We start from the raw sequence: 57,671 nt of genomic DNA on the forward strand, positions 1-57,671 counted from the left end.
CGATATTGAAGAGCAGATCCGTGAGGTCTATAATTTTGAGGTATCCACTTCCACCATATCTAGGATCACGGAAAGCATATCGGGTGATATAGTCGCTTGGCAAAATCGCCCTTTGGAGCCTGTCTATCTCATTGTCTGGATGGACGGTATCGTCTTCAAAGTACGCGAAAACTCCAAGGTCATCAACAAAACGATCTACATTGCCGTTGGTCTGCGCCGAGACGGAAAAAAGGAGGTGCTGGGCCTATGGTTGGGCAAGAACGAGTCGGCTGCTTTCTGGATGAGCGTACTGACCGACATCAGGGCCCGTGGGACCGAGGACATCCTGATTACTGCCACCGATAACCTTAATGAATTTACGGATACTATCAAAAATGTCTTTCCGGAATCCAAGACCCAGATCTGTGTGGTCCACCAGATCCGAAATACGTGCAGGTACGTCGTATGGAAGGACAAGAAGGCCTTCACCGCGGACATGAAGCATATATACAACGCCCCCAACCAAGAGGCCGCCAAGATGGCCCTAGAGGATTTTGCCCAGAAATGGAAAGACAAATACTCCTATGCCATAAAGAGTTGGAGGGACAACTGGGAAGAGCTCACGGTATTCTTTGAGTTCCCCATAGAGATCAGGAAAATAATCTATACTACGAACCTTATCGAGAACCTGAACGGGAAAATAAGAAAGTATACCAAGAACAAACTTTCCTTCCCTACGGACGATGCGGTGATGAAATCCGTATATTTGGCAGTGAGGGAAGCGACCAAAAAGTGGTCTATGCCAGTAAGGAACTGGGGAATCATTCTAAATCAGTTCCTAACGATCTATGAAAAAAGGGTCAGACTTTAAATAAAAGTCCAACCCCTGTTATTTTAAACTTACACAGTTTACGGGATAGTGTCTTAAAAAACAAATTATAACAGCACAGCTATTTATCACTCTTAATCCCCCTTCCTGTAATTAGATACTTTAATGTTTTACTGCTGAAAGTTTAATCACAAACCCTGTGAGGTTGACCGTCTCTAATCTTTTACTCTCCCTCCTGAATACTAGATCGGTTTGTATTTGTTAATTTAGTTTTTTAACAACACAACTTTTCTTATTCAAACGTTGACAACAAGCATTAAAAAAATGAAAAAACAGTTTATTACAGTCTTATTAATAATCCTAACATTCCAAGTTTCTACTGCGCAATCTGAAAATTTACAATGGTTAGATATTGAATTATCTAATTATAAATATCCTTATCCTGTTGCCTCAATCCAATTAAATATACAAGAACAGAATTTAAAAATGGCTTATATGGATATTAAGCCAGAGCACTATAACGGTAAAAACATTGTACTACTTCACGGAAAAAATTTTAATGGTGCCTATTGGAAGACCACAATAGAAGCCTTAACTAATGAAGGTTATCGTGTAATAGTTCCAGACCAAATAGGATTTGGGAAATCGTCTAAACCCACTCATTTTCATTACACATTTCAGCAATTAGCACAAAATACCAAGGCCTTATTAGCCACCTTAAAAGTAGATAAAGTCTCTGTATTAGGACATTCTATGGGTGGGATGTTAGCTACTAGATTCGTTTTAATGTATCCTGATATTAGTGAAAAACTTATTTTAGAAAATCCAATTGGTCTAGAGGATTGGAAATTAAAAGCGCCCTATAAACCTGTAGAATGGTGGTATAATAATGAACTAAAAATAACCTATGAAGACATAAAAAAATATCAGTTAGTTAATTATTACGATAATAAATGGAAACCCCAATACGACGAATGGGTAAATTTACTTGCTGGCTGGACACTAAACTCCAATTATAATACCATTGCCTGGAATAATGCCTTAACTTTTGATATGATTTTTACGCAACCTGTGGTATATGAGTTTAAAAACATTAGCACACCAACATTACTCATTATTGGCACTAGAGACCGAACCGCGCTAGGGAAACCCTTGGTTACTGAAGAAGTGCGAAAAACTATGGGATTGTATAACGAATTAGGAAAGAAAACGCAAAAGGCAATACCTAATTCAGCGTTAGTTGAATTAGAAAACGTGGGACATTTACCCCATATAGAAAAATTTGAAAGCTTTATTAATCCCTTAATACGATTTTTAAAAAAATATCGATAACCGACCTAGGCCTAGATAGTACCAACAAAAAATGCCTTTCTTGGTAAATATTTTTCCTCATTCTATTTTATCCAAACGCTTCAGAAATAATTAGAAAGTGTAACCGATATAAATAGTATTAAACCTTAATAAGAACAGGATAGGAGATTATCCTATTAAGCCCTTAAAACTAATTGTAGTGAATTTACACCTACTTTATACTTTTTCAGTCTAAATTTAAAACAAGTTCCATAAAAAAAATGATTTATCATATTAAAAATGTGTCCGAAATTTAAGGTAAACTAACAATGCTCAAATCATGCCTATTATGGAAAACAACTATAAGACTTAATAGAATCCTCGGAAGATTTTATTCTCATTTAGTAAGTACCTATCAAATAATATAGCAATTAATAAACTAGAAGGTAAAACAGTTTTAATTACAGGTGGCGCTTCTGGAATTGGTAAAATAATGGTTCGTTTACTATTAGAACGAAATGCCAAGGTTATCATCTGGGATATTAATCAAGAAAAAATAGATGAAACAATAGCGCAATTCTATAACATAGGGAAGGTTTTGGGTTACCATGTAGCTGTTTCCGATATAGCGCAAATACAAGAAACAGCTAAAAAAGTTAAACAGGAGATAGGTATTGTTGATGTATTGATCAATCATGCTGGAATAATCGTTGGTAAATATTTTAGTGAGCATACGGTATCTGATATTTCTAAAACAATGGAAATTAATTCAAATGCTCCTATGCATATCACCAAGGTATTTCTTGATGATATGATGGAACAGAATTATGGTTACATTTGCAATATTGCTTCATCTGGAGGGCTCGTTTCCAATCCTAAAAAGTCTGTTTACGCTGCAAGCAAATGGGCGCTCATTGGTTGGTCTGATAGTTTGCGATTGGAAATGAAACAATTGAATAAAAAGGTGAATGTTACCACCATAATGCCTTACTACATCACTACAGGAATGTTTGATGGTATACAATCAAAAATACCAATACTTGAACCAGAAGCTACAGCACTAACCATCGTGAAAGCCATTGAGAAGAATAAAAAAATGTTGAGTATTCCTGGGTATATATACAGGTTTACACGCTTTGGTCAGGCTATAATGTCGATAACTGTTTTTGATTGGTTTGCGGGAGATGTTCTCGGAATATACAAAACAATGGAGCATTTTAGAGGTCGTAAAAAGTAGTAATATTTTAGGGGGCATTGGAAAATTCACCTGATACTTTAGAACTACACTTTTACTTTTAGCCGGCTTAAATGCGGACTATTGTGGGAATTTATATTACAATAAGTAACATACAAAATATTATTTTTGTGGCGTCTTTTAAACTAGGTATTTCAATACAAAGGTGTTAGACCTAGTTATCATTAAGAATGCATATAGTGAACTCTATTTAAGTAAGCTCTTCAAACTCAATATACTTAATTTTTATGAAATACATATTTCACTTATTAATCCTTACAACCCTTACTATTGGCTGTAAAGACACTTCTAAGCAAAACGAAATTGAAAAGCCATCACAAATTAAGCTTGAGAAAAGTGAAGAAAAACTAACGGATAGCATTCAGATAAAAAACATTCAAATAGGTTCGGAAACCACTTATGACAAGAATAGATTTCATTCTTCTTACCCAAGCACTACCTATCCTTTCATTAATGATCACCAGGAAGAATTCACCCAAACCTACTTAAATGAATTTAAAAATGCAGCAAAAGAGGAAGATGATAATGCTGTTGCAGGATTAGATTTTGGTCAACATTTTGAAGTAATAGCAAGTTCACCTTCCATTGTTGCTTTTTTAATAGAGCGTTATACTTCTTATGGGAACAACTATGACACACAATATTTTACACACATTTATGATTTAAAAGAAAAAAAGAGACTTCAATTCTCGACTCTTTTTTCTCCACAAGAAAACTTTGATAAGCTTGCTGAAATTGTTAAATCGAAAACAGAAGATATTTTAAAAGAAAAAATCAATTCAATGGAAGGTCTAACAAATAGTGATAGAAATACTATTTGGAAAAGCACCCTAGACATGATTGATGAAGGAACCAAACCTACCGATAAAAACTACCATGCCTTTTCATGGGATAAATCTGGTACCCTAACTATTTATTTTGATAAATATCAAGTAGCATCAGGTAATCATGGGAATATTCAAGTAACACTTTCTCCAAAAACCTATCAACATTTAGTGTCTGAAAAGTATCAATCTGTATTTCATATACAACCGGAAAAAATAGACACATCCGCATCATCCATAGCGCGCGACAGTATTTCCAAAGAAACGTTTGAAATAGACTGCAGCAAAGAACCTTGTATAGCGATAACCTTTGATGATGGTCCAGCCAAACACACTACACAACTTTTAGACATATTAAAAAAGCATAATGTAAAGGCTACATTTTTTGTTATAGGTAAATCTGCCAAAGTGCAAAGGAACACCCTGTTAAGAGCTTACAAAGAAGGACATCAAATAGGAAATCACAGTTGGGATCATAAGGATCTAAAAAAGCTATCGGAGGAAGAAATTGCTAATCAAATAATTAAAACTAATGATGTAATATCAAATATCACAGGGGAAGAAGTGCAGATCTTGCGTCCGCCTTACGGCTCTATTAACGACATGGTAAAAAATAAAGCCAATATGCCCATAATTTTATGGAATTTAGATCCATTGGATTGGAAGGATCGAGATGCTGATACAGTAGCAAAAAGAATAAGTGAGGCTAATTTAAATGGAATAGTATTGGCCCATGATATTCATAAATCCACCGTAGAAGCTATGCCCGAGGTCATATCTCATTTTAAAGAAAAAGGATATCATTTAGTAACCATAGACAATCTGTTTGCTGATAAAAACCTAGCAAATGGAAAAGTTTATGATCGTAGACGATAATAAAAAAAGGGAATATTTTATTTTTCTTCTAAACAATTCAATTGATCACGGAACGGGCTAATGGTAGAATTCTATAATCTCACTTTTTGAATAAAAGAAAACTATGAGCAAACACAATTTTACGGAACAAACAAAAAAAGCTTTTCCGTGGCTGATAATGATTTTAATGTCGTCCGTGACATTTGTAGGAATTCTGTCCGAGTTGATGCCTTCGGGTGTTCTTCCGTTAATGATGTCCGATTTGAATATCAGTGAAGTGCAAACGGGCAACCTAGTGGGATACTACGCTATAGCTTCCGCTATTTTTGCAATTCCGCTCATTTCTGTGACCATGCATTTTAACCGTAAATATTTATTGTTGCTTTTGCTTGCTGGCTTCGCTATTTCCAATATTATAGACGGACTTGTTCACAATTATACGATCATTATAATTCTTAGAATTATCGGTGGAATTTGTGCTGGGGTAATGTGGCCAATGATTGCCGCTTATGGGATGAGATTGGTAGGTGTAAAGCATCATGGGAAGGCTATCGCAGTTATCATGGCAGGGACTACATTAGGGATTAGTGTTGGGATGCCTATTATGACCACCATTGGTAATGATTATGGCTGGCGAACAGAATTCATAGGGCTTGGTATTGTTATTATCGGTATTGCTTTAATCAGTTTATTTGCTTTACCCTCAATACCCGGGGAGAAACTAACTAAAAGCTCCTCCCCCTTTACACTATTAAAAATTCCAGCAGTTTTAATTGTGCTGCTGCTTACGTTGCTTGGCGTAATTGCACATTATGGTGTCTATGTATATATCACAAGCCTTGTGGATGAAATTCAGCTAGTTGGTGGGGTTGAACGGGCGTTATTATTTTTTGGGATTGGGTCTTTAATTTCTGTCTTATTAGCTATAAAATACACCGACAAACACCTTAGATTGCTCACTATCCTAATGTTTGGCTTGCTGATTATCGCCATGATTATTTTTCTAACATTAAGTAAAACAACTATAATGGGATATGCTGCCTTTTTTTTATGGGGACTTTCATTTGGTCCCTTAGTAACTTTGTTGCAGGCAGCGGTGAGCAGACAGGTAGATACTGCCAAAGACGTCGCTACCTCTGTTCAGTCTTCTGTATTTAACTTCTCCATTATGATGGCATCTTCCGCCGCGGGAATGTTGCTCGGAATGTACTCGCCCATGAGTTTAATTTATCTTGCCATTGCATTGTCCATCCCAGGTATAATTATTTCATTTTTATCTAAAAAGGCGTTAAGCTGACCTGTAGATACTCTATTATCTTTAAATTAAATCAGTCTTTTAAAGAATAAGATGAAAAAGGGTTTATTGGTTAAATATCAATTCTTTAAATAAAGAATACAGAACCTTTAGATTATAATTGGTAATTTTAAAAAACATAAATTCTAAAAAATAAGACGAATGAATTATAAGAATATTACCGTAGCGGGAAGTGGTGTTCTAGGCTATCAAATTGCTTTTCAAGCTGCTTTTCATAATTTTAATGTAACAGTTTACGATATTAATGATGAAATGTTAAACAAGGCAAAAGCTAAATTCAGCATAATGAGTAATGCCTTTAAAAGAGATTTAAATGCCACTGAAGAACAGCTTACTGCTGCTTATGCCAATTTAAAGTATAGTTCTAATCTAGAAGAAGCCGTAAAAGAGGCCGATTTATTAATTGAAGCTGTTCCGGAAAACCCAAATATAAAAATAGATTTTTACCAAAAGTTAGCAAAGGTTGCCGTAGAAAAAACAGTATTTGCTACAAATTCATCTACGCTTTTACCAAGTCAGTTTGCCGAAGTAACTGGTCGTCCTTCTAAATTTTTAGCACTTCATTTTGCCAATGATATTTGGAGGAACAATACTGCCGAAATCATGGGGCATCCAGGAACAGATCCTAATGTCTTTAAGGATGTAATAGCTTTTGCTAAAGCTATTGGCATGTTAGCATTGCCCTTACAAAAAGAACAACCGGGTTACATTTTAAACTCTTTATTAGTGCCTTTTTTAAGTGCTGCAACAAGTATTATGGCTAATGAAGTAGCAGACCCTAAAGTAATAGACAAAACATGGATGAAAGCGACTGGAGCTCCATTAGGCCCTTTTGGGATTATAGATGTTGTAGGTATAAATACGGTGTATAATATCAATAAAATGGCTTCTGAAGAATCAAAAGATCCTTTAAAATTGAAAGCGACCAAATACTTAAAAGAAAACTTTATTGACACCAACAAATTAGGAGTTTCCACCGGGGAAGGATTTTATAAATATCCTAATCCAGCTTACCAGAAAGATGATTTTTTAAGTTAAAATAAGGATTTGTTTATTAACTCCTAACACGGAGCTATTGGATTCTAATCTAGAAATTAAAACATATCAAAACAAGGAAACCCGGGAAGTAACTTTTTTGGGTTTCCTTGTTTTGTAAATGAAGGGATATTACTAAGCGGTAAACACCTGCATTAATAGTATAAAGGCACTTTAGCTTTTATCTTAAAATACGTCCATCCTCCATTTCGATTATCCTATCGGTACGCTTAGCAAAATCCTCGTCATGTGTTACTACTAAAAGGGATAATCCTTCCTCTTCTTTTAACCGTTTAAAAATACTAAATACATTTTCCGAATTATGGCTATCTAAATTCCCCGTAGGTTCATCGCCCATAAGAATAGATGGATTGTTAATTAGCGCTCTAGCAATGGCTACACGCTGCTTTTCGCCCCCCGAGATCCTAGATGCCTTTTGTTGGGCCAAATGATCTATATGCAGCATCCTAAGCTTTTCCATGGCGTCTTGCTCTATTTCTGCATGCGACTTATCTGCTAATTTCTTGGCGGGCAACATTACATTTTCCAAAACACTGAATTCTGATAGCAAATAATGAAATTGAAATACAAAACCGATATGTTTGTTACGGATACGCGAAAGATCTTGCTGCGGTTTCCCCGTTATCAGCTCCCCATTTAAATAGAGCTCTCCCGTATAATCCGTATCCATGGTAGAGAGAATATAGAGTAAAGTAGATTTTCCGCATCCAGACTTCCCCATAATAGAAGCAAACTCCCCCTGCCCTACCTTAAAGGAAATATCCTTAATCACATGAAAATCCTTAGGCTTGTAAAAGTGTTTGTTAATATTTTTTGTCTCTAGAACCAGTTTCATTTTTTCATGTATTAAGTTCCGCGGATGATTTGCACCGGATCTATATGCTTTGCCTTGTATGAGGGCAACCATCCCGCAATAAATGTGGATAGCAATGCAAAGCATATTCCTATAACGTAATAGGATATTTTAAAATTGATGGGATAAGTCGTTATGGTAGGCAATGCCTCGGTCCCAAAAGGCACCTGGTCTATTATTACAGAAAGTACATAGCCTAAGATCAATCCCAATAGACCACCTAAAACTCCAATGATCATTGCCTGACTCATAAAAATCAATTGCACGTCTCTACCAGAAAATCCAGTAGCCTTTAGAATGGCAATATCCTTCATTTTCTCATAAATGAGCATGTTTAAAATATTATAAATTCCGAAGCCAGCTACTATTAAAAGGGTAATAGATACGGCATATGTAATTAAGTTTCTGATGTTAGACCCAGTTTCAAATTGGGCGTTGGCCTGATTGATATCTGTAGCGGTAAGCTTAAACTGACTCACCAAACTCTGGGCCATGGCAGGCGCCATTTCCAAATTGAATAACTTTACATTTATATCCGTGATATAGTTTAAGGGTTCTCCCAAAATACGTTGTACCGTCTTTAGGTTGGCATAACTTTGAATATTGTCTATATCGGCAATTCCACTTTGATAGATACCTACGATTTTTAGAGGGAAAACGTCTCCCCGCACTGTACTTATCTGTACCCTATCCCCCACCGTAAGTGACATTTTTGAAGCTAACCCAGACCCCAATAAAATACCGTTTTCTGTATTCTTAAGCGCCTCGGGATTTCCTCCAATAATATAATCACGCATATTGGAAAGTCGAGTTTCCTCCATAACATCAACCCCTACCAAATTCCCTCCCAGTTCAATGGAACCAGAGAGGTAAAAAATCTGTGCTCGCAGTTGGGGAGTTACCCCAAGTACCCGTTTATCATTCTTTAAATAATGTAAAATGGGAAGGGCATTATGGATTTTCTGCTGGCCTTGCTTTGGTTTTATCGAATGTACCACATTCATGGAATTTTTAAACTGATCGTAAAGAGCCACAGGTTGGTTGGCACTGGGTTTTATTTCGTTATATAGATGAATGTGGGGTGTCTGATTTAAAATAAGGTTATCTAACATTTCATTGAGTCCTGTCATAAAACTGACCAAGGTGATATAGGCCGCAATACCAAAAGTCACACCCAATGAAGCCGTGATCGTAGATTTCATCTTGGTCAGCAAGTGGGTCTGGGCAATTTTCAGTATTACTTTCCAATTGATCATTCCTCTGGTTTTATAAGCGCGGTATTTTCATTGATACCTTCTAGTATTTCTACGCGATCTAAATTTTGTAATCCTACCGAGACCTCCACCCTCCCATTGGGTGTGTTCACTGTATTGCCATCTATAAGATAGGCTTTGGGGATGGTTAAAATATTTTCCTTTTCAGCAATAATTATATTGCCCTCACCCGCCAACCCTGGATATAAGGTCTTAGGAGGGGCGTCAAAAACGGCTTCAATCTTAAAAGTTTGGGAACGCTCGTCTTTTCTGGGATAGATTTTCTTAACTGTTGCCGTAAATATTTCCAAAGGATAGGCATCTAAGCTGATAAGGGCTTCTTGCCCAAGGGATAGTTTTACAATATCTACCTCATCTACCAATAATTCAATCACAAAAACCGAAGCACTACCCACTGCTGCCAAGGGTTCCATTGTACTTACAATTTCTCCTGGCTCCTTAAAAAGCGCATACACTTTCCCATTAATCTTACTGCTTACGGTAAAGTCCTTGGTATTTATCCTTGCCGATTCATAATTATTACGTGCCTGTTGCACATGGGTATGCAACTCTTTCTTAGAGCGGGCGTACCTACTTTCTAAAATATTACGATTATTTTGTGAAAGTTCATAGGCCAAACGTCGGTTATCCAATTCTGCCTTTGATCCAATCTGCTGCGCCCATAACCGCCTTTGCCGAAAAAAGTTGATGGAATCATTTTTTAAATTTAAGGTTGCTGCCTGTATTTGCTCTTCTAAATCTTTTAATAGCGCTGCACTACCATTATAATTCTCCTCCGCCAACTGAAGGGAAAGTTTTGCATTTTCTGTATTTAGTTTCGGGGCGATATTTATGATCTGCAATAAGGGTGTTCCTAGTTGCACTATATCCCCTTCTTCCACTAAATTTCGCTCTAAAATTCCACTTACTGCCGCATAAACCCGATACAAGCTATCTGGTTGAACCGTGGCGGAAGCATAAACCGATTCTGTTAATGATGATTTTATTGGAAGTATTTCCTCCTGAGATCCTTTGCAGGAACCCAAAAAAAATGCAGTTAGCACAAGTAATAAATAACGCATGGTTCTTAAATTGGCAATAGTAAAATAACATTAATTTGAGCTGTAAAGACATGAGGAATGTCATTATTCCCTTTAAATTTTATCACAAACTTTAATAATCCTTTCATAATTATTAGTTTTACGTTTTTTATAAGGTATACCCCTTGTAACTAGCTTTTTATGACCAAGGTCATGTAAGCTATATTTAATTTTAATCTAGTACTTACCTTTTTCCTACTGACCAATATCATAGTTTAAACAAGTAGGTGGATCTATTTTTATAGAAACCGATAATTGGAGGACTTATGAAAAAAATATTAATTCCCACAGATTTTTCCGAGAACTCCAAAAACGCCATACGTTATGCGCTTGATTTGTTTAAGGAGACTCCTTGCCATTTTTATGTACTGTATGTTAATGTAGATGGTTTAAAGCATTTTGAAAAACCAGCTTATAATTTGGGTACTAACATTTTGGTAGACAGGAAGCCTAAAATGATAGAGGAGAAATTAAAAGATGTAGAGAGCTTTATAAATTCCGCTTCCGCCAAGGATTCGCAGCATCAAATTACTACGATTTGTGAAGAAGGTTTTTTTCTTAAAGCCATACGAAGACATATTTTGGAAAAGAATATAGAACTTATTGTTATGGGAACCCGTGGAGCTACGGAAATTAAGGAGTTTTTTATGGGCAGCCATGCCGGGGATGTAATCACTAAGGTAGAATGTGATGTTTTAATTATCCCAGATAAAGCGCGTTATGCAGCGTTTAAACAAGTAATCTTCCCAGTAGATTTTGAATCGCCCCTAAGTGAAGAGATCATTAAAACCACCCGACAGTTAATCGGTTCGCATAAAACTCACATTAAACTACTCTATATCACCAAATCTGGAATCTCACTAATTAAAGAGATAGAAACATTACAAAAGCAGTGGATAGAAAAGCTAGCCACAACCTTACTCAATCCTACTAGCTTTCACAGGGTAGTCGCCAGTAAGATTGAGCACGGTATTGACCATTTTGCCAAAAGCACCAAAGCCGACCTCATTATTATGATTTCCAAAGATTATGGGCTACTACATAGACTGTTTTTAGACACCACGGTAGAAGAAATCGGCTTTTGCACGAAAATTCCTCTTTTATCCATTCAAGGTTCCTAACTTGAACAATTTTAAGCTGACTTTTATCATGTTAATTGAAAATTGGCTATTTTAATTTTACTATATTATACTAAATTCAACACTATGGTTCGCATTCTTTTACCCACCGATTTTTCTGATAATTCTTTTCAGGCTATTCAATACGCTACGAAAGTCTATAACAAGACTGAATGTATTTTTTATTTATTACACACCTATACCCCAGCCGTATATCAATCTGACTACCTAATGGGAAGTCCAGAACAAATAGAATTGGGAGATATATTGCAAAAAAGCAGTACCAATCAATTAGAGAAACTAAAAAGTAAATTGGAGGATTCCAATGGGAATCCTAAACACAAGTTTATTATTCACTCGGCCTTCAACACCCTTTTAGGTGAAATTTCATATATGGTAGACGAAGAGAAAATTGACTTGATAGTAATGGGTACCAAAGGCGCTACAGGTGCACAAGAAATTTTATTGGGGACCAATGCCGTACACGTTTTAAAACGAGCTAAATGTCCAGTATTAGTAGTACCTCCAAATTATGAATACGAGGCTCCCAAGGAGATTTTGTTTCCCACCGATTATGAAATCACCTATGAAAAGGAAAAAATGAGCCCACTACTTTCCATAGCAAATCTTCATAATTCTAGAATAAACGTAATGCACGTGCGAGCAGGCTACGAGCTTAATCCTACTCAGGAGAAAAATAAGGCCCAACTAGGACAAGTATTAGAGGAAAAAGGACAATTCCATGACGTGCCCGATAACGAGATTATAACAGCTATAAACGAATTTCAGGTAACGTCCAAATCTAACTTTTTGGTTATGGTCCAGAACAAACACACTTTTATAGAGAGATTGTTTATGCAGCCCGTCATTAAAAAAATCGGTTTTCATGTTACTATACCATTTATGGTTTTACCGCAACTTTAAGCTTAAATACACACCAAGCTATATAAAACGCATAGCGCTCGTAACAACTCCGGGGGGATATCAGTCACTTATTATAAAAAATAAGCAGGCAGGTATCCCTCAACTTATTCTTAAAAGCATCAACTGACCATTGTCATAGTTATCCTGCACCTGCTACTTTATATTTACATAAGCAACTCCTAAAAAAGGGAACTCATGATCAAAAGAATACTAGTTCCTACCGACTTTTCAAAAAATGCGCTTAATGCAGTGCGATATGCCCTAGATCTTTATAAAAAGATAAACTGTGAATTTTATTTACTAAATGTTTTTAGGCTAGACAGTTATACTACAAGTAACCTTTTGGTTCCTGAACCTGGAAGTACGGAGTATGAAAATGCTAAGGCAGAATCTGAGGAAGAATTCACAAAACTATTAGAGATGATAGCCCTGCATCAAGATAATTATAAACATACCTATTACACCATATCCTCTTATAATTTTTTATCGGAGGCCTTAGAACAGACCATTGCCAATAAAGATATCGATTTGGTGATTATGGGAACCCAAGGGGCCTCAGGAACGAAGGGGGTTATATTTGGCAGTAATACGGTCAACACCATGGAAAAAGTCAGGGAATGTCCAGTATTGGCAATTCCAAAAAAAGTGCAGTTTACAGCGCCAAAGGAAATTGTTTTTCCTACCGATTTTAAATCCCGATACAAAAGAACGGAATTGAAATATCTCTTAGAAATTGCCAAAATACACCAAGCCATCATCAGAGTAATCTATGTGAATAAAAACATGGATTTAAATGAAACTCAAGAGAAAAACAAACAATTATTAAAAGAGATCTTTGAGACTGTAGACCACAGTTTCCATACCATATCCAAAAAAGATGTAGCCGATGGAATTACCGCTTTTGCAGATAGTAGGAAGAGCGATATGATTGCTTTTATCAATCGGAAACACTTTTTATTTGGCAGCATATTTTCAAGGCCGTTAGTTAAAGAGATAGGTTATAATGCTACCATTCCAATTTTGGCGTTACCCTAAAAAAATATAAAAAACTATGAAAAATTTTAGAATTTGGATGGACAAGAAAAAAGCGCACATTGTGAGGCTTGCTGGGCAACACGAAGGGTTTGGAAGTATCCTATCTGAATTTGAATTTTATAGACCATCTGGTGGATCTGGTACTAAATCCGCAAAATGGAGACCCCCAAGATGTAATACAAGACAACAAGTTACTTGAAAGGGAAAAGCATCCGTTAAAGATGTACATCATCCAGCTTGGAGATGCCATTATAGAGGCAGATGCCTTAGCACTTTTTGATCCTAGAGATACGAACGAAAAGTTTAAAAAAGAAATAACCAGCAATTACAAGTCTATAGCTACAAAACTAAAAACGGTCATCAAATTAGATAGCATGACAGAAAACCAAGTGAAAGCTTTGGTGCGAAACTATTTTAATGAAGGGAAGTAGTTGATTAAAACATAATAGAACACCGCTAAAAGGCTACGTTTTTTTGGCGGAATAATAGGTCACATCATATGATAGAATTACTCGACTTTTTTGATAATCCCATTGTTACAAGGGTTACAAAACTTATACTATGGGTGGTCTTCATTGTTCTAATCATAGGATTTTTGAGGAAGCTTTTAAAAAAGCGGATAAGTGATGTATCTATACGGTATAAAGCCCAAAAAGGAGTGGAAGTATTTGGGTATCTGCTTATCGGTTTATTAATATTGCTATCCTTTACCGTAGAAAATATCGAAAACTACACCGTAATCATTGGTCTTTTTACTGCTGGGATCACCTTTACGCTGCAGGAACTTATCCTTAGTATAGCAGGCTCTTTTTATATCTTCTTTGTTCGGGTTTACAAACCTGGAGACCGGATAGAGATTAATGGAATTAAGGGAGATGTTATTGATATAGATAGTATTTACACCACTATGATGGAAATTGGCGAATGGGTAAGTAGCGATAATTATTCGGGTAGAATAGTGAAAATAAGCAATGCTTTTGTCTTTAAGGGTCCCATAAAGAACTATTCCATGGATTTCCCATTTGTTTGGGACGAATTGGATATCCTAATCACGTTTGATTCAGATGTGGAATTGGCTAAAAAAATAATGTTGGATACCGCTACAAATCTGCTTTCGGAATATACGGAAAGCTATTTGGCAAAATGGGAGGAAATGGTAGCTCACTATTATATTGAAAATGCAAGACTAGAGCCAACCTTAGCCTTACGTTTAACGGATAATTGGATTGCGATAAATTTAAGATATATCACAGATTACAAGTTGAGGAGGGTAACAAAGAATAATTTATATTACCATATATCACAGGCAGTTTTGGGTACCTACGGGAAGGTAACCCTAGCATCAACCACACTACAATTACTAAAAATACCCGAATTGGATGTAAACATTAAAAAATAGCTTAGGGATTACGAGTGATCTATTTTAATTTTTAAAAACATGCTAAATGAAATTACTAGTCTATAGCGCCAAAGAATTTGAAATCCCATTTTTGGAAAAAGCCAATAAAGGAAAGTACAAGGTTTCTTTTTATAAGGAAGCCTTAGATACCCATACCGCAATTAAGGCTGTTGGTTACAATACCATTTCCATATTTTCTGGGGACGACCCCTCCCTCGTAGTATTAGAGAAACTATGGGATTTGGGGGTACGCAATATCACCCTTCGCGCTACGGGTCATAACAACATACAAATCCACACTGCAAAACGCTTTGGGTTTAAAGTTGCCAATGTACCTAACTATTCGCCCTATGCTATTGCGGAACATGCTACTTCTTTGCTGTTAACGCTAAATAGAAAAGTTATCTTGGCAAATTTAAGGGCCAAAAACTACAACTTTATTCAAAATGACTTATTGGGCTTTGACCTTAATGGAAAAACGGTGGGTATCATTGGTACTGGGAATGTTGGAGCTGTTATGGCAAGGATTATGCACGGATTTGGTTGCCATATTTTAACCCATGATATAAAACCTAATTTAGACTTGGTTTCTAAATACGGGGCACGATATGCAGGTTTGGAAGAACTTTATTCAAAATCAGATATAATTAGTCTTCATGTGCCTCTAACACAAGAAACGCACTACTTAATTGGTAATTCTGCTTTCAAGATCATGAAAAACAATGTCATTCTGATCAATACGGCCAGAGGCGCAGTGGTAGATACCACTGCCTTGCTAAAGGCCTTAGGGAACCATTTAATTGGGGCCTATGGCACTGACGTGTGCGAAAATGAAAAAGGAACCTTCTTTAGGGACAACTCCAAAACTGGCATTAAGGATGAGCAACTGAAAAAGCTTCTTTCCTTTTCTAATGTACTTCTTACTCCGCATCAAGGTTTTATAACAAGGGAAGCACTTACCAACATTGCAGAATCTACTTTTTATAATTTAGACTGCTGGGCTGAGGGAATAGCTTGTAAAAATGAATTGGGATGGCAGATAAATACATTATAACAACGGACTAAAGACTTTTCCAAAACCTTCTTTTAATTTTTCAATCCAGGGTCTTCCCACATATTCTTGATAGGAAAGCATTGTGCTAATATTGGCATCTTTAAGAAAATCGTTACGGAGCAGCTTTGCAAATTCCCTATCATAAATAATCGCATTTACCTCATAGTTTTGTTCAAAACTACGATCATCCAAATTGGCTGTCCCTATGGTAGAAACCGAATCGTCACTAACAATTATCTTGCTATGGAGGAAACCCTCTGGAAAGAGATAGATTTTTATACCTGACTTAAGCATCGATTCAAAATAAGAGCGCACGCACCACCCCACTATCTTGCTATCTACCTTTTCTGAAACCATAAGACGTACATCTACCCCACTCCGTGCCGTAGTCTGTAACGCCTGCATAATTGCTTGCCCAGGAATTATATACGGATTGGTAATATATAGGTAGTCCGTTGCTTTATTGATAATGGTAAAGCAGGCCTGTTCTAAAGAGGGGAAATCGTCATCGGGTCCACCAGAAACAATCTGCACCAAGGAATCATGCCCTTGTATAAAGGTGGTTTGTGCTACTACCAAGGGGTCTAATATTATTTGGCTGACCAAATACCAATCCATCTCAAAAATAGTATTCAGGTGACTTGCTGCTTCCCCTTCTATTTCAATATGCATTTCGTGCCAATTGCCCAAAGCCGGGTCTCCTTTAAGATATTTATCGGAAATATTTATCCCTCCTGTAAAGGCAATTTTTCCATCTACTACAATTATTTTTCGATGGTTCCTATAATTGAGGGAAGATAGAAAGCGTCCCAACTTAAAAGGAAGAAAAGGATACACCTCTACCCCCACGGCCAGTAATTGTTTTAGGTAGGCCTTACGCAATGAAAAACTCCCTATTCCATCATAAATCATCCGTATTTGAACCCCATGGGAAATTTTCTCTTTAAAAAGCAACAATAAACGTTCTGCAAGCTCCCCGTCTTCAAAAATATAATATTGTAGGTGTATTTGTTTTTGGGCATTGCCCAATGCCTTAAAGATAGCCTCGAAAGTAGTTTTCCCATCTTTTAGAAGATGAATCCCATTATATTTCGTAGGTGGGAAAAAGGAGTTTTTATAAACCAATTTCATTAATTTTCCATACTCCCCATCAAGGGTGGACATATGGGAGGCTGTTGGTTTCGGTAAATTTAAAAACGCTTTTTTTTTTAATTTGAGTAACTTGTTCTTCCTCCTATTTCTTCCCAATAACAAATACAATAAAATACCACCTACGGGAACAGTAAATATGGCCAATAGCCAGGCTAAGGATTTAGACGGTCTTACCCCATGTAGTAGTACCGCAATTACAATAGCAGCAGCAAATAGAAAGTAAAGTGAAACCAGAATTATATACCACATAGTACCCGTATTTAATCGGTGTACTTCAATTTAAGGACCAATGCTAACAATTATCATGATTTTGGTCAGTTTTACAAAAGCCTTTGCGCATTGGGCAGTCCGTATAAATTTGAGATCCTGGGGTAACGAATCTATAAGGGAATCTTTACAAGATTGGGATAGCTAACAATTTCAACCATTTTCTAGTCCAATTAGCAGAAACTCTAATCATCTTATTTTTAACTAGGTATAAAAATAATTTTGCTGATAGGATATCTTTATCGTAATATTACAATCAATTTATATAAAATGGGAGTCACTAAAACTGAAATATTTACAGAAGAGCAAAATACCATTGCCTCATTTGCTAAAGTCCTTGGACATCCTGCAAGAGTTGCAATCTTACAGCACCTATTTAAAATTGACTCTTGTGTTTGTGGGGATTTAGTAAACGAAATAGGACTCGCACAGCCCACCATTTCACAACATTTAAAGGAGCTTAAAAATCTAGGTCTCATTAAAGGCAACGTAGAAGGTACTAGCGTTTGCTATTGTATAGATACTGATAACTGGACCAAAATGAAGGAGATTGTTTTACAGTTTTTAGATCAGGACGTTACAAAAAATACTTGCTGCTAAAATTTTGTAAGAAACTCTTTAGAAAATACAACAACCGTGTACAACTTTTGGGCTTGTCTTGTTGTACACCTCCTCAGCAATACTTTTATTCTCCTTACTACAGTTAACGGCTATACTCCTGCCACCACTTTTTCTAATTTTTGGGTTACATCAGTAGCCAATTCCTTTAAACTATCGTTATCAATTGCCATCATAGATGCTTTTGGGTTTACGGCGGCCACTTCTATCTTGCCCTCGCCTTTCTCTTGAACAATAACATTACAGGGCAGCATAGTACCCACTTTATCTTCTGCCAAAAGTGCGTTATGGGCATATCCTGGATTACATGCTCCTAGAATGGTATATTTTCTAAAGTCAACATCCAATTTGTTTTTTAAAGTATTTTTAATGTCGATTTCGGTCAACACACCAAAGCCTTCTTTTTTTAATTCTTCTTTTACCTTGTTAACCACTTCATCAAAATTGCCTGTTACTGTTTTACTGATATGATATTTCATCTGATCTTATTTAATTATTTAGTTATATGTATTTCCTTTTATTAAAATGTAATTTTTCATAATCGCCAACTTTTAGATGCTAGTTTAAAAAGTAAAGTTATGGCTTAAACCAAACATCTGAAATGATCTTTATCAGGAGTAAATCTGATTTATATTTCTCCTTACTGGCTCATGCTCTTTTAAATTCAACGCTTCTATTAAATTACGATTTTTTGATTTAAAATAACTCAATTTAAAAAAATTGATCCAAATCAATTTGTATCATTACTTCCTTAAGCTGACCAAAATCATATTAATCAACAGTATTAGCTCGTAATTTTGAAATCATCCTGTTCTATAAAGTAAAATCAAGTGTAGAGGTGATGTATTTACTTATTAAGTGCGGCTTACATGATTCGATCCTAGTTACAAAATGGTAACGTTAATTTCCATTCGAAGCTTTATTGGTCTGCCTTATGATAATTGACTTAGCTACGTATTTCACATGTTGTATCCGTATTGGAGAATTAGGTAGTCGAGCAAAAATGATATTTAATACTATATATAAATGAAGAACATACTTGTTGCCACCGATTTTTCTAATAATGCATATTGTGCTCTATTTTATGCAAGCCAATTACTTAAGTCACAGCCATGTACTTTTTATTTATTGAACACCTACAATGAGCTTTCCCTTTTAGAAGGTGAAAAATTACCTGGTTTTGGTGGTAAAAAGGTGATGAAGCAATTGAAAGCAGCATCCGAGGAAGGCTTAGCACGGACATCTTATAGAATTGTTTTGGACACTGGGAATCCCAATCATCAATTTAAGACCATTTCCAAAAAGGGTGATTTAGGGAGAAGAATCCTCAAACTAATTGATAAAAAAGAAATTGATTTGGTTGTAATGGGAAACAAGGGACAAACTCAAGCTGGAGAACTTTTCTTTGGTAGTAATACTATTAAAGTTGTAAATGAGATGACTACCTGCCCCGTACTGGCCATCCCAGGTGAAATGGATTATATATCTCCAAAAGAGATTGCTTTTGTAACCGATTTTAGAACAGGGTGCCAGGCAGAGACAATTTCCCCATTATTAGATCTAATTGCTATAACAGACGCTACAATTAAAATTATGCACATCAATGAAAATAAAGTTCTGAGTGATATACAGGAAACTAATAAGGAAACCTTGCGTACTTGTTTTAACGGAATAGAACATTCCTTTCATGAGATTTATGAATTTAGTGACAAAGCCAAGACTATTGACTCATCTTTGGATAAATATAAAATAGATCTGTTTTCTATGGTACATAATAGACGGAGCCTATTTGAACGATTAACACGTGAACCTGTTATTAAAGATGTAAGCATGTATTCTGATGTACCCTTTTTGGTACTCCCAAATAAAAGTGGTAAATAGTACTTACGGTAATCATTAAAACTTAAAGCCATGGCAGAATTAACTATAAGTGAAAGCACGGGTATACTTAGAAACAATTATAATGGGCACTTATCCTATATATCGCAAGGAAAGCCTTTTGTAGTTCCCATAACGTTTTATTTTGATCCTTCGGATAATAGTATAATAAGTTATACAGGCGAAGGTCACAAAATAGATGCCATGCGAAAAAATCCATCGGTTTCCATGGTGACCGAACAGATTCAGTCGTTAGTAAACTGGAAGTCGGCCTTAATTCAAGGGGAGTTCGAAGAATTGGAGGGTAGTTATGCCAGGCAAAAATTGCATGATTTTTTTGAAGGAGTTAAGAGTATTATCCAAAGAACGGAGAATAAGGAAGTTAACTTTATTAATGAATTTTCTAGCAAGTCCTATGGTAGGGGCACTCCAATTGTTTATAAGATAAAAATCCAAGAGATAACTGGAAGGAAACGGGAGGCGTAAGGCGTATATAACAATTTTATCTTCACAGTCAATGCTTAAATACTTTATGATAGAAATATTAGAATTTAGAGGCACTATTAAGCAAAAAAACTTTATTCGTGATAATAAATACCGCAAGGACAGTTGAACTTAAGGAATAATACGTAAAGACCCATTTACTATAAAACGAATTTAGAATGGCTTGTAGCATGAAAATAGCACAATTTTATAGTTTACTTCTTTTTTAATGCTTCAAATCCCGCGATCACATCAAACAACTCCTCATCTATGGTACTTTGTCTAAGTCGGTTATACCTTAGATTTAACTCACCTAATACTTCATCAATATTCTTTTCCGCTCGCTGCATAGCCTCTAACCTACTTGCATTCTCGGCCGAGAGCGATTCTGCACAAGCTTTATAAAGAGAAACAAATAAGTATTCGCTTATGAGCGTTCTTAACGTACTTTCTTCATCACCTATTAACTCTGGTAGATTTTTTGAAGGCCATTTTATCTTATATATATCTCTATTCCACTCTTCCTCTGGCGGATAAAGTTGTTGACACTCTTGCTGGTACCCCACCATTGGCAAGGGCTTGTTGTGTAATATATAAAAGTGATATGAGTTATTTTTTTTGCGGTATTCTTCACTTAAGATTAAAATGTGGTTTACCAGTGGTGTAATGGCAGATACGGAATTAGGAACATTAAATAGTCGCTTAGGCGTATACCCTTCATCTACAAGCAAGAAATAGGCCCGTTCACCGACGGCCCATATTTCTACCTCCCCTTTTAAGTCTTTTAATGTATCTTGAGCTAAAGCAGCTATAGTTTCATTAAATCTACCCACAAGTCCTTGATCGGACCCAAAAACAACTGCTACAGTTAACTGCTCGTTGTTATTCTCCTTAGTGGCCGCAACGGAAAGTTTTTCGCGTTTTAAAGCTGTATGTAAACCTAGGGAAATGGTACGATAATACTCTTGTAGCGATTGAACCGCCATTTCATATTGAGTAATATTGGAAGTTGCCATGGCTTTCATGGTACGTACGACCGATGCAAGGTCTCCTGCACTTTTTTTTCTTCTCTGAATGCTTATTAATGTATCACTCACCGTTATTAGTTTTAATTTGCGTATCCCTTACTAGACTACCAAGGGCCTCATTTGCCATAGCTAAAATAGTTTCTTCATCTGTTGCACTTAAAGGTTCAGAGGAGATAATACGTCGTAATAAATCGCTAGATAATTGAGTCGCTTTTTTTCTTACCAAGTCTTCGGCCTCTGTAATGCGATTAAGAGGAACTGCATCAAAAAGACCTTTAGTGAGTGCTACAAGAACAAGAATTTGCTCTGTCACGGAAACGGGCTGCATTTCAGGCTGTTTAAAAAGCAGACGAATCCTTTTTCCATGCTCAATAATTTTTTGGGTATCCTCATCTAGGCGGGTTCCGAATCTTGAGAATGTTTCCAATTCCTCCGATTGAGCATAGGCCAATTTTAAATTTCCAGCAATTTTTCTATAGGCCCTCAACTGGGCCTTACCTCCTACTCGTGAAACAGACTTTCCGATATCTACAGCAGGAAGCAATCCTAATTCAAAAAGCTTGGGTGACAAGTAAATTTGTCCGTCCGTAATAGAGATTAGGTTAGTAGGAATATACGCAGAGATATCTTGCGCTTCAGTCTCTACTATGGGAAGGGCAGTTAACGACCCCCCGCCATGATTATCATTTAAGTGGGTAGCTCTTTCAAGTAAGCGCGAATGGATATAAAAAATATCCCCAGGGAATGCTTCTCTACCTGGCGGCCTACGCAATAGAAGTGAAAGTTCTCGATATGCCCTAGCGTGATTGGTAAGATCGTCATAAACAATCAACACATCTTGTCCCTGTTCCATGAAATATTCTGCGATACTTGTGGCCGCATAAGGAGTAATATATTGAAGGCCTGGAGAGCTGTTGCCTTCAGAAACTACCACAATGCTATACTCCAAAGCGCCTTTTTCAGAAAGTTCTGATACAACTTTAGCAACGGCTGCGGTACGCTGCCCTATGGCGCAATATATACATAGCACATCCTTATCATGCTGGTTAAGAATAGTATCAATTGCTATAGATGTTTTTCCTGTTTGACGATCACCCATTATAAGTTCGCGTTGCCCACGTCCAATAGGGATAATCGCATCTATCACTTTTAAGCCAGTTTGCAAAGGAACATTTACCGCCTCTCTACTCATTATAGGTGGTGCAGGTCGTTCTATTGGGTAGTATTCATCATAAGATATTGGGCCTTTATCATCAATAGGGTTTCCTAAGGGATTAATAATACGTCCTATAAGACCTTTACCAACAGGTATGTCTGCCACTCTATGGGTTCTTGTCACTTTGTCCCCGGCTTGTATTTGGTCGTCCTCACCTAAGAGCACAACACCAATATCATCTTCATCCAAATTAAAAGCAATACCATAAATATCATTTGAAAATTGAAGCAACTCTTCAAAGCCTGTACCAGGTAACCCAGAAACTGTAGCAATTCCCGCAGAAACGTTCTTAACCGTTCCCATCTCCTGAAGCTGAGGGCCGGGTTTATAATTCTCTCGTTTATCCCTTATTTCAGTGAAGGTATCATCTAATATTTTATTTAAATTAAGCTGATTCATTATCATTATCTTTGGTAATGCTATTGTTCTTTAAAACCTCTAGATATGCTTCAATATTCCAAGACAGCTGGTAACTTTTTGTATTAATTTCTACACCACTAATCAATTCTGGATCTATGCTATACTGAAAATCTGTTTCTAGACCAGTTATATCCTTAAGGGTTTTTTGAAGGACAGATTTGGAGATAGGTGAAAGTTCAAATGCACTGGTAACGTTTATTATCTCATTATTATTAAACGCATTTTTAAGTTTTGATAAGTTATCCTTATCCAAATTCTCAATTTTATTTATAAATACTTTTACAACTTGCTGGTCTAACTTCGTATCGGCTAGATCGGCTAGTGTTTTCTCTGTGATTGCAAAAACCTCTTCTTTAGTTCTGCGTTTAAGCTTAACAGTTAGGTCCTTTTCTCGTTGTTTAAGGGACGCCTCATATTTTTTTCGCAAAGCGGTAGCCTCCTCTCTTATTCCATGGTACAGGCGCTGTTTTTCCAAATCTGCTTCTTCATATACGCTATTCATTTGTGCTGCACGCTCTTTGTCGAATATGTCATTTTTTTGTAAAAACTTGTCGTATTCTTTTTCTGCCTCGGCTTTTTTTGCCGCGGCATTTTCAAGTTGGGAAGCAATCTTTTTATCTCGCTCATCAATAGCTGTTAATACAGGCTTATATAAAAACCTTTTTAACAACCAAACAAGAACTAAAAAATTGATTATCTGTGCTATTACCGTAAACCAATTTATATTCATTTTTATTTTATTTATATACTGTTTAGGACATAGTATTGCTTAAAATTATATCCAATTTCCACTTATTCTCATTATAATTATTTCATACATCTATTTACCTCTCCCTCGTTTTGAAAATTAAAATAGATAGTCCTACGTCATAAAATTCTTTCTAAAATCCCAGAGAGCGTTATACTTCTAATACTGAAGTAACTCCAGTCTTATCCTAGAAAGTGATTCCAAAAAGGATTTGCAAAAATGAGTATCATTGAGAGTACAAAACAATAAATAGCTGTTGATTCAATCATAGCCAATCCCACAAAGAGTGTCCTAGTAATTGTTGGTGCAGCATCTGGTTGTTGGGCTATGGACTCTAATGCTTTGGAAACTGCTCTTCCTTCCCCTATTGCAGGCATCATACTTCCTATAGCGGTTGTAAAGCCTGCCGTAATAATTGATGCCATTGCTATAATCGTTGTATTATCCATAATTTTACTGTTTATTTAATTTTTAATTACTGAATCTTATCTGATTTAATTTCTAGGGTAAAATATTTTACATTTAGCACTATATAGTCGGTTATAATTCATCATACTCAATTGTTACCGGACCTAGGTGCGTTGGCTTGCACTTTTTTCACCTTTGCATCTTGGGTAGCAGCCGTTATATATACCCCTGCTAGGATAGCGAATATATATGCCTGTATCATTCCGGTTAAAAGCCCTAAAGCACTCATTATTATGGGAAAGAAAAACGGCGCAATGGAAAGCAATACAGAAACAATTAAACCACCACTCATAATATTTCCAAATAACCTTACCGCCAGTGCTAATGTCCGTGAAATTTCGCTAATAATATTAAAAGGCAGCATTATAAAGTTAGGTTGCAAATACGATTTAAGATATCCCTTTAATCCGCCTTCGGCAATTCCAAAAACAGGTACGGCAATAAACACACTAATGGCCAACGCTACTGTTGTTGAAAGAGAACCTGTGGGGGGTTCATACCAAGGAATAATAGACAAAAGGTTTGATGTTGCAATAAATAGAAATAACGTTCCAATAAAACCTATATACTTTTCAGGGTCTTTTAGACCTACTTCTTTAATTTGATCCCTGATCATTATGATCAACATTTCTAAAACACTTTGCCACCGTGTGGTTTTGATATTCGATTTTAAACCGCGAGTAATGGCCCATGCCCCGAGTACCATGAGCAACATTAGTGCCCATGTGGTAACAATGGTAAGGTTTAACTTTACAAACCCGTACTCCCAAAAAATCATTTCATCGGGACTAAGTCTCATCGCTCATTTGATTTATAATTGGAGTTTCCAAACTCTTCTGTTTGTGGGTATATCGGGTAATTACTACTCTAGCTATTAAAAAGCCAACTAGGCATGCTAACATCTTTTGCCAACTGTTAGCACCTATATAGTAAAAGCCTAGAAGTATAATTAACATCCTTAAAATTAAGCTGCCCGTAAATATTAATCCTGCTTTTGAAGAACGTAGTCCAACCCTTACAGTATACCAAAGTCCACCAAAAAAAACAACTCCAAGTACGATCCCTGCAAATAATGCTGGAATTACGATTATAACGTCATTCATTTCCATCTTTATTCGTGTTATGTATTTCCTTATCTTCTTTTCTAACCCAGTTCCAAGCGATTAAACAACCTAGTATTAAGCCCATAAGCAACAAGCTAAGGGTCCAAGAAAAATCTTGATCAAAATTTTTATCGAGCCATATACCAAAGGCTGCTCCTAGTATAGTAGGAACCGCAATTGACCAACCAACTAAGCCGAAGAGCCCCAGGCCTGCCCATACGCTTTTATTGCTACGCTGAGCCTGTAATTTTCTTTCTTCCTTATCTCCCACTATATTGCTGAGAGACTTGTTCTTAGGTCTGTTATTTTTCGCCACTTTATTTTCTTAATTTCTGAAAACTTCGCATAAATCCAGTTTCCAATTTAGCCATTACGCTTCGGGCGTTTATTTCTAATTCATCCAGTTGCATCATTTCCTGTTCTACCAAATTACGTAGTTTTCCAAGCGGTGCATCTCCCATTGCATTCCTAACGGATACTGACACTTCACTTCCTGCCTTAATTAATATCCCATTGTCCAAGGCAACGTATTTTATCCCTTCAGACTCCGTTTGGTACATTAAGATACCTGGCACTAATGCTGCTGTACAATCCAATCTTCGAGGTAAAATTCCGTATGCTCCCGCTGTTGTTTCAACTACAATTTTTTTAACGTTTTTAATATCTGCAAATACTTTATAGGGCAACAGAATTTTTAAATGCATTGTTGTCTCCATCGTTTAAGATTTAACTACTGTTCTCTCTTTAATTTCATCAATTGATCCTATCATATAAAAATCACTTTCTGGATAATCCATAAATTCATCATTTAAAATTCGTTCACATCCATCCAGTGCATCCTTAAGACTTACATTCTTCCCTTTATACTGTGTAAACTGTTCTGTAGTATAGAATGGTTGAGTAAGAAATCGCTCTAATCTACGAGAACGATTCACCGTACGCTGATCTTCAAGGGAAAGTTGTTCTAACCCCAACATGGCTATAATATCTTTCAGCTCCTCATAATGAGCTAAGGTTTGGCGAATATTTTGCGCAATAGTATAGTGTCTTTCTCCTATAACATTAGGCGCCGCCATCTTAGATCCAGAATTTAAAAGGTCTATTGCTGGATACATGCCCTCACTAGCTCTTTTCCTAGACAGTGTAATTGTAGCAGACAAATGTGAAAACGTATGTACAGCTGCTGGATCTGTTAAATCGTCTGCAGGTACATAAACCGCCTGTATTGATGTAATAGCCCCAGCTTTAGTATTGGCGATACGCTCCTGCAACTGAGATAATTCGGTGCTCATTGTTGGCTGATACCCAAGTCTAGAAGGCATCTGGCCCAACAATCCAGACACCTCCATTCCAGCTTGTATAAACCTAAAAACATTGTCTATCAACAATAACACGTCTTTATGCTCATCATCACGGAAATATTCTGCCATTGTTAATGCTGCATGGCCAACACGAAAACGCGCTCCTGGTAGTTCGTTCATTTGTCCGAATATCATTACCATTTCAGAAAGTACTCCTGCATCCTTCATATCATGATAAAGTTCCAATCCTTCTCTACTACGCTCCCCAATACCGCAAAACATACTAACCCCATTATGGTTTTTAACCATATTGTGAATTAGTTCGGTAAGCAAAACTGTTTTCCCCACTCCAGCCCCACCAAATAGTCCTGCTTTACCTCCCCGTTCTAAAGGCAGAAGCACATCTATGGCCTTTATACCAGTTTCAAAAACTTCAGAGGTAGTAGAACGCTCTGTCAATCGAGGGGGTGAATTGTGAATGCTGCGTCTTTCCATATTTTCTGGTAGAATGTAATTGTCAAGTGTGTTGCCAAAAACATCAAAAATATGGCCTAGAGTTTCCTTCCCCACAGGTACTGTTAAAGGGGCATAGGTAGCTATAGCTTTCATTCCTCTTTCTAGACCCTGTGTAGGATTCATAGCAATGCATCGTACTTTTTTATTGTTAAGCTGCATGTGCACCTCTAAAATAATCTCTAGACTTTTCCCTGATTTCACAACGGTATTGATTGGAGGGAGATTTGAATCAAAATAAACATCCACAACACTACCGCGAACCGCAATAATTTTTCCAGCTAAGGGAGCATCATCAACATTCTTTAAAACATCTACCATAAACCAATACTTGTATAAATTTTAAAAGAGTAAATATAGGAACACAGGAATCAACTAAGAATGACCAATATCATGTGAGGAGAAGAATAGTAAAATAATAAGTACAACAGTTTAGGCAACCAGAACGAAACACAATTAATTAAATATCAATGCCTTAAAACCTTAATAATTAAAAATTACTCTAAATCTAAAATATAATTTGTAGATTTGTTAACCATATGGTTAAACCTAATAGTTAAACTGAGAAGTTAATAAAATGAAAAAGCCAAAAAATCAAGATACTGAAGCGCTAATTTTGGAGTCGGCCAAAGAAGTGTTTCAGAAAAAAGGCATGGATGGCGCACGGATGCAGGAGATTGCGAATAAGGCGGGCATAAATAAAGCCATGCTCCATTATTATTATAGAAGTAAACAAATGCTATTTGAGGCGGTGTTTCATAATGCTTTCTCACTCCTTGCTCCAGAGCTCAACAAAGTTTTAAAGGACGACTCCAGCATAGAGGAAAAAGTGAGAAGTTTTACCCATAATTATATTTCCTTTATTATGAAGCACCCCTATTTACCCAATTTCATAATTCAGGAATTGAACCGAAATCCGATTTTTTTTGAAACACTACGGAAAAATGCCGCATTCCCTAGTTTAGAGAAATTTGAAAATCAAGTAGCCTACGAGGTGGAGCAAGGCATTCTAAAACCTATAGATGGGAAACAGCTATTTATTCATATTCTTTCCCTCAATGTATTCCCTTTTGTGGCATCTCCACTCATAAAAGGCCTTTTACATATAGAAGATAACGGATTTAAGGAATTAATGGAGGAAAGAAAAACAGCTGTTGCCGAATTCATTATTGCATCCATAAAGAAGTAGTACTATTTATGAATAATACAACAATAGCACAAGGAACACCTGAAAGGGATTAAACGATACTATTATGAAATGAGCATGACCGAAAACTCGTCGCCAGCCCGAAAGATGCATTCTGGCGGGCAAACACAAATGTAGACCTGCGAATCGCATCCGCCATAATTACGCAGTCGGGCAGGTATGACCGTTAAAAAACAACAAATATGTCCATATGAAAAGTCATCTATTACTCCTATTCATCTTTGCTTCTCTCTCTGCTTTTTCACAGCAGGTATTAACGTTAGAAGCTTGTTATGAGCTCGCGGAAAAAACATATCCTCTAGCCAAACAGAGTGTTCTGTTAGAGGCAAGGTCCAGAATGGAGGTAGGTGTAATTAATAAGGAGCGATTACCAAAATTAGATTTGAATGCCCAGGCAACCTACCAATCAGACGTAATCCATTTCCCAATCGCACTACCAAATATTAGTATAGCATCTCCCAACCAAGATCAGTACCGTGCTACCTTAGATGCCAATCAACTTATTTATCATGGTGGAAGTGTTGATGCGAATATCAATCTAAAGGAAGCAGAACTACAAACGAAACAACAGCAAGTAGAAGTCACTCTTTATGCTTTACGAACACGTATTAATCAGAGTTACTTCCGAGTGCTTTTCTATCAGGAACAAGCCAAACTCCTGACTTCAAAAATGCAGGAAGTAGAGACAAGACTAAAGGAAATTGAAGCCGGCGTAAAACACGGTGCAATACTAGCTTCTGCACAACAAGCCTTACGAGCAGAAAGCCTAAAATTGGAACAACAATTTTCTGAATTAAATTATGATCGTAAAAAAGCGTTGGCAAGTCTATCAGCCTTAGTCTCCAAGGATATGGACAATAACACTATTCTTCAAAGACCTAGTACCGACATTTTATCTGAAACTAATTCCGAGCGACCCGAACTGAAACTTTTCGATTTACAACAAAGTCAATTAGAAATCACAAAAGAGGTCATCTCCAAATCCAATTCCCCTCAATTAATTGGATTTGGACAAGTGGGATATGGAAATCCAGGCTTAAATATGCTAGACAACTCTTTTCAAGACTTCTATATGCTAGGAGTGAAAATGAAATGGAATGTTTTGGATTGGGGAAAATCGAAAGAAAAGAAACAAATAATAGCGATTTCAAAGGAAATCCTTACTACCGAGAAAGAAACTTTTGTAGTGAATAATTCTATTGAATTAGAGGAAGCCAAAAGCGATATAGCCAAGTTTGAAGAAATGCTACGAACAGATGATGAGATCATCCAATTGCGAGAGCAGGTTTTAAATGCTACGACCTCACAATTTAAGAATGGATCTATACCTTCTTCAGCATATATTACCGAATTAAACAATCTATACGAAGCAAAAATCACCCAGGAAATACATATAACGCAGCTAAGCTTAGCAAGAGTTAATTATAAGCTAGTTATAGGAAATTTATAATCAAGATACTGAGATGAAATCAATCAAATTACTTATTCCAATAAGCTTCATAGCGCTACTACTGTCGTGCTCTAATGACAAAAAAGCAGATGGTTATGGCAATTTTGAGGCTACAGAAATCACTATTTCATCGGAAGCCAATGGAAAACTTCAATTCCTAAACATAGAAGAAGGGCAACTAGTGGAAAAGGGTGCTGTATTAGGATTGGTAGATACCCTCCAACCCTATTTAAACAAACAGCAACTGCTGGCAACCAAAGCTACGGTAGCCTCTAAATCTGGTGGAGTATGGTCGCAAGTAGAAATGCTACAAGAAGAATTAAAGAACATAAAAATTGAACAGCAACGCGTACAAAACATGTTTGCTGACAATGCTGCCACCCAGCAGCAATTAGATCAAGCTAACAGTCGAGTAGACGTTTTGAAAAAGCAGATTAAAAATGTAGAGAGTAAAAATTCACCTATTATAAATGAAGGTAAAGCCATAGCCGCACAGGTGGCACTGGTTGAGGAGCAAATTACAAGGAGCAATATAATTAACCCAATTAATGGTACCGTCCTCGCCAAATATGCCGAGCCTGGAGAACTAGTTTCCTTTGGCAAACCCTTGTATAAGGTTGCCAATTTAAATCTCATGGAGTTGCGGGTCTATCTGAGTCAGACTCAACTATCAAATATTAAAATTGGTCAGCAGGTCACTGTAAAAGTCGACTCTGGAGATACAATGAAAGAGTATACGGGTAAAATAAGCTGGATATCCTCTTCGGCCGAATTCACTCCCAAGATTATTCAGACTAAAGAAGAGCGCGTCAATTTAGTGTATGCCATAAAAATTATAATCGAAAACGATGGAAGTCTAAAAATAGGAATGCCCGCTGAGATGTGGATCCATGGTCAGTAGATTCTCATTTATTCGATGAAAAGGAAAGCTGACCACAAATCATAAAACCTTCCCCTATGGCGAGAAATTTATAAACTCAAATTAAAATACGCATTATGAAGAAAACAATTTTAACAACAGTAATGATTACAGCACTATTTATTAACTGTAAGGATTCCCAGGACAAAAGTAATGTCTCTACAAACGTGGAAAGCACTGAAACTATTCATGAAAGCGTACACGAAGATGATAAAATGGTATTAAACAATTCTTGGGTAACCGAAATTCAACTAAATAGTGGTAACAAATGGGAAGCCAATATAGAAACCACGGAAGGAGTTGAGAATATGTTGGAATTGATTAAAGAAAACAATTACAAATCCGTGGGCGATTATCACCAACTAGCATCAAAATTAAATGATGAGAAAAACTACGTGGTAAAGGAATGTACTATGACAGGACCCTCACATGATAACCTACACGTTTTTCTGCATCCCCTTATTAAGAAAATTGATGCTTTAGGAAACGTAAATTCTGTTGAAAACGGGAAAGTAACCATAAAGAGTATAAAAGAAAACTTAGACGGGTATTACACTTACTTTAAATAAATAAAACTATGGATAAACATGAATTTAAGGTCAATTTAAAATGGGTAGAAGAGCGAAAAGGCGTACTTACTTCTCCTGAACTTTCGGCAGGTGAAAGTGCTACAGATAATAGTATTGAAGTGGCTACCCCACCGGAGTTCCCCAAGGGCATGCCCCATATTTGGTCGCCAGAACATTTATTTACAGCTTCTGTGAGCAGTTGCTTGCTAACTACTTTTTTGGCCATCGCCGAGAATTCCAAATTGGAGTTTACCTCCTTTGAATGCGAGGCGGTTGGAATCGTGGAAAAAGTAGGAAAAAAGCTATTGATGACGGAAATAATCCTAAAACCAAAACTGATAATCATACACGAAAAAGACAGGGATAGAGCTGAACGAGTTCTTCTAAAGTCTGAAGAGGCCTGCCTAATATCAAACTCAATAAATACCAAGGTTTCCATGGAAATAACTGTAGCTGTGGTCTAAGAATCTAGCCTGCTCAAGGTAATTAATGCCCATGACTGGAAAGAAAATATAAGACGCTGATAATACAATAAATACATAATTCAGGGCATTGGGTTTACCTGATGCCCTAAATATAAATCACAAATAATGGGTATTTCCTTAAGCAATATCGACAAGTCTTACAAGAAGCAAATTGCAGTACGGAACATTACTTTTGATGTAAATCCGGGGGAGTTATTTGGACTTATTGGGCCAGATGGCGCGGGAAAGACCACTATTTTTAGAATTTTAACCACACTTTTATTGCCAGATAATGGGAAGGCAACCGTAGCAGGATTGGATATAATTAAAGATTACAAAGCCATCCGAAATTCGGTAGGATATATGCCTGGGCGTTTTTCCCTCTATCAAGATCTTACTGTAGAAGAAAACCTCAACTTTTTCGCTACCATCTTCGGAACTACTATTGCCGAAAACTACGATTTAATCAAGGATATTTATGAGCAGATAGCCCCTTTTAAAGATCGCCGAGCAGGTAAACTATCGGGTGGGATGAAACAAAAACTCGCCCTTTCCTGTGCCCTTATCCATAAACCTAAGGTGCTTTTCTTGGATGAACCTACCACAGGAGTAGACCCCGTTTCTAGAAAGGAGTTTTGGGAGATGCTCAAAAGACTGCAAAAACGGGGAATTACCATCTTGGTATCTACGCCATACATGGATGAAGCGGCCCTATGTGACCGTATAGCCCTAATCCAAGATGGCGAGATATTAGCTATAGATATGCCCCAAGCTGTTGTAAATAAGTTTCCAAAAGACATTTACAACGTTAAGGCAGACAATATGTATAAGTTGATACAGACCTTACAACGCTATGAACATACCTATAGCGTATTTCCCTTTGGCGAGTTTGTACACTACACCGATAAAAGGGTCATTTTTAAAACGGCAGAATTACAACAACATTTAGAATCCTCTGGTCTCAATGGCATTACCATTGCCCCCACCCATGCCGATATTGAGGATGCATTTATGGAATTAGCGAAAAAATGAAAAACGAAAACGTCATAGAGGTAGAAAATTTAACCAAAGCATTTGGTGCTTTTAAAGCGGTGAATGCCATAAGTTTTGAAGTTAAAAAAGGAGAGATATTTGGTTTTTTGGGTGCCAATGGTGCAGGGAAAACAACCGCGATAAAAATGTTGATCGGAATTTCCCATCCCACTTCGGGCAAAGCGAAGGTGGTGGACTTCGATGTGTATACCCAACCCGAGGCTATTAAAAGAAATATCGGATATATGAGTCAGCGATTCGCACTCTATGATGACCTTACCGTACAAGAAAATATAAACTTTTTTGGAGGGATCTATGGTTTGTCACGTAAAGCCATTAGGCAGAAGAGTAAAGACTCGCTAGTAGAATTAGGCATGCATGAAATTTCGAGCAAATTGGTAGGTTCCCTGCCGTTGGGATGGAAACAAAAACTCTCCTTTTCAGTTGCGCTGCTTCACGAGCCAAAAATTGTTTTTTTGGATGAACCCACAGGTGGTGTAGACCCCATTACCCGACGGCAATTTTGGGAAATGATCTATAAAGCTGCAGACCAAGGCACCACCATTTTTGTCACCACACATTATATGGATGAAGCCGAGTATTGTGATAGAGTCTCCATCATGGTAGAAGGGAAAATAGAAGCATTGGATACACCAAAAAATCTAAAACAACAATTTAAAGTTGCTTCCATGAACGAGGTGTTTTTAAAATTGGCTAGGAATATTGAATAAGGAAAGATGATCTCACACAGATGAAACGATTTATAGGTTTTATAAGAAAAGAATTCTACCATATCTTTAGGGATAGGCGCTCGCTTTTTATCTTGTTTGGAATGCCAATTGCCCAGATATTGCTTTTCGGATTTGCCATAACCAATGAGATCAACAACGTAAATATTGCTATCCTGGATCATTCTAAAGATACTTCTACCCTAGAAATCATCAATAAAATTTCCAACTCCAAATACTTTAGTATTAAGCAGATAATTTCTCGGGAAGCGGAAATTGAAAGCGTTTTTCAAAAAGGAAAAATAAAAGCGGTCTTAAATTTTGAGAAAGACTTTGGTAGAAATCTCATCAAAAAAAAAAGCGCTCAAATTCAAATAATAACCGATGCCACCGATCCTAATACCGCCAATTCTATAACCAATTACATAAACGCCATCCTTCAAAATTATCTACAAGAAAAAAACAAGAGTATTCAATTAGACTATCAGATTATTCCGCAAACTCGCATGGTCTATAACCAAGAGCTAAAGAGCGTATTCCTGTTTGTTCCTGGAGTAATGACCATTATTTTAATGCTGGTTTCGGCAATGATGACTTCTATTTCTATCACTCGAGAAAAAGAATTGGGGACCATGGAGATTCTCCTGGTTTCTCCTTTAAAACCGTTCCAAGTGATTATAGGGAAAGTGGTCCCATATATATTCCTATCTATAATCAACGCAGCTGTCATTGTACTTTTAAGCATATTTATATTTAAAATGCCAGTGGAGGGTAGTTTAATTTTGTTAGGGGCAGAAAGTGTTTTGTTTATCATTACCTCCTTAGCACTTGGAATTTTGATTTCCACTATTTCAGACACGCAACAATCTGCTATGATGATTTCACTAATGGGGTTAATGCTTCCCGTAATACTTCTTTCGGGCTTTATTTTTCCCATTTCTAGTATGCCAGCACCACTACAAGTAATCAGTAATATTATTCCCGCCAAATGGTTTATCATCATCATTAAAGGTATTATGCTCAAGGGTGTTGGACTGGCATTTGTTTGGAAGGAAACTCTGATTCTGATAGGTATGACTGTTTTTTTTATTGCCGTAAGCGTCAAGAAATATAAAATTAGGCTGGACTAATGAGAACTATAGGCTATATCGTACAAAAGGAATTTAAACAGATCTTTAGAAATAAAGGGATGTTGCCAATTATTTTCATCTTGCCCATCCTTCAACTGGTCATTCTCTCCAATGCTGCTACCTATGAGGTGAAAAATATAAAATTCGCCTATATCGATGCTGATCGTACCTCCACTTCTCGTTCCCTAATCGAAAAATTTAATGCCTCCTCTTATTTTGATGTCTTAATGGACTTCCCATCCAATAAGATAGCGAATTTCGCTATGCTTGCTGGTGAAGTAGATGTGGTCTTGGAAATACCAATTCATTTTGAACGGAATTTGATAAAGGAAAAATCTGCTACACTTGGTATTAGCATCAATGCGATAGATGGCGCAGCAGCAGGATTAGAAAGTGTTTATATCAATCAAATAATTCAAGGCTATAATCGTGATATTCGGGTAAGCCTTATGGATACTTCCCATCGGAGTATTAAGCCAATAAATATTAGTAGTAGTCCTTCTTTTTGGTATAATACAAGCTTGGATTACAAAACTTTTATGGTGCCTGGTATTTTGGTGTTGTTGGTGACCATGATCACCCTCTTCCTGTCTGGGATGAATATAGTTAGGGAAAAGGAGATAGGTACGTTAGAGCAGATTAATGTAACCCCAATTAAAAAAAGTCAATTTATCATGGGAAAGCTATTTCCATTTTGGATTATTGGGATGGGTTTATTAACGATCGGCCTGATTTTAGCAAAATTAATTTTCAATACGCCCATGTTGGGCAACATTCCATTGCTCTATCTCTATACTTCTATTTACATTCTGGTGATATTGGGAATGGGATTACTAATTTCAAACTTTACCGATACCCAACAGCAGGCTATGTTTATTGCGTGGTTTTTTATAGTCATCTTTATTTTAATGAGTGGCCTATTTACCCCAATAGAAAGTATGCCCCAATGGGCACAAATTTTCACCGAAATTAATCCAATAAAATATTTTGTTGAAGTAATGCGGATGGTGCTTTTAAAAGGCGCTGGTCTTCAGGTTATACTACCCCAACTACTAAAAACTTTGGCTTATGCGTTAGTGATGAATGCGTTAGCCGTATGGAGTTATAAGAAAGTTAACTAATGGAAAAAGAAATCAAATATCACTTACAAAAAAGCGAATCCAAATTTTTAAAAGGACCGCGTTCTAGGTTTAAAGAATTGAGTTTTTCCTTTAAGGTTTTGTATCAATTTGTACGTGGATTTCGAAAGATGCACTTTATAGGTCCTTGTGTAACCGTTTACGGTTCTGCTAGATTCCGACCAGATTCGGATCACTATAAAAGTGCAGAAAAAATTGGGGCAGATCTCGCTAAGTTAGGGTTTTCCATTATGACTGGTGGTGGTCCCGGTATCATGGAAGCTGCAAATAAAGGAGCGTAGGAAAACGGTGGTAATTCGGTTGGAGTAAATATTATCTTGCCTTTCGAGCAAAAGCCCAACCCGTATTTGCATAAATGGATTGACATCCCGTATTTTTTTGTTCGGAAATATTTATTGATGAAATACTCCTACGCCTTTGTGATAATGCCTGGTGGTATGGGAACTTTGGACGAATTATTTGAGGCAGTTACTTTAATTCAAACCCGGATGATTGAAAATTTTCCGGTCGTTATTTTCGACAAGGAATACCACAAAGAATTAATTCAGCATATAGAATTAATGACAAAAAGCGAAAGCATAAGCCATGAAGATATGAAATTGATCTTTACGACAGATTCTGCGGAGGAGGTTGTAAATCATATAAAAGTCCATGCTATAGATAAATTCGATTTGGTAAAGAAAAAATAGGAACCGAAATGGTGGTATGGGGAAAACCGTAGAAGATTTTAAAGCCTAAGTCGTGAAGAAAAACCAGCTGTTTAGATACGTTACTGGTACTGCATTAATCATTTTTGCAATACTAACCCTGTTTATGAGTGGTTCGTTTATATTTGATTGGTATGGAATACGCAATCAACAAGGGGCCTACGTTCCATTTATAGTATGGACCAATTTCATTGCCGGATTTCTGTATCTATTAGCAGTCTATGGATTCTTTAAAGCAATGAACTGGACCTATTGGGTTTTGATCGGGATAACTATTCTTCTGATTTTTGCTGCTATTGCGTTGATGATTTATATAAACCAAGACGGTATTTTTGAAATTAAGACGATAGGTGCTATGAATTTTAGGATTATTCTTACCTTAGTTTTCTCAGTACTGGCCTATTATAAAATCAGAAAACATTAGCATAAAAATCATGGAAAACAATCCAATATATATTAAGAAATTTAATGGAGAGATTGAAGAATTTAAAATCGAAAAATTAAAAAACTCTCTAAGAAGAAGTAAGGCATCCGAGGCGGAAATAGATATGATTGTGGAGTATATTACCCCAACACTTTATGATGGCATGCCTTCCAAAGAAATATATAAAAGGGCTTTTTCCATATTAAAAAAACACAACCGCGTCTCCGCTTCCAAGTACAGTTTAAAGCGTGCCATATTGGATCTAGGACCAACAGGGTTTCCTTTTGAACGATTAATTGGTGCTTTGCTCCGTCAAAAAGGTTTTGAAACGGAGGTTAGTGTAATTCTGCAGGGGGAATGCGTTACCCATGAAGTGGATGTGCTAGCCGAAAAAGACGGTAACTCGTATGCAGTAGAATGCAAATTTCATTCAGATCCTAGAACCGTCAGCAATATCAGAGTTCCATTATATATAAATTCACGCTTTCTAGATATTCAAAATCGTTGGAATAAGGACCCTTTAAAAAAATCGCACCTCAAACAAGGCTGGTTGGTTACCAACACTCGATTTTCTTCAGATGCCATAGCTTATTCCAAATGTGTGGGACTGCAATTATTAAGTTGGGATTACCCAGAAAACAATGGAATAAAACACAACGTAGATCACTATGCACTTTATCCTATAACCACCTTAACTACGCTGTCTAAAAAAGAAAAACACCAACTTATTGAGAACGATATTATTTTAACCCTTGAGCTTTTTAATGCTCCTCTAGCACTGGAGAAAATTGGAATTTCATCCTTAAGAAAAAGAAAGGTTATGAACGAAATAAAGGATTTATGTGATCTGTAATTTTACAAACAACATAGTAAACAAATTAAGGTTTAAGCCATTTCTACCCTTATTTCTTTATTTGGGTGATTTTGCTCAAATCCACTAATCGAACAAGCTTTGATGGGAAAACCTATTCGCCATAACTCTCGTTGCGCCTCCTCAAAAACGACAGAAGTGGAATATAGAAAGTTGATGGTACTTGTTTCAATATTGACCTCAAGAACCCTGACATTCATAATCCGACTTAGATTTCGAATAATAATTTGTTTATCTGCATTGCAGTTTAAGTTTTCCAATTTAGCCCTAGCTTTCATACGTCTCAATTTTAATATTATACCATATTCTCGAGACCGCATTTACCCCTTTAATTTGATCCTGAGATCAACAAATTTAATCTACCCCTTTCTCTTTTGGAATGATATATATCACCTTAGCCTTTTTTGCTGAAAAATTCATCTTAAACCATTGGAGTCGCCTTTTTACTGATTTATTTTATAGATATTTCATCCATAAAGATCCATGCATCTCCTTTTCTCAAATGCCACTCTGGTAATGTTCCTCGATTCTTGGCAGTAATTTTAATATAGAAAACCGTTTGATTAGCAAAATTAGCCTCTATTTTTTTTATAATGGGTTCTCTCTCCTCTACGGTTTCTATGGCTCCGTTTAAAACAGTCTTATAGTCGTGTCCATCTTTCGAAATGGATATGGTGACATGTGTAGGAAGCATTACGGAAGTGGCCCCTATGTCCTGATAGTAATTAAGCCCTACGAAAGACAGTTCCTTGGCATCACCAAGATCTACCACTACTTCAAAATCTTTTTTCGGAATACCCTGCCAATTAGGATCGTCTCCACGGGCAGTGGCAAATTTATTATTTACAAGTGCCCTATCCCCTCCTCCACTATAGGTCTCGTCATAGGGATTGGTATAAGTTATTGTTGCCTGATCTCCAAAGCCAGTAGAGAACATTTTAATTAAGGGAAACCCAATAGCCTTACCATTCCTAAAAGATTGAGCATTTAATTCAATAGTAGAAGCATATTCAATTGGCGCTGAATACAGTTTGGATTCCATTGATGGCTCGGAACCATCCAAGGTGTATCTAATGTCGTATAGATCTAGTTCGTTAAACAGACTAAGGCTAAATACCTTATTCCCCTTATTATAACTTACCTCATAGTTGGGAGATATGGCACTCCCAGCAAAATTATAGCCCAAGTCTTGAAATCTATCTAACTGAAAATCTAATTTTTCTTTAAAATATTCCTTTTCCTTATGATCAGATTTTGTCCAAAGTGCTTCGGAAAGGGCGGTGAGTCTAGGCAGCATCATATATTGAACATGGTTTAAGGTTTCTATCTGCTCTGTCCATAGATTGGCTTGTCCGCCTAAAATATGGTGCCTTTTATCTGCCTCAATAGCTGTGGGAATAGGATCAAAGTTGTACACTTTTAATAGGTTATTATAACCGCCCCAGGAGGGAGGTTCAAATTCACTTTTACCTTGACTATGATCAAAATATAAAGGGTCTCCCGGTGACATTACTACATCATGTCCGGCATTAGCTGCTTCTATTCCGCCTACAACCCCTCTCCAAGACATCACCGTGGCTCGTTCTGGCAAGCCTCCTTCTAGAATCTCATCCCATCCAATAAGCTTCCTATTTTTAGAATGTATAAACTTTTCCATTCTTTTTACAAAATAGCTTTGCAGTTCTTCTCCATTTTGCAAGTTTTCCTCTTGCATTCTTATTTTGCATTTATCACAATTTAACCATGAATCCTTTCCCACTTCATCCCCACCAATATGCAGATATTCATTAGGAAACAATTCTACTACCTCACTAATTATATTTTCTAAAAATTGAAAGGTTCCATCGTTACCAGCGCAATACACACCAGTAATATCTTTGGTATCACAAGAGAATTCTGGGTAACATTGTAAAGCGGCTTCCGAATGCCCTGGCATTTCTATTTCAGGAATCACATCTATATACCGGTCCTTTGCATAGGCTACTATCTCCCTAATATCCTCCTTGGTATAGTAACCTCCATACACTTCCTCATCTGCATTTTCTTCAGTCACTTCAAAATCTTCCCATGGTTTCTTGTTTTCTTTTACTTTACGCCATGCCCCTTTTTTGGTGAGCTCTGGGTAAGCATCAATTTGAATTCTCCATCCTATCCCATCTACCAAATGCCAGTGAAATTTATTCATCTTATGCATTGCTAGTACATCTATCACTTTTTTTACAGCATCTTTAGGCATAAAATGACGAGATACATCCAACATCATTCCTCTCCATCCAAATTCTGGGGCATCTCTAATGGTTACGTAGTTTAGGACAGGTTCTTTTACGGCTGATTTTGGCGTTAGTAGTTGCTTTAACGACTGAATACCATAAAACAAGCCTTGGTAAGTGCCTCCTTTAATCGTCACCCCTGTTTTATCGATAGTCAGGCCATAAGCTCCTTCTGGTTCATCCTCATCAGAAAGGATCAATTGAATGGCATTATCCTGATTCTCAGAGGTTGCCTTAAGGTCTAAATTAAAATTGGCTCTTAAAAATGATTGCAATTCGGCTGTTAGCTTTTTACCCTCAAACGTACTATCAACGACAATTATAGTGCTTTTATTCATTTCAAAAGAACCTTTTTGATAGGTGATTTCATTAGGTTGTGGAATTATTCCTGTAAAAATGGGTTCTTTTTTTTTGCAGGAGGTGATAATTAAAATAAGAAGAAAAGGGAGTAATTTAAATACTTTCATCATTAGACCTAAATTATGTATTCGATAAAAATAATCAATTCCTTCAGGGTAGTATATTGGTTGTCTAACAAACGGGAATATACTCTAAACTTTCCCTAATAATCTTCCTGACCAATATCATAGTATCTAATTTAAATACAGGTTATTATTGGTTCTTATTATAGATAAAAAATGGATTGCATACGTATTTTACTCCCAACTGATTTTTCGGTGAATGCCTTGAATGCTATAAAATATGCTTTAGACCTTTATTCTAAGCAAAAATGTGAGTTTTACCTACTTCACACTTATGAGGTGGATGGTTATGCCCTTAGTGGAGCAACCAAGGTTGTAAAACCCAAACAGTTCTTGTACGAAACGGCAAAAAAAGAAGCCGAAGCGCTTTTTAGAAAACTAATGAAGGTTGTCCAATTACATTCCTATAATTACGATCATAGCTTCCATTCCATTATTACTTACGACACTCTAATTAACGCTACAAAGGATATTATAACCAAGAATAACATAGATATTGTAGTAATGGGTACAAAAGGAATTACTGGGTCTAGATTGGTAGTTTATGGCACCAATACCATTAGTCTTATGGAACATATTAGTGAATGTCCAATACTCGCAATTCCTGAAAACCAGAAATTTATCCTTCCAAGGGAAATCGTTTTTCCAACAGACTATACTATTTCTCATAAACCCGTAGAATTAAGGCACCTAATTAGCATCGCGAAGATGCACCATGCTATAATTCAGGTTCTGCATATTGTTACGAAGTCTGAAAAACTTCATAAAACACAACAGGCTAACAAAGCCCTTTTAACAACACTGTTTAAAGACATTGAATTTAGTTTTCACGAATTAGCAGGATCCTCAATTCACGAAGAAATCAATGCCTTTATTGATGGTCGTGATACGAATATGATTGCCTTTATTAACCCTAAACATAACTTCTTTAGTATGATGTTTTCTAGACCTTTAGTAAAGGAATTAGGATATTACTCCCGGATTCCGCTACTTGCTTTAAAAATTAAAAACTGAAAATAGGTAATTGACTATTTTGAAATACCTTCCCAAACTTTTGTGTTGGGGGATTTTTATTAACATCACTATTAAAAATTATACTTATGAAATGAGCCATAACAATTAAGTTGATACCAACCGAAATGTTTAATGGCGAATTACATCTGACCGATAAGAAACAATAAAAATTAAACAGATGAAAGATAACAACGAAGCATTTAGCACTGCACCAAAAATTGAAAAATTACATTGGCACATACAACATTGGAAATCAGACCTTCAGTTTATGGAGAACGAAACAAGTTTTATTCACCAATTGTTAAACTCCGATATTTTTAAGCCCAATACTCCTAATTTATTTGAAAGAATACAGAAATATTTAACGAGATTAGGAGAGTTTGAAGCTCGTAAATCAAAGCTAAGACAACTGATTTCGAAACACGAAAATCATCTTGGGGGTTTAGCACAGTTCAGAAAAGAAACCTTTGATGCTACGTTTTATCACAAACACGACGATCTGGAAATGGAAGTATTGGATTGTACAGATGATTTTAAAACCCTAAAGGCCGAGATTTATAACTATGTGAGCGGCACTATTAAAAAAGCTTAGTGTGCATATAGTACATATAGCAAGAAAGCATATACTCCTCTTTGAAGAAAAGTGGTAGGATAGGTACTGTTATAGAATCAACATAAAACCATTCCAAAGTAAGTTAATTTTCGACTTGGTTAGAGGTACTATTTTTAATTATTCCGTAGATTTAGACCTAAATTAATGGTTGGCATCTACAAAATCCCCAGCCTTTAAAGCAGGGCAACCATATTTATTCCGTAATTAAACCTAATCCAATATCAATTCAAATAAATTAAAATGAATAAAAGGAGTATAGCGTTTTCATTGAGTTTGTTATTTCTAGTTCCAATTCTTTTAATAGCACAACCTTCCAACATTAGTGTTATTCCGCAACCCAATGTCGTAGAACTTAAGAACGGAGTTTATTCTTTTGGAGAGGAGCTTCAGGTTTCTGGGGATAATACAACACTTAATCATTTATTAAGATATACTTCTAACATGTTAGAAGCGGATTTTAATTGGAAATCAGTAATAAGTACTGATAAGAGGAAATCAGATTTAAAATTACAGCTCAGCAAAAAAGCAAATCCAACCGATGGCGCTTACAGCTTAACGGTAGACAAAAAAGGGATCCTTATCTCTTCTGCCAATGAACAAGGATTGTTTTACGGTTTGCAGACACTTCGCCAACTTCTTGTACAAAAAGAAGGGAAGAGGGAATTAGAATATATCAATATCATAGATGTACCCCGCTTTGGATGGAGGGCTTTTATGTTGGATGAAGGACGTTACTTTCAAGGAAAAGAACAGGTTAAGAAGCTACTAAACGAGATGGCCAGATTAAAAATGAACGTTTTCCACTGGCATTTGGTAGATGATCAAGGATGGCGAATAGAGATTAAAAAATACCCGTTATTGACCCAAGTGGGATCCAAAAGATTAAGCACCCAAGTGGGTCCTAGAAAATGGAATAGCCCAATACAGTCTGGTGTACCTCATGAGGGCTTTTACACCCAAGAAGATATAAAAGAGATTCTGACCTACGCCAAAGAGCGATACATAACAGTAGTGCCAGAGATAGAAATGCCCGGACATTCTTCCGCTGCAATAGCAGCCTACCCATGGCTAGGTTCCTCTGGCAAACAAATAGAAGTCCCAATAAATTTTGGGGTAAGTAAGGATATTTTTAACGTGGTAGATCCTAAGGTCTTCTCATTTCTTACCGATGTCTTAGACGAGGTAATGGCCTTATTCCCTTCCGAAGTAATTCACATAGGTGGGGATGAAGCAAAATACGATCACTGGGAGAATTCCGAGCAGATCAGGAAATATATGAAAGAGAATAACCTAAAAACCTTCGCCGACCTACAGGTAGATTTCACCAATAGGATTTCTAACTACATTGAAAGTAAAGGAAGAAAAATGATGGGGTGGAACGAGATTCTAGGGACTAATGTTCATGAATATCAAGCTGAAAAGGATAGTGAAGCAGAAACCGAACTTTCCAAATCTGCTGTAATTCATTTCTGGAGAGGAGATATTAAACTTATGACAGAAGCAGCCAAAGAAGGTTATAATATTGTGAATTCGCTGCATACGGAGACGTATCTAGATTATTCTTATGGAGATATCCCATTAAATAGGGCCTATAATTTTAATCCCATTCCTAACGATTTAGACGCTAAATATCACAATAGGATAATTGGAACTGGAAGTCAGATGTGGGGAGAATGGATACCCACTAGCGGATATATGGATTTTATGACCTTTCCACGAATAGCTGCCTATGCGGAAGCAGGTTGGACCCATCCTCAGCAGAAAGATTTTGATCGTTTCCTAAATGCCCTTCCCAACCTATTGGAAATCTGGAAAAACAATGGTATTTATTACGCTCCGTTAGAAGAGGCAATGCCTAAATAACATGTTTGAATGTAGCTGGACTTTTGGTAGTCTACTGATTTATTCTTCCTCTGAACCAAGGATACTAAAAACCGCCAAAAATGGCGGTTTTCTACTTTTATAAATTATCGATCTTGGTTGGCCCCCTATTTTGGAAGGCAATTATAAGACGTATCCCAACAGATAATAGAGGATTATAAAAACAACAATAGTTCCTATACACCCACATTTACCTCCTCCTATTTTCTTTGCACCCCATCCGGCCAACAATGCTTTTATAATATTTTTCATGATTATGTTGATTATTTTTTATTCGTAATACAATTAAAAATTATTTTCCTCCAAGTTCAGCTCCAATATCAATTTTTGGGCTATATCGTTTATATCTTCTGCCTGCGACTGCAAAATTGCATTGGTGGCGTCAGGAATATTTTCATAATTTAATACCTCCTGATACTTTCTTATGAGATCTTGCTCCCGCTGTAATATTAGTCGGTCCACTTCAATAGAGGTTAGGCCTGTGCTATTCACTTTTTCAGCTACATTGTCAAAAATACAAGCTCCTTCTTTTTTCCGTTTGAACACCCCTCCCTCCTTCACGGCTATAATCTCGTCACTTAATATTTGTTCAAAATCCAGTCGCTGCTCAGCTTGCTCTTTAAAAAATTGACGTTTAAGCGGAATATCTTCCGTCAGTGATAATTTACTATAAGCTTCCTTTGAAGAAATTACCTCACAAAGCAGATCATCAAGTCTTGTTATCCAAATTCCTCTATCCGTTTCCATTATATATCGATTAAAAGATTACTATTCCTATTGGTGTTACAAGCTTCTTTATTAACCATTGGTGGTAAATCCTGGGTAACACGTCATACCACCATCTACAAAGATGGTTGTACCATTTATATACTCAGATTCATCGGAAGCCAACCAGCTGGCAACACTCCCAATATCCTCGGGAATCCCAATCCTTTTATAGGGAATAAGCTTTAACATTCCCTCTGCGCCTTCTTTAGTGCTCCAAACGTCTTTGTTGATCTCTGTTTTTATGGCTCCTGGGGCAATACTGTTACAGCGTATTTTATCTGGTCCATATTCTTGGCAGATGCTCTCCATCAACATCAACAACCCTCCTTTAGAGGCAGCATAATTAGCATGGCCTGCCCAAGGGATAACTTCATGTACAGAACTCATATGTATAATCTTACCCAGGGATTTGGAAACACCTTTTCTCATTCCCCTTCTTTTAAATTCGATTATGGATTCCTTGGCACATAAAAATTGTCCTGTTAAATTAACATCCAACACTTTTTGCCAGTCTTTTAAGGGCATTTCATGTAATGGATGATCTATTTGGATTCCGGCATTCGCCACGCAAACTTCTACTGTACCGAAATGAGCGATCGTTTTTTTAAACATGGCTTTCACCTCACTCTCTTTACTAACATCACATTTAAAAACAATAGCTTGTCCGCAATCGGAATTCTCACTTATCCAATGTGCCAATTCTTCGGCTTCCTTTTTACCAGAGTTATAATTTACTACAATATTACCGCCTTCCATGCCCATAGATTTGGCAACTGCCTTACCTATGCCAGAGCTAGCGCCTGTTATAATACAGGTTTGATTTTCCAATCTTCTATTTGGTTTTTGCATGTTTTTGCTTTATATAAATTTACAGAATTTCTAATTACAAAGGGGCTAATATTGCCTTAAAGGAAAAGTTTAAACGGATTGCGTTAAAATTTTAACCAACCATAAGCAAATCTATTATCAGCCCATTAAAACCCTTTAATGTAGATTAGCAATTCGGGGTAGTATAGTAGGTGTTAGCCTGCACCATAGAATAAAAATACCCCGCCACAAGACAGGGTATATAAAATTCAGGTATATGTTGATTACTTTAAAGGAACATAGGCTAGTCTTTGTCCACCTACAGATAAATCTGCCATAAGCCCTTTTTTAGGAATTACAAATACTACCACTCCATCATTATAATTTGCGTTGGCAGCAACTCCTTCTTCTAAGGCTATCGCTTTTGCCTCGGCAGAAAACTCATATTTACCTTGTTTAAAATGATTTAATGCGTCTTCGGTTTCAAAAAAGATAATTTCTGTAAAGGTTTGTCCACCTGCTTGAAGGCCCACATCCAATTTTTTAAGGTCGGCCATTCCAACCAATATACCATTCTCATAAACTGCACCATTTCCAGAAGCACCTCCTACAATAAAGGCACCCTCCCCAACATTAGGGAATATTACGTAGCCAGATGCATTATTAAAGAAAAGATCTAACCCTGCATCCATGTTTTCGGCATTCATTTTTGCTTCTTCTGCTGCGTTAATTATTTTTTGATTTTTATCATCCTGAGCAAAAGAAGTAAAGGTTACCAATAGGACAACCATAGTAGTTACACATTTTAAAGTTTTCATACAGTATATTTTTAGTTTAACATTTATTTTTAAAAGCTCTTCCGAAGCGGGTGTTCTCAATCCTCTTAGGAAAACTCTCCTGAATGTCAAATTTAAAATACTGTCTACAAGCACATTAACCCTAATCATAAAAGTTTTAGTGTGTTTGGTAATTATACTCGCGAAAAATTAAACCGAATCTATTTTCAAAAGGAAGACGAATTGGTACAGTCTAACTCCAAATCAATCAACTTGGGAAAATTATCGTAATAGCAATAAGAAAATCCGCTTTTAAAGCATTAAAAAAAATAAAAATTACGTAATCTTGCTTTCCACTTTATTAAATTAAAACAAATAAATATGGCGTCAGGTTTTTTTGCATTGCTGGATGATATTGCAGCTCTAATGGATGATGTAGCAGCAATGAGTAAAATTGCAGGTAAGAAAACTGCTGGTATTCTAGGGGATGATCTTGCTGTAAATGCCGAAAAAGCCTCTGGATTTGTTTCCTCTCGTGAATTACCGGTTTTATGGGCCATTACCAAGGGGTCCATGCTCAATAAATTAATAATTTTACCAGTTGCCTTTGCTCTTAGTGCATTTTTGCCCGTCGCGGTTACAATAATTCTATTGCTGGGTGGACTATATTTAGCCTATGAGGGAGCAGAAAAAGTTCATGAGTTTCTATTTCATCGCAATCATGGGGCAAAAGAAGTGGTGCATGAGGAGCTTACAAAAGCGCAGATATTAGCTCAAGAAAAGGATAAGATTAAATCAGCTGTCATTACTGATTTTATTCTTTCGGTTGAAATAGTGATTATTGCTTTGGGAACTGTGGTGAGTCAGCCGATTACGATCCAGATAATAGTAGTATCAATTATTGCCCTTATCGCAACGGTAGGCGTATACGGCATTGTAGCCCTTATCGTTAGAATGGACGATTTTGGCTTTAAATTAATTGATCTCAATGAAGAGGATGATAGTATTTCTGATAAAATAGGTCGGTTTTTGGTAAACGCTCTCCCGGTTGTAATTAGAAGTCTGTCCGTAATAGGAACTATTGCCTTGCTATTGGTAGCTGGGGGGATTTTTATGCATAACCTGGAATTCCTTCACCATTGGTTTACAGGTATTCCATCCATTATTAGTGAATTTATAGTAGGGTTGATAGTTGGAGTTATTTGTTTATTAATCGTATTACTAGTAAAAAGGGTAATAAAGCGATAAGGAATTAATGGCTAGAATAGTAAACCCTAATGACATAAATAAGGCCTAAGATCCTATGTACACTGATTGTTAAATTTTGTAATGGGGTAATTATGGTATTAAAAGCATTTGAAATTTACTTTTTATACTCTTGTCCCTTATCAATATTGCGGTTCGATATTTTAAATATGATCCGTAAAATCTCTTTTTTCAATTGATTTTCATCGATGGGTTTATTGATGATATATTCTGGATTCGCTTTTTGAGCTCTTTCTAAAGTAGTTTGGTCCGAATTTCCGGTGATAAAAACAATGGAAATACCGTATTTTTCATTGATCAACTCAGCAATTTCTATCCCGTTTCGTTCTCCATTTAATCCAATATCTAAAAGGACAAGATCTGGAACTTCCTCCTCCATAATTGCTAACGCCTCTTCACCATTATTAGCTGTTGTAATAGCTACATTCTCAATCTCATCAATGGTACATTCCAAAAACATTTGGATAACCATGTTATCCTCAACAATTAGTATTTTTGTCAACATAGTCTACAAAATTTCTTCTATTTCTTGAAATGTAATTATATAGTGAGTTCCAGGTTTTGATGAATCTTTTTCAATGTCTCCTTTAATCTGGACAACTAGTTTATGTATTAATTTTAACCCAAGGGATTTCGTATTTTTAAATTCCACCTCCTCCGGAAACCCAATACCATCATCGCCTATTTTAAGAATGTAATTTGGATATTTTAATTTTTCGATCTCTATATAAATATTACCTTCTGCTCCATTAACAATGCCATACTTTAATGAATTGGTAACTATTTCATTGATTATAAGACCCAAGGGAACAGAAGTATCCAAATTGAGATAAAGCTCATCAGCGTTAACGTTTAGATGTATGTTGGAATCCCCCCCTTTCATAGAAGCAATAAGATTGGTCACTAATCGTATTAAATATTCCCCATAATCTATTTTTGTTAAATCATCGGATTGGTATAGCATTTCATGAATTATAGACATGGAATTTATCCTATACTGTCCATATCTAAAAAGCCCCTTTGTCTTCTCGTCCTTTATAAAACTCGACTGCAAGCTTAATAAACCAGTAATAACCTGAAGATTATTTTTTACCCTATGATGAATTTCTTTAAGTAGCAGATCCCTTTCTCTAATCCGGATTTCCACCTTCTTATTTAAAACATATATAGCGGAATTCTTTCTGTACAAGCTATAGATTATGAAAAGAAATAAAACCACCCCAGTATTCAACAAGAAGGCATATAAAAAGGTCCTATTCTTATAGTCCTTCACTTTTTTGTCAATAAGCTCATTATTGATTTTAGTATAAAGTGTAAAAAGGGTTTTACCTTCTAAATTTACTGCACGATATGAATATATTGGATTCTCATTTCGATTTTTTTGAAGTAATTCCTCTTCAGAAATAGAGTACAATTCCCCGTAACCAACAGGTAAATCCTTTCTATTATCGGTTAGCAATCCAACATGTTGACGTTTAAAATGAGTAAGCCAATTTTGAGCTTTTAAATTCAATCCTACAATTCCCCTTAGTTCATCGTTAAGAAATAAGGGCGTAAAAAATCGAATGGTTGGCCTATACGGAATTTCTATTTCACCATGCTCCATATTAAGATCCAAATTAGAAACATATAAATCTCCCTGCTTTAGTCTTATGGACTCTTTAAAAAAATAGCGATTTCCTTTATACTGAATGATATCTGCATCCGATATTTTATTATCCTCAACACGAATTATTTCCATCCCCAAAGGATCTATAAATCGGGCTAAGAAATAATTGTCATCGGTCTTTAGAAACATACCTAGTTTTTCTTTAATTAATTCAATAGAAAGATCTGATTCTAGATCTAATTTGATAAGGTCCCTAATAAAAAACACATGTTTTTTACTAAAATCATATAAATTTTCTAATTGATAATTGGCAGTGGAAAGACGGTTAGCAGCTTTAATATTTTCTACCAGCTCTACATTACTCTGGTACACATCAACTCTTTGATAAGATATTCTCCAAATGGTAGCTGTTGTTACTACGAATAACGCTAAGGATATAAATACGAGTCTTTTTTCCATTATTTCATTAGCCTAATTTAAAATTTAATTTTAAAAATAATGGGGTTTTTCTAGACCGAATTACCATTTTTTGCGTTGTACAATGCCTTTTAAATTAAACAACTTGAACGCTATTAACCCTAATGTAAAACATAGAAATTTTATACTTACTCTATATCATTCTCAAGTATTAAACATGCATTCTACCGTCGGGCTTTAATGTAATCTGTTCATTACAGTGATCCTTACGGAAAACGATATCGGCATCAGTAGCCAGACGATTGCGCACCAAAATACTTGGAGAAGTAGTATGATAAAAATTTATGACCCGTTAAATGCGCCAAATTAGTCACAATTACTTACAAAATAAAATTTTGAATCTTACTTTTTTAATATTTTCATGAATTCCATAAAATAATCCAGATACCGTTTCCGTGTTCCACTACATCATAATAAGCAACAACTCCTAATTAGGTACATACTAATTTACTTGGGACTTAGGTTTAGGGATTACGCTACACTGGAATTACTGCAGCTGTTTTTTGGTCTACATTCTATCCATCAATTCCCTTAGGAAACAGGATTATTTTATGGTATTTTCCAGAATAATAACAGACGGGCTAGTAGAAAGCCATTTTTTTCCCAGTCCCGTAGTATCCCCTGCTGGGGTGAAATAAACAAAAGACCCCAAGGCCACGTCTACATCTCCGTCCCCGTCCAGATCCTCGGCATCCATAACGATCCACCTGCCATTTGTAGATTGAGGGAAGGTGTAGTCTTCAAAATCCAATTCCCCTTTATTTTCCAAATAAACAAAACTCTCTTCTGGATGGCTGATGTAGTCCGGAAAGAAAGATATAGCCGCGATATCCAGATCTCCATCTAGGTCAAAATCCCTCGCCACAGCCTTATACGCCCCATTGAGAGGATAAAAGTACGCTTGTTTAAATTGTAGGTCCCCTTCATTGATAAATATATAAATCCCGTGATAATTTTTCAGGAATGGGGTTTTATCCGCATTATCCCCACATACATAGAGTATATCATCCAAACCATCATTGTTAAAATCAGCCAGTTCTATATATTGTGATCCATATAAGGGCAGAAATGATAACAGTCGTTTTTCTTCAAAAGAACTGTCTCCCTTATTTTCATAATAGAAGACCCCTTCATCGCCTTGCGCCATCAACACTATGATATCCTTTAGCCCATCCCCATTCATATCCTTTATTACTGCTGAAATAGCTCCTGGCCTATTATTTAGTAACTGCTCTCTGTAACCTTTCTCTCCTTCATTAAAATAACAAACTAACCTTCCTGTTTGGTTCCCAAACTCACAGGAAACAATATCCTCTCTTCCATTGTTATTTAAATCTCCATATGCTATAAATACGGGACGTTGCATATTTTCTATGAGTACTTCCGTGCTATTTAATTGCATCCCAGGTCCAGAAGTGGTTATCTTTTGAAGGGTTCCCTCCGCTGCATCATTTGGAAAAATATTTTTACCTGCCGTAGTCACATAAAGAGTATTATTTATTTCACGGTATTGAACGGGACTCGTTTTTAATCGTACTACCTGTTCCTTTTCCAAATTAGGTGTCAGGAAGGTTAGACTATTTATATGTTGCTTTCCATCTGCATACACCACACCCTTTCCTTCTGGCCTAATTTTCACCATAGTGGTTAATGGAGGTCTTTGTGAATAAGCTACTTCCTTATAAATAAAATGTGTTAAGCCCATCCTTATTTTTTTAGAGTACGATATGGATGGCATAGCGTCTGGCGCACTATCAATATAATAATTCACAATTTTATCCCAGTCCGCCTTAGCCAATAGGGGTTGATCCGGAAAAATATTGGCATTTCTGACTCTATCTCCACCACTACCCTTTTCAAATAGGCTATCTGGTTGCTGATCACCATCAAAAATCCCCAACCGAAAAGCCATAGCCGGAAGCACGTCCTCCCTCCAACTAAACTTTGGCAAACTATCTGGGGGAACAAAAAGATGACAACGGGAACAATGGATACGTGCTAACGCCTCCCCTTGAAGTTTTGAAACTGGTACGTCTTTGATTTCTGAATTTTGAGTTGCTTTTTTTCTTTCTATACAAGAGGTAAACAGCATCAATAAAACACCTAATAGAACATATCTCCTCATACCAGTTTACCTTACTCAATACTACATATTGCACTCGTATAAATTAGAATGCAAACATGGATAGAACACAAAATAGCACTTTAAATCCAATGATTTCAACTTGAAATAGCATAAATGTCTGTATCCTACCCAATAATGACCCATCGAGAATCCGTTATTTCTATTATTACAAGCCGCAAACTACCTAAGCACCTTATATTTGGATCATTTAATTAATGTGTAATCCTGAAGCCAGTAGTCCTTGCTGTAACTAGAGCATACGCGTTAACAATACTGTAGCCAAGACCCATAAAATAAGGCTCAGTATTCCTCCTATGATAAAAAAATGTTTGAATTTATAGTTGCCAATACCGTAGATCAGGGTATTGGTCTGATATCCTACCGGGGTAAAAAAACTAAAATTAGCGGCAAACATTACTGCTAGTATAAACGGTTTAAAATCTAATTGCAGACCATGGGCTACTGCTATCGCAATAGGTGTCATAATAATCGCAGTAGCATTATTGCTAACCACCCCGCTCATAACCATGGTTACAAAAAAAAGCGTTCCTATGACCACCATTTGGGGCTGTCCCTCCAAGAACCCCAATAATTGTTCTGAGATCCATGTATCGGCACCAGTATTATTCATGGCGAGACCCAAAGGAATCATCCCTGCGAGTAGAAAGAATATCTGCCAATTCACTTTTTTATACACCCTATCAAGGTATAGTTGATTAGTCAGCAACAGCAGGGCCACTCCCGATAGTGCACTTACCATAATAGATAAGACTCCTGTTGCGGCCAAAGCAACCACCATTAGAAGGACTGCTAAGGAAAAGTATTTTTTAATGGGCGCATTGTTTTCTGGTCTATCCAATTGTTGAAGCAACACAATATTTTCTATAGCCTCTAAGGATTGCACATTTTCCCTACTAACATCTACCAATAATCTATCACCTGCTTTTAGAACCAGTTTATTTACACTACTTCGCACCATTCTTTGATGAATGTTGGTAAGCGTTTTCCGCTTTTTAATGGCAATAGGCAGTACATCTTGTTGCATATACCCTCTAAGATTACCCAATGTTTTTCCCAAGAGCGCTGCACCAGGCAACATTAGGAGTTCCACAAATACACGTTCATCCAATTTGGATCCTTTCTCTCCTTCTTCCGTTGGTTTATCAGGAATCATCCAATGATGCTGCTCATTTACACCCAGGCCCTGAGATTCATTTAATTTGGATAGGTTTTTTATATCGCACATAAGAAGCAATTCATCGTTCTCCTTAAGGGTAATATATTTTCCCGGTGCGTTATGCACTCGGTTGTCTCGTACTAGTTGTAGTAAGGACAGTTCTGGATTATTGTATAAAAAGGTATTTTCTATTCTTTTATCCACTAAATGGGATTCGCTCTTAATACGCACACTAGTGATATAGTTATCTAAACTATAATCCTCATTTAGATCCTTATCCTTACTCCATGGCAACCACCTCAGGGCCAACGTAAGGTATATTATAGAAACCCCAAGAAAAATAAGTCCTATTGCAGTAAATTCGAAGAAACCCAAAGCAGGAGCTCCCAAATTTTTACCGACTGCATTAACGATTAAGTTGGTGGAGGTCCCCATTAGGGTACAGGATCCACCCAAAATACCCGCAAAGGAAATGGGAAGCAATAATTTTGATTTTGGGACTTTAAATCGTTCGGAGAGCTGATTTATTATTTTAATAAAAACGATGACTACTGCGGTTGTACTGATAAAGGCCGAAATACTCGCAGTAACCACCATAAACAATGGGGCCATGACATAGATAGATAATCCTTTTAACTTTCCCAAGCCAGAAGTGAGCCATGAAATAACGCCGTTTTCCTCCATGGCAATGGCCAAAATCATTAAAGCCAAGACGGCTATAGTGGCACTGTTGGAAAATCCGCTGATAGCTTCTTCAGGAGAAATTAATCCTAGTAATGTTAGCGATACGATTATGAAAAAGGCAATTTTATCAACGGGGAATATCTCTAGTGCAAATAATACAATTACCGTTGCCAGTACTAGAAATACTAGGATTATGTCTACTGTCATTCCATATAGAATTAACTATTGATTGAGTAACCCTAGGTTTATGCAGCTAGAATCTTTCTACACTCTTCCATGCACTTAACACACGAATTGGCACAATCCTCACAATGTTTATGATCGTGCTGCCCACATTGCTCTGCGCACCATTGACATACTTCTGCACATAATCTACAATATTCCTTGGCAAAACTACTATCGGCCATTAAAAACTTCATAGTTGTAGTACATGCCTCTATACATAAAATACAACATTTGGGACAATCGTTCTTACTTTCCATCCCAGCCATCTGTATTAAACAATACTCACAATCCCTTATACACTTTAGACAGGCGTCTATACAATCTTGATACTTTAGCTCCATGGTGATCTTATTTTAGTTAACCTTAAAATTATAGTATTCCTCATCTAGAGATGCACTTTATTGGATAATTTATAGACACAAATGACCTTGATTTTATTGCATTACGAGAGCAATATTAGGGTCATTCCAGTTGCCGAATTGGCTTATAGAATTTGGGATCAAAAGCAGTAGAACATCTTGGTTTTACTTTTAAAAGGGGAATTACAAATTTGGTTAGGCATACTGCACTGTGCACTGTAGACTCTTATCCCATGCGCCTATGAAGGCCCATTTTTTCCCTAATTTTCTAAAAAACAGTAATCTCTTATAGGTTCGCTTTTTCTAGCTAAATCAATATCTCACAATAAATTCGGAATCCACTCCATACTTCTCCTCTAAGACGGAATTTATAGCTTTTTCCAAGGATTCCTTTAGTTGAGGAAAGGATTTAGGCTTTTTTAAGTATTTATTTGCCCCACCATCTTTAACTGCATCCACCATCTTAGGATCCAAGTAGGTAGAATAGATAACCACTGGAATAGCAGCCAAGCTTGGTTCCCTTCTAATATCGGCCAAACATTCCTCCCCATTCATCAAGGGCATGTTCAGATCAAGGAAAATGATATCAGGAAGCTTTTGGTTCCTGTCCAATAAACTGGCCATCAGGTCCACTCCATTATCAAAAGTAAGTATTATAGAATCTGGACGTTGTTCATTTAACGCCTCTGAAAACAGCATTCGATCGTCCTCATCATCATCTGCAAGAAAAATATAGTTTTTATTCATACTGCAATCTTATTAAACAATATTGGACATTAGTCTTCAAATTTAAGTAATTCACCTTAATAAAAAAGGCATCAATTGGACTTTCTTTTGTTCCTATGTATAAGTATCATTGTATTTTATAGTGAATTAAAATAGAGAAATTTTTTTGTGTATCTTTTTTCTTTTAATGATGAACCTTATAAAGTAATTTTATCCAAAATACCGGTTATGAAATGAGCATGAACGAAAACTTGTCGCATATTCGAATGAAGAAATGCGAACCTGACTGTCGTCAGGCAAGTTTACACCCGCCTGAACGAGGTAGTCGGGCAGGTATGACTGTTAAAAAACAATAAACATCTCCAAATGAAAAATACCATTTCCCATAGGGTTGCCGATTTTTTAAAAAACTTTCCCCCATTTAATCTGTTGAACAAATCCGATCTTCTAACGTTGTCTGAACAGATCACCATAATTTACAAAGAAAAAGGCAACCCGGTTTTTTTGGAGAACGACAGTCCACACGGTCATTTTTATGTCGTCTACAAAGGAGCCATCGCCCTAAAAAAAAGTAATGAAAAGAGCATGATGGACCTGTGTGACGAAGGGGATATATTTGGTCTTAGACCGCTTATGGCATCGGAGAATTACAAAATGGAAGCCAAGGCACAGGAAGAAAGTATTTTATATGCGATTCCCATAGATATTTTTAAACCTTACGCCCAACAGAATAATGAAGTAGGTGATTATTTGATAGCCAGTTTTGCATCAAATACCAGGAATCCATATTCTATTAACCACCGCGGAAAATTATACGAAGAGGTATTGGAGCCCGTGGCCCCTCATACGCCATTAATGGACCTACAATCGGTTCAGTATTCCAAAAAACTGATAACTTGTACTGAGGATACCCCGGTAAAGAAAGTCGCAGAAAAAATGACAGAAAATAAGGTTGGGGCCATGCTAATCTTAAGAAATAAACTGCCAATAGGGATAATAACGGACAGGGACTTACGCAATAATATTGTTACCGGGAAATACCCCATAACCATAGAAGCATCCAAGATTATGGTCTCTCCCGTTACCACGTTTAAAAAAAACATCACTATTACACAAGCACAGATGGCCATGATGAAGAGTAATATTAGTCATCTGTGTATTACCAAGGACGGCACATCTGACACCAAAGCGATTGGGATTTTGTCTAAACACGATATTATGGTCGCTATGGGAAATAACCCGGCGGTCTTGATCAAAGCCATAACGAGGGCCAAGAAAATAAAAAATATTAAACGGATACGAAAAAGTATAGATCATCTGTTGACCGGGTATTTGGAACAGAATATACCCATGACGCTCACTTCCAAGATTATTACCGAATTGAACGATGCTTGTATCAAGCGAATTATAGCAATTTCTTTGAAAGAAATGCCGAGTAAACCTCCTGTAAAATTCACATGGCTCTCTTTGGGAAGTCAAGGTAGAAGTGAACAGTTACTGCAGACCGATCAAGATAATGCCATATTATTTGAAAATGTTCCCGAAGAGGAACTTGAAGAAACAACCGATTATTTCCTAAAACTGGCAAAGATCATTAACAAAGGTTTGTTTGATATTGGCTACGAATATTGTCCTGCAGAGATGATGGCTTCCAATCCAAATTGGTGCCATAGCTTGGATGAATGGAAAACTAAAGTTTCTGAATGGATTACTAATCCGGGCGCAGATGAAGTGTTGTTATCTTCCATATTTTTTGATTACAATGTTACCTATGGTGATGTGGGCTTGGCCGATAAATTATCTGATCATATATTTGAAACTACACAAAACTACCCCATTTTCTATTTGCATTTGGCCAGTGGGGCCCTTCAGAATCCGTCTCCTACAGGTTTCTTTAGGCAGATGTTACTGGAGGCAGATGGAGAGCATAAAGATACATTCGATTTAAAACGCAGAGCATTAATGCCCCTTACCGATGCAGCAAGAGTACTTATTCTGTCCCATTCCGTTAAATTTGTAAACAATACTTTTGAACGTTTCGAAAAATTAGCCGAATTGGAACCTAATAATGAGGAAACCTTTTTAGCCTGCTCTTACGCCACTAAGGCCCTACTAAAATTTAGGACCAAACAAGGCTTAATGCACAACGATTCTGGTAGATATATTGCAATTGAACAGCTCTCCAAGGAGGAGCGTATAAAGCTTAAGCGGACATTTAAGACGATCAAGGATATCCAGGAATTGATCAGTGTAAGATTCAAGGTTTCAAATTTAATGAGATGATAAATATCTTTAGGAGAAAACCCGTGCAATATCCTAAGTTTTGGGAAGATTATGCACAAAGTTTTGAGCAAAAGTTGCCCACAGACCTCAACGAAATCCGTTTTGTAGTGTTGGACACGGAAACGACTGGATTTGATTATATACATGATAGAATA

Annotated in this window: 60 protein-coding genes and 1 pseudogene (1 of these 61 running past the window's edge); 35 read left to right on the forward strand and 26 right to left on the reverse strand. The window is 36.6% G+C overall.

Going from position 1 to position 57,671, the window contains the following annotated elements:
• From G466_RS0113340 to G466_RS0113365, 6 genes are all read left to right on the forward strand, one after another.
• Positions 1 to 850, forward strand: an 850-nt coding sequence (locus tag G466_RS0113340) for an IS256 family transposase (RefSeq protein WP_026814122.1), incomplete at its 5' end; no start/stop codon positions are given.
• Positions 851 to 1,132: 282 nt separating this feature from the next.
• Positions 1,133 to 2,140, forward strand: coding sequence for an alpha/beta fold hydrolase (locus G466_RS0113345; RefSeq protein ID WP_034235644.1), 1,008 nt, complete (start codon positions 1,133 to 1,135; stop codon positions 2,138 to 2,140).
• A 388-nt stretch (positions 2,141 to 2,528) separates the two neighbouring features.
• Entirely contained in the window at positions 2,529 to 3,335 is an 807-nt protein-coding gene (locus G466_RS0113350; protein WP_026814124.1) for an SDR family oxidoreductase, read from the forward strand.
• Positions 3,336 to 3,580: 245 nt separating this feature from the next.
• Positions 3,581 to 5,053, forward strand: a complete 1,473-nt coding sequence (locus tag G466_RS0113355; protein ID WP_026814125.1) for a polysaccharide deacetylase family protein — start codon at positions 3,581 to 3,583, stop codon at positions 5,051 to 5,053.
• Between the two features lie 103 nt (positions 5,054 to 5,156).
• The gene (locus G466_RS0113360; RefSeq protein ID WP_026814126.1) at positions 5,157 to 6,329 is read left to right on the forward strand and encodes an MFS transporter; all 1,173 of its coding nucleotides are present in this window, start codon (positions 5,157 to 5,159) and stop codon (positions 6,327 to 6,329) included.
• Positions 6,330 to 6,488: 159 nt separating this feature from the next.
• Positions 6,489 to 7,385 carry a 3-hydroxyacyl-CoA dehydrogenase gene (locus tag G466_RS0113365; protein WP_026814127.1) on the forward strand — a complete coding sequence of 299 codons (897 nt, stop codon included), beginning with the start codon at positions 6,489 to 6,491 and terminating at the stop codon, positions 7,383 to 7,385.
• Positions 7,386 to 7,563: 178 nt separating this feature from the next.
• Here G466_RS0113365 and G466_RS0113370 read toward each other — a convergent pair whose 3' ends face one another.
• From G466_RS0113370 to G466_RS0113380, 3 genes are read right to left on the reverse strand one after another with little or no spacing between them, the layout of a single operon-like run.
• Complete coding sequence (locus tag G466_RS0113370) at positions 7,564 to 8,238, reverse strand: ABC transporter ATP-binding protein (RefSeq protein ID WP_026814128.1); 675 nt, start codon at positions 8,236 to 8,238, stop codon at positions 7,564 to 7,566.
• A gap of 11 nt (positions 8,239 to 8,249) precedes the next feature.
• The gene (locus G466_RS0113375) at positions 8,250 to 9,512 is read right to left on the reverse strand and encodes an ABC transporter permease (protein WP_026814129.1); all 1,263 of its coding nucleotides are present in this window, start codon (positions 9,510 to 9,512) and stop codon (positions 8,250 to 8,252) included.
• Positions 9,509 to 10,591, reverse strand: a complete 1,083-nt coding sequence (locus tag G466_RS0113380; RefSeq protein WP_026814130.1) for an efflux RND transporter periplasmic adaptor subunit — start codon at positions 10,589 to 10,591, stop codon at positions 9,509 to 9,511. Before G466_RS0113380 ends, G466_RS0113375 begins: the two co-directional genes overlap by 4 nt.
• Before the next feature lie 284 nt (positions 10,592 to 10,875).
• On the opposite strand from G466_RS0113380, the gene G466_RS0113385 reads away from it, so the two are divergent.
• The 7 genes from G466_RS0113385 (at position 10,876) to G466_RS0113410 (ending at position 16,139) form a co-directional block, all read left to right on the forward strand.
• Complete coding sequence (locus tag G466_RS0113385; RefSeq protein ID WP_026814131.1) at positions 10,876 to 11,730, forward strand: universal stress protein; 855 nt, start codon at positions 10,876 to 10,878, stop codon at positions 11,728 to 11,730.
• 84 nt (positions 11,731 to 11,814) lie between these two features.
• Positions 11,815 to 12,651, forward strand: coding sequence for a universal stress protein (locus G466_RS0113390; RefSeq protein ID WP_026814132.1), 837 nt, complete (start codon positions 11,815 to 11,817; stop codon positions 12,649 to 12,651).
• 195 nt (positions 12,652 to 12,846) lie between these two features.
• A complete protein-coding gene (locus tag G466_RS0113395) occupies positions 12,847 to 13,686 on the forward strand; it encodes a universal stress protein (protein ID WP_026814133.1) in 840 nt (279 codons plus the stop codon).
• Between the two features lie 16 nt (positions 13,687 to 13,702).
• Positions 13,703 to 13,885, forward strand: coding sequence for a hypothetical protein (locus tag G466_RS24480; RefSeq protein WP_240488303.1), 183 nt, complete (start codon positions 13,703 to 13,705; stop codon positions 13,883 to 13,885).
• 22 nt (positions 13,886 to 13,907) lie between these two features.
• A complete protein-coding gene (locus G466_RS24485) occupies positions 13,908 to 14,117 on the forward strand; it encodes a hypothetical protein (protein ID WP_240488304.1) in 210 nt (69 codons plus the stop codon).
• A 68-nt stretch (positions 14,118 to 14,185) separates the two neighbouring features.
• On the forward strand, positions 14,186 to 15,085 hold the full coding sequence (locus G466_RS0113405) for a mechanosensitive ion channel family protein (protein WP_026814134.1): 900 nt from the start codon (positions 14,186 to 14,188) through the stop codon (positions 15,083 to 15,085).
• Positions 15,086 to 15,131: 46 nt separating this feature from the next.
• Positions 15,132 to 16,139, forward strand: coding sequence for a 2-hydroxyacid dehydrogenase (locus G466_RS0113410; RefSeq protein ID WP_026814135.1), 1,008 nt, complete (start codon positions 15,132 to 15,134; stop codon positions 16,137 to 16,139).
• Here the strand turns inward: G466_RS0113410 and cls are convergent.
• Entirely contained in the window at positions 16,134 to 17,540 is a 1,407-nt protein-coding gene (gene cls / locus G466_RS0113415) for a cardiolipin synthase (protein WP_026814136.1), read from the reverse strand. The genes G466_RS0113410 and cls overlap by 6 nt on opposite strands.
• Before the next feature lie 288 nt (positions 17,541 to 17,828).
• Between cls and G466_RS0113425 the strand changes: the two genes are divergently transcribed.
• Positions 17,829 to 18,158, forward strand: coding sequence for an ArsR/SmtB family transcription factor (locus tag G466_RS0113425; protein ID WP_026814137.1), 330 nt, complete (start codon positions 17,829 to 17,831; stop codon positions 18,156 to 18,158).
• 110 nt (positions 18,159 to 18,268) lie between these two features.
• Here G466_RS0113425 and G466_RS0113430 read toward each other — a convergent pair whose 3' ends face one another.
• Entirely contained in the window at positions 18,269 to 18,655 is a 387-nt protein-coding gene (locus G466_RS0113430; RefSeq protein ID WP_026814138.1) for a DUF302 domain-containing protein, read from the reverse strand.
• Positions 18,656 to 19,202: 547 nt separating this feature from the next.
• On the opposite strand from G466_RS0113430, the gene G466_RS0113435 reads away from it, so the two are divergent.
• Positions 19,203 to 20,057, forward strand: a complete 855-nt coding sequence (locus G466_RS0113435) for a universal stress protein (protein WP_026814139.1) — start codon at positions 19,203 to 19,205, stop codon at positions 20,055 to 20,057.
• Positions 20,058 to 20,087: 30 nt separating this feature from the next.
• A complete protein-coding gene (locus G466_RS0113440) occupies positions 20,088 to 20,540 on the forward strand; it encodes a pyridoxamine 5'-phosphate oxidase family protein (RefSeq protein WP_026814140.1) in 453 nt (150 codons plus the stop codon).
• Positions 20,541 to 20,752: 212 nt separating this feature from the next.
• Here the strand turns inward: G466_RS0113440 and G466_RS0113445 are convergent, their stop codons facing one another.
• From G466_RS0113445 to atpD, 9 genes are all read right to left on the reverse strand, one after another.
• Positions 20,753 to 21,634, reverse strand: coding sequence for a F0F1 ATP synthase subunit gamma (locus tag G466_RS0113445; RefSeq protein WP_026814141.1), 882 nt, complete (start codon positions 21,632 to 21,634; stop codon positions 20,753 to 20,755).
• Positions 21,627 to 23,180, reverse strand: coding sequence for an alternate F1F0 ATPase, F1 subunit alpha (locus G466_RS0113450; protein ID WP_026814142.1), 1,554 nt, complete (start codon positions 23,178 to 23,180; stop codon positions 21,627 to 21,629). The genes G466_RS0113445 and G466_RS0113450 overlap by 8 nt, the downstream gene beginning before the upstream one ends.
• Positions 23,167 to 23,931, reverse strand: coding sequence for a F0F1 ATP synthase subunit delta (locus G466_RS0113455; protein WP_026814143.1), 765 nt, complete (start codon positions 23,929 to 23,931; stop codon positions 23,167 to 23,169). The genes G466_RS0113450 and G466_RS0113455 overlap by 14 nt, the downstream gene beginning before the upstream one ends.
• Positions 23,932 to 24,131: 200 nt before the next feature.
• On the reverse strand, positions 24,132 to 24,398 hold the full coding sequence (locus G466_RS0113460) for a F0F1 ATP synthase subunit C (RefSeq protein WP_026814144.1): 267 nt from the start codon (positions 24,396 to 24,398) through the stop codon (positions 24,132 to 24,134).
• A gap of 107 nt (positions 24,399 to 24,505) precedes the next feature.
• Entirely contained in the window at positions 24,506 to 25,216 is a 711-nt protein-coding gene (locus G466_RS0113465; RefSeq protein WP_026814145.1) for a F0F1 ATP synthase subunit A, read from the reverse strand.
• Positions 25,206 to 25,520 (reverse strand): ATP synthase subunit I, encoded by a 315-nt coding sequence (locus tag G466_RS0113470; protein WP_026814146.1) that lies wholly within the window; start codon positions 25,518 to 25,520, stop codon positions 25,206 to 25,208. Before G466_RS0113470 ends, G466_RS0113465 begins: the two co-directional genes overlap by 11 nt.
• Positions 25,513 to 25,836, reverse strand: a complete 324-nt coding sequence (locus tag G466_RS0113475) for an AtpZ/AtpI family protein (protein ID WP_026814147.1) — start codon at positions 25,834 to 25,836, stop codon at positions 25,513 to 25,515. The genes G466_RS0113470 and G466_RS0113475 overlap by 8 nt, the downstream gene beginning before the upstream one ends.
• A 1-nt stretch (position 25,837) precedes the next feature.
• A complete protein-coding gene (locus G466_RS0113480) occupies positions 25,838 to 26,236 on the reverse strand; it encodes a F0F1 ATP synthase subunit epsilon (RefSeq protein WP_229797212.1) in 399 nt (132 codons plus the stop codon).
• Positions 26,237 to 26,239: 3 nt separating this feature from the next.
• Positions 26,240 to 27,655 (reverse strand): F0F1 ATP synthase subunit beta, encoded by a 1,416-nt coding sequence (gene atpD / locus G466_RS0113485; RefSeq protein ID WP_026814149.1) that lies wholly within the window; start codon positions 27,653 to 27,655, stop codon positions 26,240 to 26,242.
• A 256-nt stretch (positions 27,656 to 27,911) separates the two neighbouring features.
• Between atpD and G466_RS0113490 the strand changes: the two genes are divergently transcribed.
• The 13 genes and pseudogenes from G466_RS0113490 to G466_RS0113545 all read left to right on the forward strand — a co-directional run bounded on the left by G466_RS0113490 (position 27,912) and on the right by G466_RS0113545 (position 37,956).
• Positions 27,912 to 28,523, forward strand: coding sequence for a TetR/AcrR family transcriptional regulator (locus tag G466_RS0113490; RefSeq protein ID WP_026814150.1), 612 nt, complete (start codon positions 27,912 to 27,914; stop codon positions 28,521 to 28,523).
• 208 nt (positions 28,524 to 28,731) lie between these two features.
• Positions 28,732 to 29,991 (forward strand): TolC family protein, encoded by a 1,260-nt coding sequence (locus G466_RS0113495; RefSeq protein WP_026814151.1) that lies wholly within the window; start codon positions 28,732 to 28,734, stop codon positions 29,989 to 29,991.
• Positions 29,992 to 30,004: 13 nt separating this feature from the next.
• A complete protein-coding gene (locus G466_RS0113500; RefSeq protein ID WP_026814152.1) occupies positions 30,005 to 30,892 on the forward strand; it encodes an HlyD family secretion protein in 888 nt (295 codons plus the stop codon).
• Positions 30,893 to 30,987: 95 nt separating this feature from the next.
• Positions 30,988 to 31,479 (forward strand): hypothetical protein, encoded by a 492-nt coding sequence (locus tag G466_RS0113505; RefSeq protein WP_026814153.1) that lies wholly within the window; start codon positions 30,988 to 30,990, stop codon positions 31,477 to 31,479.
• 8 nt (positions 31,480 to 31,487) lie between these two features.
• Positions 31,488 to 31,943 carry an OsmC family protein gene (locus G466_RS0113510; RefSeq protein WP_026814154.1) on the forward strand — a complete coding sequence of 152 codons (456 nt, stop codon included), beginning with the start codon at positions 31,488 to 31,490 and terminating at the stop codon, positions 31,941 to 31,943.
• A 126-nt stretch (positions 31,944 to 32,069) separates the two neighbouring features.
• On the forward strand, positions 32,070 to 32,975 hold the full coding sequence (locus G466_RS0113515) for an ABC transporter ATP-binding protein (protein WP_026814155.1): 906 nt from the start codon (positions 32,070 to 32,072) through the stop codon (positions 32,973 to 32,975).
• Positions 32,972 to 33,706 (forward strand): ABC transporter ATP-binding protein, encoded by a 735-nt coding sequence (locus G466_RS0113520; RefSeq protein ID WP_026814156.1) that lies wholly within the window; start codon positions 32,972 to 32,974, stop codon positions 33,704 to 33,706. The genes G466_RS0113515 and G466_RS0113520 overlap by 4 nt, the downstream gene beginning before the upstream one ends.
• Positions 33,707 to 33,726: 20 nt before the next feature.
• Entirely contained in the window at positions 33,727 to 34,833 is a 1,107-nt protein-coding gene (locus G466_RS0113525; protein WP_026814157.1) for an ABC transporter permease, read from the forward strand.
• Positions 34,833 to 35,954: an ABC transporter permease gene (locus G466_RS0113530; protein ID WP_026814158.1), complete on the forward strand. Its 1,122-nt coding sequence runs from the start codon at positions 34,833 to 34,835 to the stop codon at positions 35,952 to 35,954. The genes G466_RS0113525 and G466_RS0113530 overlap by 1 nt, the downstream gene beginning before the upstream one ends.
• The gene (locus G466_RS24490; protein WP_229797213.1) at positions 35,954 to 36,253 is read left to right on the forward strand and encodes an LOG family protein; all 300 of its coding nucleotides are present in this window, start codon (positions 35,954 to 35,956) and stop codon (positions 36,251 to 36,253) included. The genes G466_RS0113530 and G466_RS24490 overlap by 1 nt, the downstream gene beginning before the upstream one ends.
• 12 nt (positions 36,254 to 36,265) lie before the next feature.
• Positions 36,266 to 36,661: pseudogene (locus G466_RS24495) on the forward strand (LOG family protein); the annotation flags it as partial.
• Positions 36,662 to 36,713: 52 nt separating this feature from the next.
• Positions 36,714 to 37,103 (forward strand): hypothetical protein, encoded by a 390-nt coding sequence (locus G466_RS0113540; RefSeq protein ID WP_026814159.1) that lies wholly within the window; start codon positions 36,714 to 36,716, stop codon positions 37,101 to 37,103.
• Positions 37,104 to 37,113: 10 nt separating this feature from the next.
• Positions 37,114 to 37,956: a restriction endonuclease gene (locus tag G466_RS0113545; RefSeq protein WP_026814160.1), complete on the forward strand. Its 843-nt coding sequence runs from the start codon at positions 37,114 to 37,116 to the stop codon at positions 37,954 to 37,956.
• Positions 37,957 to 37,988: 32 nt separating this feature from the next.
• On the opposite strand, the gene G466_RS0113550 is transcribed toward G466_RS0113545, so the two are convergent.
• A complete protein-coding gene (locus G466_RS0113550) occupies positions 37,989 to 38,252 on the reverse strand; it encodes a hypothetical protein (protein ID WP_157373888.1) in 264 nt (87 codons plus the stop codon).
• A gap of 173 nt (positions 38,253 to 38,425) precedes the next feature.
• A complete protein-coding gene (locus tag G466_RS0113555; protein ID WP_084418840.1) occupies positions 38,426 to 40,714 on the reverse strand; it encodes a beta-N-acetylhexosaminidase in 2,289 nt (762 codons plus the stop codon).
• Positions 40,715 to 40,882: 168 nt separating this feature from the next.
• Here G466_RS0113555 and G466_RS0113560 point away from each other — a divergent pair, with 168 nt between their 5' ends.
• The 3 genes from G466_RS0113560 (at position 40,883) to G466_RS0113570 (ending at position 44,216) form a co-directional block, all read left to right on the forward strand.
• The gene (locus G466_RS0113560) at positions 40,883 to 41,740 is read left to right on the forward strand and encodes a universal stress protein (RefSeq protein WP_026814163.1); all 858 of its coding nucleotides are present in this window, start codon (positions 40,883 to 40,885) and stop codon (positions 41,738 to 41,740) included.
• Positions 41,741 to 41,918: 178 nt separating this feature from the next.
• The gene (locus G466_RS22035; protein WP_051315665.1) at positions 41,919 to 42,332 is read left to right on the forward strand and encodes a hypothetical protein; all 414 of its coding nucleotides are present in this window, start codon (positions 41,919 to 41,921) and stop codon (positions 42,330 to 42,332) included.
• Positions 42,333 to 42,593: 261 nt separating this feature from the next.
• Positions 42,594 to 44,216, forward strand: a complete 1,623-nt coding sequence (locus G466_RS0113570) for a beta-N-acetylhexosaminidase (protein WP_026814164.1) — start codon at positions 42,594 to 42,596, stop codon at positions 44,214 to 44,216.
• A 141-nt stretch (positions 44,217 to 44,357) separates the two neighbouring features.
• On the opposite strand, the gene G466_RS24610 is transcribed toward G466_RS0113570, so the two are convergent.
• From G466_RS24610 to G466_RS0113590, 4 genes are all read right to left on the reverse strand, one after another.
• Positions 44,358 to 44,486: a hypothetical protein gene (locus G466_RS24610; RefSeq protein WP_026814165.1), complete on the reverse strand. Its 129-nt coding sequence runs from the start codon at positions 44,484 to 44,486 to the stop codon at positions 44,358 to 44,360.
• Between the two features lie 33 nt (positions 44,487 to 44,519).
• Complete coding sequence (locus G466_RS0113580) at positions 44,520 to 44,981, reverse strand: hypothetical protein (protein ID WP_026814166.1); 462 nt, start codon at positions 44,979 to 44,981, stop codon at positions 44,520 to 44,522.
• A gap of 51 nt (positions 44,982 to 45,032) precedes the next feature.
• On the reverse strand, positions 45,033 to 45,851 hold the full coding sequence (locus tag G466_RS0113585; RefSeq protein WP_026814167.1) for a glucose 1-dehydrogenase: 819 nt from the start codon (positions 45,849 to 45,851) through the stop codon (positions 45,033 to 45,035).
• A 242-nt stretch (positions 45,852 to 46,093) separates the two neighbouring features.
• Positions 46,094 to 46,627, reverse strand: a complete 534-nt coding sequence (locus G466_RS0113590) for a lipid-binding SYLF domain-containing protein (protein WP_026814168.1) — start codon at positions 46,625 to 46,627, stop codon at positions 46,094 to 46,096.
• 339 nt (positions 46,628 to 46,966) lie between these two features.
• On the opposite strand from G466_RS0113590, the gene G466_RS0113595 reads away from it, so the two are divergent.
• Positions 46,967 to 47,833, forward strand: coding sequence for a DUF808 domain-containing protein (locus tag G466_RS0113595; protein WP_026814169.1), 867 nt, complete (start codon positions 46,967 to 46,969; stop codon positions 47,831 to 47,833).
• 115 nt (positions 47,834 to 47,948) lie between these two features.
• Here the strand turns inward: G466_RS0113595 and G466_RS0113600 are convergent, their stop codons facing one another.
• The 6 genes from G466_RS0113600 to G466_RS0113625 form a co-directional block, all read right to left on the reverse strand.
• Complete coding sequence (locus G466_RS0113600; protein WP_026814170.1) at positions 47,949 to 48,356, reverse strand: response regulator; 408 nt, start codon at positions 48,354 to 48,356, stop codon at positions 47,949 to 47,951.
• Positions 48,357 to 48,359: 3 nt separating this feature from the next.
• Entirely contained in the window at positions 48,360 to 49,919 is a 1,560-nt protein-coding gene (locus G466_RS23225) for a sensor histidine kinase (protein WP_051315666.1), read from the reverse strand.
• A 562-nt stretch (positions 49,920 to 50,481) separates the two neighbouring features.
• The gene (locus G466_RS0113610) at positions 50,482 to 52,062 is read right to left on the reverse strand and encodes an FG-GAP repeat domain-containing protein (RefSeq protein ID WP_026814171.1); all 1,581 of its coding nucleotides are present in this window, start codon (positions 52,060 to 52,062) and stop codon (positions 50,482 to 50,484) included.
• 250 nt (positions 52,063 to 52,312) lie between these two features.
• The gene (locus G466_RS0113615; protein ID WP_026814172.1) at positions 52,313 to 54,130 is read right to left on the reverse strand and encodes an SLC13 family permease; all 1,818 of its coding nucleotides are present in this window, start codon (positions 54,128 to 54,130) and stop codon (positions 52,313 to 52,315) included.
• A gap of 38 nt (positions 54,131 to 54,168) precedes the next feature.
• Positions 54,169 to 54,489, reverse strand: a complete 321-nt coding sequence (locus G466_RS0113620) for a four-helix bundle copper-binding protein (RefSeq protein ID WP_026814173.1) — start codon at positions 54,487 to 54,489, stop codon at positions 54,169 to 54,171.
• A gap of 330 nt (positions 54,490 to 54,819) precedes the next feature.
• A complete protein-coding gene (locus G466_RS0113625) occupies positions 54,820 to 55,254 on the reverse strand; it encodes a response regulator (protein ID WP_026814174.1) in 435 nt (144 codons plus the stop codon).
• A gap of 345 nt (positions 55,255 to 55,599) precedes the next feature.
• Here G466_RS0113625 and G466_RS0113630 point away from each other — a divergent pair, with 345 nt between their 5' ends.
• Both G466_RS0113630 and G466_RS0113635 read left to right on the forward strand, forming a co-directional pair.
• Positions 55,600 to 57,516, forward strand: a complete 1,917-nt coding sequence (locus G466_RS0113630) for a DUF294 nucleotidyltransferase-like domain-containing protein (RefSeq protein WP_026814175.1) — start codon at positions 55,600 to 55,602, stop codon at positions 57,514 to 57,516.
• Positions 57,513 to 57,671: the start of a 3'-5' exonuclease gene (locus tag G466_RS0113635; protein ID WP_026814176.1), read on the forward strand. It continues 507 nt past the right edge of the window; 159 of the gene's 666 nt are visible here — the first part of the coding sequence; its start codon is at positions 57,513 to 57,515; its stop codon lies beyond the right edge, outside the window. The genes G466_RS0113630 and G466_RS0113635 overlap by 4 nt, the downstream gene beginning before the upstream one ends.

Source organism: Arenibacter certesii DSM 19833, from assembly GCF_000429545.1.
GTDB classification, from domain to species: Bacteria; Bacteroidota; Bacteroidia; order Flavobacteriales; family Flavobacteriaceae; genus Arenibacter; species Arenibacter certesii.

What these genes read in the sequence shown, in the direction of transcription:
- G466_RS0113345 (WP_034235644.1), top strand. Translation starts at nt 1,133, where the DNA reads ATGAAAAAACAGTTTATTACAGTCTTATTAATAATCCTAACATTCCAA.
- G466_RS0113355 (WP_026814125.1), top strand. Translation starts at nt 3,581, where the DNA reads ATGAAATACATATTTCACTTATTAATCCTTACAACCCTTACTATTGGC.
- G466_RS0113360 (WP_026814126.1), top strand. Translation starts at nt 5,157, where the DNA reads ATGAGCAAACACAATTTTACGGAACAAACAAAAAAAGCTTTTCCGTGG.
- G466_RS0113365 (WP_026814127.1), top strand. Translation starts at nt 6,489, where the DNA reads ATGAATTATAAGAATATTACCGTAGCGGGAAGTGGTGTTCTAGGCTAT.
- G466_RS0113370 (WP_026814128.1), bottom strand. Translation starts at nt 8,238, where the DNA reads ATGAAACTGGTTCTAGAGACAAAAAATATTAACAAACACTTTTACAAG.
- G466_RS0113375 (WP_026814129.1), bottom strand. Translation starts at nt 9,512, where the DNA reads ATGATCAATTGGAAAGTAATACTGAAAATTGCCCAGACCCACTTGCTG.
- G466_RS0113380 (WP_026814130.1), bottom strand. Translation starts at nt 10,591, where the DNA reads ATGCGTTATTTATTACTTGTGCTAACTGCATTTTTTTTGGGTTCCTGC.
- G466_RS0113385 (WP_026814131.1), top strand. Translation starts at nt 10,876, where the DNA reads ATGAAAAAAATATTAATTCCCACAGATTTTTCCGAGAACTCCAAAAAC.
- G466_RS0113390 (WP_026814132.1), top strand. Translation starts at nt 11,815, where the DNA reads ATGGTTCGCATTCTTTTACCCACCGATTTTTCTGATAATTCTTTTCAG.
- G466_RS0113395 (WP_026814133.1), top strand. Translation starts at nt 12,847, where the DNA reads ATGATCAAAAGAATACTAGTTCCTACCGACTTTTCAAAAAATGCGCTT.
- G466_RS24480 (WP_240488303.1), top strand. Translation starts at nt 13,703, where the DNA reads ATGAAAAATTTTAGAATTTGGATGGACAAGAAAAAAGCGCACATTGTG.
- G466_RS24485 (WP_240488304.1), top strand. Translation starts at nt 13,908, where the DNA reads ATGTACATCATCCAGCTTGGAGATGCCATTATAGAGGCAGATGCCTTA.
- G466_RS0113405 (WP_026814134.1), top strand. Translation starts at nt 14,186, where the DNA reads ATGATAGAATTACTCGACTTTTTTGATAATCCCATTGTTACAAGGGTT.
- G466_RS0113410 (WP_026814135.1), top strand. Translation starts at nt 15,132, where the DNA reads ATGAAATTACTAGTCTATAGCGCCAAAGAATTTGAAATCCCATTTTTG.
- cls (WP_026814136.1), bottom strand. Translation starts at nt 17,540, where the DNA reads ATGTGGTATATAATTCTGGTTTCACTTTACTTTCTATTTGCTGCTGCT.
- G466_RS0113425 (WP_026814137.1), top strand. Translation starts at nt 17,829, where the DNA reads ATGGGAGTCACTAAAACTGAAATATTTACAGAAGAGCAAAATACCATT.
- G466_RS0113430 (WP_026814138.1), bottom strand. Translation starts at nt 18,655, where the DNA reads ATGAAATATCATATCAGTAAAACAGTAACAGGCAATTTTGATGAAGTG.
- G466_RS0113435 (WP_026814139.1), top strand. Translation starts at nt 19,203, where the DNA reads ATGAAGAACATACTTGTTGCCACCGATTTTTCTAATAATGCATATTGT.
- G466_RS0113440 (WP_026814140.1), top strand. Translation starts at nt 20,088, where the DNA reads ATGGCAGAATTAACTATAAGTGAAAGCACGGGTATACTTAGAAACAAT.
- G466_RS0113450 (WP_026814142.1), bottom strand. Translation starts at nt 23,180, where the DNA reads ATGAATCAGCTTAATTTAAATAAAATATTAGATGATACCTTCACTGAA.
- G466_RS0113455 (WP_026814143.1), bottom strand. Translation starts at nt 23,931, where the DNA reads ATGAATATAAATTGGTTTACGGTAATAGCACAGATAATCAATTTTTTA.
- G466_RS0113460 (WP_026814144.1), bottom strand. Translation starts at nt 24,398, where the DNA reads ATGGATAATACAACGATTATAGCAATGGCATCAATTATTACGGCAGGC.
- G466_RS0113465 (WP_026814145.1), bottom strand. Translation starts at nt 25,216, where the DNA reads ATGAGACTTAGTCCCGATGAAATGATTTTTTGGGAGTACGGGTTTGTA.
- G466_RS0113470 (WP_026814146.1), bottom strand. Translation starts at nt 25,520, where the DNA reads ATGAATGACGTTATAATCGTAATTCCAGCATTATTTGCAGGGATCGTA.
- G466_RS0113480 (WP_229797212.1), bottom strand. Translation starts at nt 26,236, where the DNA reads ATGGAGACAACAATGCATTTAAAAATTCTGTTGCCCTATAAAGTATTT.
- atpD (WP_026814149.1), bottom strand. Translation starts at nt 27,655, where the DNA reads ATGGTAGATGTTTTAAAGAATGTTGATGATGCTCCCTTAGCTGGAAAA.
- G466_RS0113490 (WP_026814150.1), top strand. Translation starts at nt 27,912, where the DNA reads ATGAAAAAGCCAAAAAATCAAGATACTGAAGCGCTAATTTTGGAGTCG.
- G466_RS0113495 (WP_026814151.1), top strand. Translation starts at nt 28,732, where the DNA reads ATGAAAAGTCATCTATTACTCCTATTCATCTTTGCTTCTCTCTCTGCT.
- G466_RS0113500 (WP_026814152.1), top strand. Translation starts at nt 30,005, where the DNA reads ATGAAATCAATCAAATTACTTATTCCAATAAGCTTCATAGCGCTACTA.
- G466_RS0113505 (WP_026814153.1), top strand. Translation starts at nt 30,988, where the DNA reads ATGAAGAAAACAATTTTAACAACAGTAATGATTACAGCACTATTTATT.
- G466_RS0113510 (WP_026814154.1), top strand. Translation starts at nt 31,488, where the DNA reads ATGGATAAACATGAATTTAAGGTCAATTTAAAATGGGTAGAAGAGCGA.
- G466_RS0113515 (WP_026814155.1), top strand. Translation starts at nt 32,070, where the DNA reads ATGGGTATTTCCTTAAGCAATATCGACAAGTCTTACAAGAAGCAAATT.
- G466_RS0113520 (WP_026814156.1), top strand. Translation starts at nt 32,972, where the DNA reads ATGAAAAACGAAAACGTCATAGAGGTAGAAAATTTAACCAAAGCATTT.
- G466_RS0113525 (WP_026814157.1), top strand. Translation starts at nt 33,727, where the DNA reads ATGAAACGATTTATAGGTTTTATAAGAAAAGAATTCTACCATATCTTT.
- G466_RS0113530 (WP_026814158.1), top strand. Translation starts at nt 34,833, where the DNA reads ATGAGAACTATAGGCTATATCGTACAAAAGGAATTTAAACAGATCTTT.
- G466_RS24490 (WP_229797213.1), top strand. Translation starts at nt 35,954, where the DNA reads ATGGAAAAAGAAATCAAATATCACTTACAAAAAAGCGAATCCAAATTT.
- G466_RS0113545 (WP_026814160.1), top strand. Translation starts at nt 37,114, where the DNA reads ATGGAAAACAATCCAATATATATTAAGAAATTTAATGGAGAGATTGAA.
- G466_RS0113550 (WP_157373888.1), bottom strand. Translation starts at nt 38,252, where the DNA reads ATGAAAGCTAGGGCTAAATTGGAAAACTTAAACTGCAATGCAGATAAA.
- G466_RS0113555 (WP_084418840.1), bottom strand. Translation starts at nt 40,714, where the DNA reads ATGATGAAAGTATTTAAATTACTCCCTTTTCTTCTTATTTTAATTATC.
- G466_RS0113560 (WP_026814163.1), top strand. Translation starts at nt 40,883, where the DNA reads ATGGATTGCATACGTATTTTACTCCCAACTGATTTTTCGGTGAATGCC.
- G466_RS22035 (WP_051315665.1), top strand. Translation starts at nt 41,919, where the DNA reads ATGAAAGATAACAACGAAGCATTTAGCACTGCACCAAAAATTGAAAAA.
- G466_RS0113570 (WP_026814164.1), top strand. Translation starts at nt 42,594, where the DNA reads ATGAATAAAAGGAGTATAGCGTTTTCATTGAGTTTGTTATTTCTAGTT.
- G466_RS24610 (WP_026814165.1), bottom strand. Translation starts at nt 44,486, where the DNA reads ATGAAAAATATTATAAAAGCATTGTTGGCCGGATGGGGTGCAAAGAAA.
- G466_RS0113580 (WP_026814166.1), bottom strand. Translation starts at nt 44,981, where the DNA reads ATGGAAACGGATAGAGGAATTTGGATAACAAGACTTGATGATCTGCTT.
- G466_RS0113585 (WP_026814167.1), bottom strand. Translation starts at nt 45,851, where the DNA reads ATGCAAAAACCAAATAGAAGATTGGAAAATCAAACCTGTATTATAACA.
- G466_RS0113590 (WP_026814168.1), bottom strand. Translation starts at nt 46,627, where the DNA reads ATGAAAACTTTAAAATGTGTAACTACTATGGTTGTCCTATTGGTAACC.
- G466_RS0113595 (WP_026814169.1), top strand. Translation starts at nt 46,967, where the DNA reads ATGGCGTCAGGTTTTTTTGCATTGCTGGATGATATTGCAGCTCTAATG.
- G466_RS0113600 (WP_026814170.1), bottom strand. Translation starts at nt 48,356, where the DNA reads ATGTTGACAAAAATACTAATTGTTGAGGATAACATGGTTATCCAAATG.
- G466_RS23225 (WP_051315666.1), bottom strand. Translation starts at nt 49,919, where the DNA reads ATGGAAAAAAGACTCGTATTTATATCCTTAGCGTTATTCGTAGTAACA.
- G466_RS0113610 (WP_026814171.1), bottom strand. Translation starts at nt 52,062, where the DNA reads ATGAGGAGATATGTTCTATTAGGTGTTTTATTGATGCTGTTTACCTCT.
- G466_RS0113615 (WP_026814172.1), bottom strand. Translation starts at nt 54,130, where the DNA reads ATGACAGTAGACATAATCCTAGTATTTCTAGTACTGGCAACGGTAATT.
- G466_RS0113620 (WP_026814173.1), bottom strand. Translation starts at nt 54,489, where the DNA reads ATGGAGCTAAAGTATCAAGATTGTATAGACGCCTGTCTAAAGTGTATA.
- G466_RS0113625 (WP_026814174.1), bottom strand. Translation starts at nt 55,254, where the DNA reads ATGAATAAAAACTATATTTTTCTTGCAGATGATGATGAGGACGATCGA.
- G466_RS0113630 (WP_026814175.1), top strand. Translation starts at nt 55,600, where the DNA reads ATGAAAAATACCATTTCCCATAGGGTTGCCGATTTTTTAAAAAACTTT.